At 31.1% G+C, this 45,596-nt stretch carries 47 protein-coding genes, 8 tRNA genes and 1 riboswitch; of the genes, 13 read left to right on the forward strand and 42 right to left on the reverse strand.

Annotated elements, in window-relative coordinates; genetic code table 11:
* Positions 1-77 precede the first annotated feature (77 nt).
* On the reverse strand, positions 78-929 hold the full coding sequence (locus NR218_RS08420) for an N-acetylglucosaminidase (protein WP_237450765.1): 852 nt from the start codon (positions 927-929) through the stop codon (positions 78-80).
* Between the two features lie 207 nt (positions 930-1,136).
* The gene (locus NR218_RS08425) at positions 1,137-1,358 is read right to left on the reverse strand and encodes a hypothetical protein (protein ID WP_011275450.1); all 222 of its coding nucleotides are present in this window, start codon (positions 1,356-1,358) and stop codon (positions 1,137-1,139) included.
* Positions 1,359-1,614: 256 nt separating this feature from the next.
* On the opposite strand from NR218_RS08425, the gene NR218_RS08430 reads away from it, so the two are divergent.
* Positions 1,615-2,091, forward strand: coding sequence for a sigma-70 family RNA polymerase sigma factor (locus NR218_RS08430; RefSeq protein ID WP_011275449.1), 477 nt, complete (start codon positions 1,615-1,617; stop codon positions 2,089-2,091).
* A 1-nt stretch (position 2,092) separates the two neighbouring features.
* Positions 2,093-2,539 (forward strand): competence protein ComK, encoded by a 447-nt coding sequence (locus NR218_RS08435; RefSeq protein WP_011275448.1) that lies wholly within the window; start codon positions 2,093-2,095, stop codon positions 2,537-2,539.
* On the opposite strand, the gene NR218_RS08440 is transcribed toward NR218_RS08435, so the two are convergent.
* The gene (locus tag NR218_RS08440; RefSeq protein WP_011275447.1) at positions 2,523-2,993 is read right to left on the reverse strand and encodes a membrane protein; all 471 of its coding nucleotides are present in this window, start codon (positions 2,991-2,993) and stop codon (positions 2,523-2,525) included. The genes NR218_RS08435 and NR218_RS08440 overlap by 17 nt on opposite strands.
* A 220-nt stretch (positions 2,994-3,213) precedes the next feature.
* Positions 3,214-3,927 carry a transaldolase gene (locus NR218_RS08445; RefSeq protein WP_011275446.1) on the reverse strand — a complete coding sequence of 238 codons (714 nt, stop codon included), beginning with the start codon at positions 3,925-3,927 and terminating at the stop codon, positions 3,214-3,216.
* A gap of 263 nt (positions 3,928-4,190) precedes the next feature.
* Between NR218_RS08445 and NR218_RS08450 the strand changes: the two genes are divergently transcribed.
* The 3 genes from NR218_RS08450 to NR218_RS08460 all read left to right on the forward strand — a co-directional run bounded on the left by NR218_RS08450 (position 4,191) and on the right by NR218_RS08460 (position 5,304).
* Positions 4,191-4,496, forward strand: a complete 306-nt coding sequence (locus NR218_RS08450) for a hypothetical protein (protein WP_011275445.1) — start codon at positions 4,191-4,193, stop codon at positions 4,494-4,496.
* Positions 4,497-4,588: 92 nt separating this feature from the next.
* Positions 4,589-4,954 (forward strand): fluoride efflux transporter CrcB, encoded by a 366-nt coding sequence (gene crcB, locus NR218_RS08455; protein ID WP_011275444.1) that lies wholly within the window; start codon positions 4,589-4,591, stop codon positions 4,952-4,954.
* Positions 4,951-5,304: a fluoride efflux transporter FluC gene (locus tag NR218_RS08460; protein WP_011275443.1), complete on the forward strand. Its 354-nt coding sequence runs from the start codon at positions 4,951-4,953 to the stop codon at positions 5,302-5,304. Before crcB ends, NR218_RS08460 begins: the two co-directional genes overlap by 4 nt.
* A 64-nt stretch (positions 5,305-5,368) precedes the next feature.
* Here NR218_RS08460 and NR218_RS08465 read toward each other — a convergent pair whose 3' ends face one another.
* The 3 genes from NR218_RS08465 to metK form a co-directional block, all read right to left on the reverse strand.
* The gene (locus NR218_RS08465; protein ID WP_011275442.1) at positions 5,369-6,205 is read right to left on the reverse strand and encodes an aldo/keto reductase; all 837 of its coding nucleotides are present in this window, start codon (positions 6,203-6,205) and stop codon (positions 5,369-5,371) included.
* A 278-nt stretch (positions 6,206-6,483) separates the two neighbouring features.
* Positions 6,484-7,392, reverse strand: coding sequence for a hypothetical protein (locus NR218_RS08470; protein WP_011275441.1), 909 nt, complete (start codon positions 7,390-7,392; stop codon positions 6,484-6,486).
* A 93-nt stretch (positions 7,393-7,485) separates the two neighbouring features.
* A complete protein-coding gene (metK, locus tag NR218_RS08475) occupies positions 7,486-8,682 on the reverse strand; it encodes a methionine adenosyltransferase (RefSeq protein ID WP_011275440.1) in 1,197 nt (398 codons plus the stop codon).
* A gap of 115 nt (positions 8,683-8,797) precedes the next feature.
* Positions 8,798-8,908: riboswitch (SAM riboswitch) on the reverse strand.
* 164 nt (positions 8,909-9,072) lie between these two features.
* Between metK and pckA the strand changes: the two genes are divergently transcribed.
* Positions 9,073-10,665, forward strand: coding sequence for a phosphoenolpyruvate carboxykinase (ATP) (gene pckA, locus NR218_RS08480; RefSeq protein WP_011275438.1), 1,593 nt, complete (start codon positions 9,073-9,075; stop codon positions 10,663-10,665).
* 64 nt (positions 10,666-10,729) lie between these two features.
* On the opposite strand, the gene NR218_RS08485 is transcribed toward pckA, so the two are convergent.
* Together NR218_RS08485 and ytkD are read right to left on the reverse strand one after the other, a co-directional pair.
* The gene (locus NR218_RS08485) at positions 10,730-11,500 is read right to left on the reverse strand and encodes an alpha/beta hydrolase family protein (protein WP_011275437.1); all 771 of its coding nucleotides are present in this window, start codon (positions 11,498-11,500) and stop codon (positions 10,730-10,732) included.
* Positions 11,481-11,954: an RNA deprotection pyrophosphohydrolase gene (ytkD, locus tag NR218_RS08490; RefSeq protein ID WP_011275436.1), complete on the reverse strand. Its 474-nt coding sequence runs from the start codon at positions 11,952-11,954 to the stop codon at positions 11,481-11,483. Before ytkD ends, NR218_RS08485 begins: the two co-directional genes overlap by 20 nt.
* Positions 11,955-12,020: 66 nt before the next feature.
* Here ytkD and yidD point away from each other — a divergent pair, with 66 nt between their 5' ends.
* The gene (gene yidD, locus NR218_RS08495; RefSeq protein ID WP_011275435.1) at positions 12,021-12,257 is read left to right on the forward strand and encodes a membrane protein insertion efficiency factor YidD; all 237 of its coding nucleotides are present in this window, start codon (positions 12,021-12,023) and stop codon (positions 12,255-12,257) included.
* Here yidD and menC read toward each other — a convergent pair.
* The 14 genes from menC to hemE all read right to left on the reverse strand — a co-directional run bounded on the left by menC (position 12,254) and on the right by hemE (position 20,352).
* The gene (gene menC / locus NR218_RS08500) at positions 12,254-13,261 is read right to left on the reverse strand and encodes an o-succinylbenzoate synthase (protein WP_011275434.1); all 1,008 of its coding nucleotides are present in this window, start codon (positions 13,259-13,261) and stop codon (positions 12,254-12,256) included. The two genes, yidD and menC, sit on opposite strands and share 4 nt — an antisense overlap.
* A 1-nt stretch (position 13,262) precedes the next feature.
* Entirely contained in the window at positions 13,263-14,657 is a 1,395-nt protein-coding gene (gene menE / locus NR218_RS08505; protein WP_011275433.1) for an o-succinylbenzoate--CoA ligase, read from the reverse strand.
* A gap of 501 nt (positions 14,658-15,158) precedes the next feature.
* A tRNA-Ser gene (locus NR218_RS08510) sits at positions 15,159-15,248 on the reverse strand.
* A 59-nt stretch (positions 15,249-15,307) separates the two neighbouring features.
* Positions 15,308-15,379, reverse strand: a tRNA-Glu gene (locus NR218_RS08515).
* Between the two features lies 1 nt (position 15,380).
* A tRNA-Asn gene (locus tag NR218_RS08520) sits at positions 15,381-15,455 on the reverse strand.
* Positions 15,456-15,464: 9 nt separating this feature from the next.
* Positions 15,465-15,538: transfer RNA gene (locus tag NR218_RS08525), tRNA-Gly, on the reverse strand.
* Between the two features lie 14 nt (positions 15,539-15,552).
* Positions 15,553-15,628: transfer RNA gene (locus NR218_RS08530), tRNA-His, on the reverse strand.
* A gap of 13 nt (positions 15,629-15,641) precedes the next feature.
* Positions 15,642-15,714: transfer RNA gene (locus tag NR218_RS08535), tRNA-Phe, on the reverse strand.
* An 11-nt stretch (positions 15,715-15,725) separates the two neighbouring features.
* Positions 15,726-15,801: transfer RNA gene (locus NR218_RS08540), tRNA-Asp, on the reverse strand.
* A gap of 15 nt (positions 15,802-15,816) precedes the next feature.
* A tRNA-Met gene (locus NR218_RS08545) sits at positions 15,817-15,890 on the reverse strand.
* Between the two features lie 394 nt (positions 15,891-16,284).
* Entirely contained in the window at positions 16,285-16,845 is a 561-nt protein-coding gene (locus NR218_RS08550) for an RBBP9/YdeN family alpha/beta hydrolase (protein WP_011275432.1), read from the reverse strand.
* Between the two features lie 99 nt (positions 16,846-16,944).
* Entirely contained in the window at positions 16,945-18,339 is a 1,395-nt protein-coding gene (hemY, locus tag NR218_RS08555; protein WP_037571286.1) for a protoporphyrinogen oxidase, read from the reverse strand.
* A gap of 18 nt (positions 18,340-18,357) precedes the next feature.
* On the reverse strand, positions 18,358-19,281 hold the full coding sequence (gene hemH / locus NR218_RS08560; RefSeq protein ID WP_011275430.1) for a ferrochelatase: 924 nt from the start codon (positions 19,279-19,281) through the stop codon (positions 18,358-18,360).
* A gap of 36 nt (positions 19,282-19,317) precedes the next feature.
* Positions 19,318-20,352 (reverse strand): uroporphyrinogen decarboxylase, encoded by a 1,035-nt coding sequence (gene hemE, locus NR218_RS08565; RefSeq protein ID WP_053015867.1) that lies wholly within the window; start codon positions 20,350-20,352, stop codon positions 19,318-19,320.
* A gap of 287 nt (positions 20,353-20,639) precedes the next feature.
* On the opposite strand from hemE, the gene NR218_RS08570 reads away from it, so the two are divergent.
* The gene (locus tag NR218_RS08570) at positions 20,640-21,140 is read left to right on the forward strand and encodes a hypothetical protein (RefSeq protein WP_011275428.1); all 501 of its coding nucleotides are present in this window, start codon (positions 20,640-20,642) and stop codon (positions 21,138-21,140) included.
* A 59-nt stretch (positions 21,141-21,199) separates the two neighbouring features.
* Here NR218_RS08570 and ecsB read toward each other — a convergent pair whose 3' ends face one another.
* Entirely contained in the window at positions 21,200-22,423 is a 1,224-nt protein-coding gene (ecsB, locus tag NR218_RS08575) for an ABC transporter permease EcsB (protein ID WP_011275427.1), read from the reverse strand.
* Positions 22,416-23,156 (reverse strand): ABC transporter ATP-binding protein EcsA, encoded by a 741-nt coding sequence (gene ecsA / locus NR218_RS08580; protein WP_011275426.1) that lies wholly within the window; start codon positions 23,154-23,156, stop codon positions 22,416-22,418. Before ecsA ends, ecsB begins: the two co-directional genes overlap by 8 nt.
* Positions 23,157-23,286: 130 nt before the next feature.
* Between ecsA and NR218_RS08585 the strand changes: the two genes are divergently transcribed.
* From NR218_RS08585 to NR218_RS08600, 4 genes are all read left to right on the forward strand, one after another.
* On the forward strand, positions 23,287-23,712 hold the full coding sequence (locus tag NR218_RS08585; RefSeq protein WP_016931389.1) for an HIT family protein: 426 nt from the start codon (positions 23,287-23,289) through the stop codon (positions 23,710-23,712).
* A 142-nt stretch (positions 23,713-23,854) separates the two neighbouring features.
* The gene (locus tag NR218_RS08590; RefSeq protein WP_011275424.1) at positions 23,855-24,229 is read left to right on the forward strand and encodes a YtxH domain-containing protein; all 375 of its coding nucleotides are present in this window, start codon (positions 23,855-23,857) and stop codon (positions 24,227-24,229) included.
* 161 nt (positions 24,230-24,390) lie between these two features.
* On the forward strand, positions 24,391-24,948 hold the full coding sequence (locus NR218_RS08595; RefSeq protein WP_011275423.1) for a DUF3267 domain-containing protein: 558 nt from the start codon (positions 24,391-24,393) through the stop codon (positions 24,946-24,948).
* Positions 24,949-25,120: 172 nt separating this feature from the next.
* Positions 25,121-26,095: a foldase protein PrsA gene (locus NR218_RS08600; protein WP_011275422.1), complete on the forward strand. Its 975-nt coding sequence runs from the start codon at positions 25,121-25,123 to the stop codon at positions 26,093-26,095.
* Positions 26,096-26,258: 163 nt separating this feature from the next.
* Here the strand turns inward: NR218_RS08600 and yhaM are convergent, their stop codons facing one another.
* From yhaM to NR218_RS08640, 8 genes are all read right to left on the reverse strand, one after another.
* Complete coding sequence (yhaM, locus tag NR218_RS08605; RefSeq protein ID WP_048667993.1) at positions 26,259-27,200, reverse strand: 3'-5' exoribonuclease YhaM; 942 nt, start codon at positions 27,198-27,200, stop codon at positions 26,259-26,261.
* The gene (locus NR218_RS08610; protein ID WP_265848490.1) at positions 27,197-30,133 is read right to left on the reverse strand and encodes an ATP-binding protein; all 2,937 of its coding nucleotides are present in this window, start codon (positions 30,131-30,133) and stop codon (positions 27,197-27,199) included. The genes yhaM and NR218_RS08610 overlap by 4 nt, the downstream gene beginning before the upstream one ends.
* The gene (locus NR218_RS08615; RefSeq protein ID WP_033079567.1) at positions 30,123-31,319 is read right to left on the reverse strand and encodes a metallophosphoesterase family protein; all 1,197 of its coding nucleotides are present in this window, start codon (positions 31,317-31,319) and stop codon (positions 30,123-30,125) included. The genes NR218_RS08610 and NR218_RS08615 overlap by 11 nt, the downstream gene beginning before the upstream one ends.
* 146 nt (positions 31,320-31,465) lie before the next feature.
* On the reverse strand, positions 31,466-31,810 hold the full coding sequence (locus tag NR218_RS08620) for a YlbF/YmcA family competence regulator (protein ID WP_011275418.1): 345 nt from the start codon (positions 31,808-31,810) through the stop codon (positions 31,466-31,468).
* Between the two features lie 68 nt (positions 31,811-31,878).
* A complete protein-coding gene (locus tag NR218_RS08625; RefSeq protein WP_048667995.1) occupies positions 31,879-33,009 on the reverse strand; it encodes a DUF445 domain-containing protein in 1,131 nt (376 codons plus the stop codon).
* 370 nt (positions 33,010-33,379) lie between these two features.
* Complete coding sequence (locus NR218_RS08630; RefSeq protein WP_011275416.1) at positions 33,380-33,844, reverse strand: XRE family transcriptional regulator XdrA; 465 nt, start codon at positions 33,842-33,844, stop codon at positions 33,380-33,382.
* Between the two features lie 264 nt (positions 33,845-34,108).
* Entirely contained in the window at positions 34,109-34,732 is a 624-nt protein-coding gene (locus tag NR218_RS08635; RefSeq protein ID WP_011275415.1) for a response regulator, read from the reverse strand.
* Positions 34,733-34,754: 22 nt separating this feature from the next.
* The gene (locus NR218_RS08640; RefSeq protein ID WP_011275414.1) at positions 34,755-35,864 is read right to left on the reverse strand and encodes a GAF domain-containing sensor histidine kinase; all 1,110 of its coding nucleotides are present in this window, start codon (positions 35,862-35,864) and stop codon (positions 34,755-34,757) included.
* Positions 35,865-36,051: 187 nt separating this feature from the next.
* Here NR218_RS08640 and NR218_RS08645 point away from each other — a divergent pair, with 187 nt between their 5' ends.
* Positions 36,052-36,876: an RluA family pseudouridine synthase gene (locus tag NR218_RS08645; protein WP_265848489.1), complete on the forward strand. Its 825-nt coding sequence runs from the start codon at positions 36,052-36,054 to the stop codon at positions 36,874-36,876.
* Between the two features lie 65 nt (positions 36,877-36,941).
* On the opposite strand, the gene fumC is transcribed toward NR218_RS08645, so the two are convergent.
* The 9 genes from fumC to NR218_RS08690 form a co-directional block, all read right to left on the reverse strand.
* Positions 36,942-38,327 carry a class II fumarate hydratase gene (gene fumC / locus NR218_RS08650; RefSeq protein WP_037571293.1) on the reverse strand — a complete coding sequence of 462 codons (1,386 nt, stop codon included), beginning with the start codon at positions 38,325-38,327 and terminating at the stop codon, positions 36,942-36,944.
* 206 nt (positions 38,328-38,533) lie between these two features.
* Entirely contained in the window at positions 38,534-38,929 is a 396-nt protein-coding gene (locus NR218_RS08655; protein ID WP_011275411.1) for a hypothetical protein, read from the reverse strand.
* Positions 38,930-39,139: 210 nt separating this feature from the next.
* Positions 39,140-39,289: an SAS053 family DNA gyrase inhibitor gene (locus tag NR218_RS08660; protein WP_011275410.1), complete on the reverse strand. Its 150-nt coding sequence runs from the start codon at positions 39,287-39,289 to the stop codon at positions 39,140-39,142.
* 22 nt (positions 39,290-39,311) lie between these two features.
* The gene (locus tag NR218_RS08665) at positions 39,312-39,911 is read right to left on the reverse strand and encodes a 6-phosphogluconolactonase (protein WP_011275409.1); all 600 of its coding nucleotides are present in this window, start codon (positions 39,909-39,911) and stop codon (positions 39,312-39,314) included.
* A 171-nt stretch (positions 39,912-40,082) separates the two neighbouring features.
* Entirely contained in the window at positions 40,083-40,553 is a 471-nt protein-coding gene (gene trmL / locus NR218_RS08670; RefSeq protein ID WP_016931343.1) for a tRNA (uridine(34)/cytosine(34)/5-carboxymethylaminomethyluridine(34)-2'-O)-methyltransferase TrmL, read from the reverse strand.
* Positions 40,554-41,681 (reverse strand): tRNA epoxyqueuosine(34) reductase QueG, encoded by a 1,128-nt coding sequence (gene queG / locus NR218_RS08675; RefSeq protein WP_011275407.1) that lies wholly within the window; start codon positions 41,679-41,681, stop codon positions 40,554-40,556.
* Positions 41,682-41,858: 177 nt separating this feature from the next.
* The gene (locus tag NR218_RS08680) at positions 41,859-42,581 is read right to left on the reverse strand and encodes an amino acid ABC transporter ATP-binding protein (RefSeq protein ID WP_016931345.1); all 723 of its coding nucleotides are present in this window, start codon (positions 42,579-42,581) and stop codon (positions 41,859-41,861) included.
* Complete coding sequence (locus tag NR218_RS08685; protein ID WP_033079569.1) at positions 42,574-44,028, reverse strand: ABC transporter substrate-binding protein/permease; 1,455 nt, start codon at positions 44,026-44,028, stop codon at positions 42,574-42,576. The genes NR218_RS08680 and NR218_RS08685 overlap by 8 nt, the downstream gene beginning before the upstream one ends.
* A gap of 231 nt (positions 44,029-44,259) precedes the next feature.
* Positions 44,260-45,318 carry a PTS transporter subunit IIC gene (locus NR218_RS08690; RefSeq protein WP_033079570.1) on the reverse strand — a complete coding sequence of 353 codons (1,059 nt, stop codon included), beginning with the start codon at positions 45,316-45,318 and terminating at the stop codon, positions 44,260-44,262.
* Positions 45,319-45,596: the final 278 nt, after the last annotated feature.

The raw sequence follows: 45,596 nt of genomic DNA on the forward strand, positions 1-45,596 counted from the left end.
ATTATATTAAAGAAAAAGCCAACGTTATCACTTGCTTGAATCAGTGTGATCGTTGGCTTTAGTTTACTTACAATTATTTATTTTTGATGTTTATTATCATCTTTGTATACGTATAATTTAAAATATTTACCTTCTGTTTTCATCTCTTTATAGAAATCTGCGATGATTTGAGCATTACTTTCTGCCCATTTAATATCAGTAGCATATTGATGTTCACCTGGATTTTTAGGATTCCATCTCATACTGTATAGCGTATTTTGATCATCATGTGATAGGAAGTGTTGGTGAATAAAATCAGCCCCACCTTTGATAGCTTTCTCTGGAGTATCCCAACCGTGTTTTTTTGCGTATTCTGAACCAGTTTTAATAGGATCACTATCAAGAGCACCTACACCATAGAAGTTATAATATTTTTTACCATCAATTTCTACACCATTGGCTAATTCACTTTTAACTGAACCAGTTTCTAATAAAGCGTGAGAAATTAAATAAACTTCATTCACATGTTTCTCTTTAGCAGCACTAATAAATGCATCAGTATGCTTTAATAACATAGGTCGATCGAATAACATACGCTTAATACGGTTTTCATCAATACCTTGATATTTAGATAAATCTAAAAATTGATACTTTTGTTTGTCATCATCAATGAACTTACTACTGTCCATTGCAGCTTTTATTTCATTATCTGAAGCATCTCTCCAAGCAGTATTATTCTTGTTAGAGACTTGTTGACTTGTGTAGTTATCAATTTGTTTATCGGCAGCTTTATTTAGTGTAACGTTTAAATTCTCTACTTTTTCTTCTTCATTTACTTTTTTAAAGAATATTTGATCTGAAATCATAGTAAAGAAAATAAAACCTGCTGCGACTAAAACAATCAATAACCCCACTAGGCTAATAATTGAGCCTTTTTTGTGCTTCGTCATATTCACACCTCTTAGGTCAATGTTGTTTTTTCTTTAAAATCTTTATGATAATAAAGTTTAACATTATTAATTCTTATAAACAATTTTATACTTGCAATGTTACATATTCATAAAATAAAAGTAATCAAAATGAAACTTTGCAAAATAAAAAGTAATGAAACCTATAGAATTTCATTACTTGATTCTATAAAGCATAACTAGTAATTGTTAGTTATCTTTGCGATAATCCATCATGATAAAACTAGCTGCTTGAGATCTATTCTTGTAATAATATTGATTTAAATCAACTGTTCCTTCTATTTCACCATCTCGATACATCATTTCATTTGTGAAATTATTAATCATTACAAATTCAGAACGATCCCTAATTATGTCTAAATCATCATTTCTTGCAAAAAAATGCTCTAGATTTAAATGTGCGTAATCCAAATTTATACCTCCCACGTTACAAATTGACTAGAACTTAAATATATTTATGAATGTTAGGTATGTTCATAATTAATTGTCGCATTACTGAGTTACTTATGTCTTAAATCATTATTTTGCATACTTTCATTATTCTATGTTTACTATTTAACACCCTTTTTTCAAATTACGCAAATGATAATTTATATAAGTTAGTTTAAATTTTAGATATCCGGAAATTTTGTTTAAGTACTTAAACTAGGAGCGAATTCCAATCAAAATGAATTTTGACGAGATTTATCATAAATATCATAGATTTATTCATTATTTGTTAAAGCGTTATTACGTCAAGTATAATTATGATGAATTTTATCAGTTATTGCTAATTAAACTGTGGCAATTATCTAAGAATTACAATAAGAATTCAAATATTTGTTTATCCTCTTATCTCTATCAGCGGCTCAATTTTTACTTAATTGACTTATTTAGAAAAGAAAATTTAAAACCAGAATTAGTTGAAGTCGATGATTTGCAAACTCCTCAAATTACTTCTATTAATACAGAGACAACTTTCTTCAACTATAATGACATTTCCAAAATTTTAAATACACAAGAACTGGCATGGTATAACTATTTTATCCAAGGCTATAAACAATTCGAAATTGCCGACTTAATGCATGTCTCTTTATCGAGTATTAAAAAGTATAAATCCTCTTCTATAAAAAAGCTCACCGATTATTATTTTAAAGGTGAATAATATGATTCCACACAATTCTTACCATTTGCTTTATATTCAAACATTGCAACATAGTGAACATAAAACTAAATGCTGCTTTTCGACTTATGACATGGTGCTACCTTTTCCAATTAAAAAGGTACTAATTTATTATTTCGAACAGCATAATCAATCGTATTTGCAAAGGCTAAAGTTGGCAAAACGATTATTAGCAATTAATAAATTAGTACCTTTATATATATCTGACCAGGTTGTCCTCTTCCCTATTAAACATCAACGTGCACCTTTACAAACTTACATCAACGCATTAACAATTATTGGATTAACATCTACTACAAATGGCGTTATCATCACTTTTGAAAATAATATTCAATTACATGTTGATGAACCCTATTCGTTAATTTATAAAAAATGGCAAGAAAGTACATTATTGTATCATTTAGTACAAAAAACTATGCAGATTTATTAAATTTGTATTCTAACAATTTTTTTGTGAAAAATGCAGTAACTGATTTAATGAGTAATAAACTTACGATTGCAAGAAGTACTGCACCTATTAAAATTAAGATCACATTTATAACTGGCATTGAAACTTGTGGATTTATAAAATAATTCACTGCAGTAAGACTTGTAATAAATCCTGTTAAAAATAACCCTAGCAAGAAAGCATAAATGAGTACCATTCCTATTAGTAAAAATAACAATGTGGAACTTGCTACTTCTTTTTGTTTAAATATGTTATTTTTTAAAAATTGATTTGCGTACTGAATTGGTTTGCGATATTTCTTTGACTGAATATCCCCTTCATTACCCTCTACCTCATTATGGTAATGCGTTAAATTATTTTGTAATAGCTTTTTTTCCTTTTTATTTAAAAACCACAATTGCTTTTTAACTTTCTCTTCAAATTCTGTATGTTTCATACTATGTGGTTATCTCCTTCTAATATTATTTCTTTTAAATTTTAGCGAAGTTCTCATTTACTTACAAGTTAAAAATCAAAAGCTTTACTATATAAAAATACTCCGTTTCTATATGAAAGAGATTGATTTAGAGAATCTACACATAGACATGAAAGTGTTAATTGTGTGTAGAAGTTCTAAGCAATATCTTATAGAACGGAGTTATTTTAATTTTTAAATCTTAAAGAATAGATAAACCTGAGCTTTGAATATCCTTAGCGAAACCTTTTACAGTATCAACTGATAATTCATTAATATCTCGACCTAAATTAGTATTTACTTTCTTAACTACATCTGCTGGACATGTAATAATGTCGGCACCAATTTCATCTGCTTGAATAACATTAAATAGTTCACGACAACTTGCCCATAATAATTTAACGCCTTCTTTACTATGCGCCACATCTACTGATTCTTTCATCAAAGGTAATGGGTCAACACCAGTATCAGCTATTCTACCTGCAAATACTGAAATATATGTAGGTACTCCTTCAGTTACCGCTTCAGTAATTTCTTTTACTTGCTCAATAGTGTAAACTGCAGTAACATTTAAACGCACATTGTCCGCTGATAATTTTTTTATTAACGGAATTGTTGATTCGCCTTTAGTATTCACAACTGGAATTTTGACAAAAACATTATCACCATATTGTTTTAATATTTCAGCTTCTTTTTCCATAGTTTCTAAATCATCAGCGAATACTTCAAATGAAATAGATGCATCTGGAATTTCTTTAACCGCTTCTTCAGCGAATGATTTATAGTCTGTTACACCCGCTTTAGCCATTAAGCTAGGATTAGTAGTGAATCCGTCTACCTCTTTATTTTTATATGCTGCTTTCATTTGTTCAATATCTGCGCCATCTGCAAATACTTCGACATTTAATTTTGCCATTTCATTCTTCCTCCTTTAAGTTCGATTACGATGATAGTTAAATTACATCACAATAGATTTCTTATATGTATATGCTTCTTTTCATATGATGATCAGACTATTCCGCATCAATAAAATATTTATAAATTATTTATATCATTCTTAGAAACACTTGGCGAATGTTTTGCTTTTTAACAAAATTAATTGTCAAATTCACTAGTCACTATTAAATGTTAATTAAAATATGGTAATATGATTAGATGATATTAGGTAGGAGGAACATTATGTCTAAGCCAAAAAAATACTTCTATATCTCAATAATTTTACTCATCATAAGTTTTTATTTTAATACATTCAACCCACTATTAAGTCAGCAAATTACTTCTGTTAAATATTTACTTATTGCGTGCAGTATCATTAATGTGATTATATTAATTGCTTCTATTATATTTTCAGATAAAGCGATTAAACATTTAGGTGATAAACAAGGATGGATAAGAATTGCGAGTAAAATTTTGCCAATAATTATCTTGTTTGTTATCTTATTCCATATCTATGCCTCAATTAAGACATTTGGTATATTGTCGTAAACTTTTTTAAATACCAGAACTAACTTTCTAAGTTAAAAAATAATTATCGATTAGTGTTTATCGTAATAAAAATAATGAATAGGTGTGACAAAATGCAATATTTATTTGTGTTTATTGGGGGCTTATTTGGAGCATTACTAAGATATGTCTTATCAACTCTTAATGTCGATTCTGGATTACCACTCGGTACATTAATTGCGAATATTGTGGGTGCATTTTTAATGGGATATTTATCTTCTTTATCCATTCATTTTTTTAAAAATAACCCATTAATTAAAAAAGGTGTCACAACGGGATTACTAGGTGCTTTAACTACCTTTTCAACCTTCCAATTTGAGTTAGTTACAATGTCGCAAAATAATAGTATCGCTTTGCTCTTTATCTATGGCTTAACCAGTTATATAGGAGGCATTCTTTTCTGCTGGTTTGGTGTTAAATTAGGGGGGCAACCTACATGATACATATACTATTTATTATGGTAGGTGGTGGTATTGGTGCTGTTATCAGAGCTTGGTTAACAGATGTCTTTAAAAGTAAAATAACGTCACCTATACCGATTGCAACTTTAATAGTCAATCTCGTTGGTAGTTTCTTAATTGGCTTCGTGTATGGGATAGCTCAAGATTATCAATTATTTTCACTGTTTTTTATAACTGGCGTTCTTGGAGGATTAACAACCTTTTCAACTCTGTCTTATGAAATCGTCCAATTTATTTCGCCAAGTTTTAAACCTGTTCAATTTTTTAGTTATTCTATTTTACAATTTGTAATAGGGTTTATCTCTTGCTTTATTGGTTATTCGATATAAATAAATACACTTCATAGTTTTAAGATTAAATCTTGCAACTATGAAGTGTATTTTTATATTTTTATTAATGTCCCTCAAATGTTGCTGGATCAGGACCAATGCGTTGATCTTTGTTTAGAGAATCAATTTGTTCCATTTGTTCATCTGTTAGTTCGAAATCAAAAACATTAATATTTTCCTCTATTCTTTGAGGTGTAACTGATTTAGGAATAACGATGACACCATGTTGCATGTTCCAACGAATGACGACTTGTGCTGCCGATTTATTAACTTCTTTGCCAATTTGATTAAGTGTTTCATCACCTAAGATTTGGGCATTCATAAATGGTGACCATGACTCCATATGGATATTTTGTACTTCTAAATATTTACGTAGTTTATTTTGAGTAAAATATGGGTGAAATTCTACTTGGTTGATGACTGGCTTAATAGAAACTTGAGCTAATAATGCTTCAAAGTGTTCTGCATTGAAGTTACTTACACCAATATTTTTAACCTTATCATCTTTATATAAATCTTCCATACCTTTCCATGTATCAATCATTATTGCTTCATTAGTACCAGGCCAATGAACAAGATATAAATCTAAATAATCTAGTCCTAATTTATTGATACTTGTTTCATAAGCATTTGCAACATTTTCGCGCCCAAAATCTTCAAAATATAGTTTTGATGTAATGAATAAATCTTTACGTTCTAACCCAGTAGCTTCTAGACCTTCTTTAATTCCTAAACCAACTTGTTCTTCATTACCATATACTTTAGCTGTATCAATACTACGATAACCTGAGACAATTGCATGCTTAACTGCCTCCTTACATTCATCGTTATTTTCTACTCTAAAAGTACCAATTCCAACTTTAGGCATTGTGTGACCATTATAAAATTCAATTGTTTCCATAAAAGAAACCTCTTTTCTTTATATTTTAATAATTACTACTCTATTCCCATAATTGTCATTATTGAAAACTTTAATATTAGTTTAGTTTATTATTTTAATAAGCTTCTCCTCAAAATTAAAAAGGGAGTGGGACAGAATTCTTTTTAAATTCGTCGTCCCACCCCCGCAAGGATGACTAGAACTGAAAAAAGCTTGAGTTAAGCGCATTTTCAGTTCAGTCAGCTACTGCGAATTTGCAAAATAGCATCATCATATTATTTATGTCCCAGGCTCTAATACTAATTAAATGATTCAATTTTATCCATAACATTTTGTAATTCATCTACGTTATATTGAATACGTCCATGGAATACAAATTTATTAAAGAACTCATCTAATTGATCAGGTCCAACTAGAACTTTAACACTTGAACTTTGTGCATAATTTGAAATCGTTACGTCTCCATCGTGTTTAGGATTAAAGTATAAAATCGCAGTTGGCGTATATTTAGCCCCTAATTGTGTTTGCAAGTCTGACGCTAGCTTTTCAATTGAAGTAAGTTGTTCTGAGTAATTAACGAATGACAATGAAGATTTATCTTCATTTTGATCGAGTACTAGTGTTTGAGGTGACTTAACATCTAAATCCAAAGTACTAAATACTTGTTCCATCATAGGCAATTCGTTAAATTGCTTACCACTTATACCTTGATAAACATGCCCTTTTAATAGTTGAGAATCTATAATATATAGGCCTGTACGCGTAAGTACAAGGTGACTAATGCGTTCAATTTCATTGAATTCATTACTTGGTAAAAAGATGTTTGCCATAATATGCATATCTTCAGGTCTAATACGTTTTTCTTTCACTAAACGATCTCTAATTCCAATTAAGCGCATATCCGTAACATATTCACTTTTGTTTTTTGAGAATAGTTTCAATGCATCAATTTCACGATCTTTACCGCTTACAGTTGCATCAAAATCTTCTTTTTGTTTAGTAACTTGCTTTTTATTTTGTATGCGTTCTTTCTCTAGGGCTTCGTCATGTGACGCTTTCATTTGCTTTTCTTTTAAGTCGTATTCTTCTTTTGTTTTCTGTTTAATATTGTTTTTACTTTTAAGTGTAACTAAGAATAATATTAAACAGATAATTGCAACTACAATTGCTACGATTAAACCAATTTCGATTGGTCCAAATGAATTCATTAAATCAACGCTCCTTTAATCTATCAGTAAATCTAATTATAATGGAAACTATCTATAATTTCGACAATTTCTTTATATTATTTAAAGCGTTTATTAAGCTTGAACAGCATCTTTTAATACATTGACTTTATCTAATTTCTCCCATGGTAACAATACATCTGTTCTACCAAAGTGACCATAAGCAGCAGTTTGTTTGTATATAGGATGCTTTAAATCTAACATTTTAATGATACCTGCTGGACGTAAATCAAAGTTAGCTCTAACAGCTTCAACAAGTTGAGCTTCAGAAACTTTGCCCGTTTTAAATGTATCAATTGAAATTGAAACTGGTTCAGCCACGCCAATAGCATAAGCAAGTTGTACTTCACATTGGTCTGCTAGTCCTGCAGCAACAATATTTTTAGCTACATATCTTGCCGCATAAGCTGCTGATCGGTCTACTTTAGTTGGGTCTTTACCACTAAAGCAACCTCCTCCATGACGTGCATAACCACCATAAGTATCAACAATGATTTTACGTCCTGTTAATCCAGCATCACCTTGAGGTCCACCGATAACAAATCTTCCAGTAGGATTGATAAAGAATTTCGTTTCATTATCAATTAATCCTTCAGGAACTGTTGGGTATATGACATGTTCTTTAATGTCACTTTGAATTTGTTCTAATTCAATGTCATCCGCATGTTGAGATGATACTACAATCGTGTCAATACGCTTAGGTTTATCTGATTCGTCGTATTCAACTGTTACTTGAACTTTACCATCCGGTCTTAAATAGTTTAAAATTCCATCTTTACGTACATCAGATAAACGTTTAGCTAATTGATGAGATAAAAAGATAGGTAAAGGCATATATGTTTCTGTTTCATTTGTAGCATATCCGAACATTAAACCTTGGTCACCGGCACCAGTAGCTTCAATCTCTTCTTCTGAAATATCATTTCTGTATTCAAGTGCTTTGTCAACACCTTGTGCAATATCAGGTGACTGCTCATCGATTGCAGTTAAAACTGCCATAGTTTGGTAATCATAGCCATATTTAGCACGAGTATAGCCAATACCTTTAATTGTTTCTCTTACAACTTTAGGGATATCTACATAGGTTGATGTAGATATTTCACCTGAAATTAGAGCCATTCCAGTTGTTACAGTAGTTTCACAAGCAACACGTGCATTGGGGTCATCTTTTAAGATTTCATCTAAAATGGCATCAGATACTTGGTCAGCAATCTTATCTGGATGTCCTTCTGTCACTGATTCTGAAGTAAATAAACGTTTATTGTAAGTCATGATTTGCTCCTTTTATAACTATATTTACGAAAATTCTCTTTTAAATGTGAGCTCAAAAATAAAAGAGCCTTCTTCACTATTCAAGACAGAGAGAAGGCTCTTAAACGTCCATTCGCTCTTATCGTTCAGACGAATATATGTCTGCAAACGGTTTGGCACCTTTCTTTTAAAAAAGAGGTTGCTGGGTTTCATTGGGTCCATGTCCCTCCACCACTCAGGATAAGAGAATCCGTTAAGAACTATACTACCTAATTCATTTATTAATGTCAATTTTGTTTTTAAATGGTTTTTGTTTTTTCCAGGTGGAATAATTACGGCATTATGTTATACTATTTTCATGTAAAGGCTTACAATATTGAATTTCTATAACACACGCTGGAGGGATTGGGTATGTCAGTAGATACATACGGCGAAACACCTAAAATTAAAAAATTATTGGAAAAAGAAAGCTCTCTTTTTCAGCTTTCAACAACTCAACTTTATTACAAAATTATGGATAATAATGAAGGAGAATTAACTGAACTTGGTGCTATCAATGCGAGCACAGGTAAATACACTGGACGTTCACCTAAAGATAAATTCATTGTTACAGAACCTTCTTATAAAGATAATATTCATTGGGGAGATATCAACCAACCTATCGATGAAGAAACTTTCTTAAATCTCTACTCTAAAGTTTTAGACTATCTTGATAAAAAAGACGAACTTTACGTTTTTAATGGTTATGCAGGTAGTGACAAAGACACACAATTGAAACTTACAGTTATCAATGAACTTGCATGGCACAACCTTTTTGCTCAAAACATGTTTATCCGCCCAGATTCTAAAGAAGAAGCTAGTAATATAAAACCTAACTTCACAATTGTTTCAGCACCTCACTTTAAAGCTGATCCTGAAGTTGATGGAACTAAATCTGAAACTTTTGTTATCATTTCATTCAAACATAAAACCATTTTAATTGGTGGTACAGAGTATGCTGGTGAGATGAAAAAAGGTATCTTCTCAGTAATGAACTATTTGCTTCCAATGCAAGATATTATGAGTATGCATTGTTCTGCGAATGTTGGAGATAAAGGAGACGTAGCCTTATTCTTCGGATTATCAGGTACAGGTAAAACAACTTTATCAGCAGCACCTGATAGAAAATTGATTGGTGATGATGAACACGGTTGGAATAAAAACGGTATTTTCAATATTGAAGGTGGTTGTTACGCAAAAGCAATCAACCTTTCTAAAGAAAAAGAACCTCAAATTTATAACGCGATTCAATACGGTACTATATTAGAGAATACTGTGGTTAACGAGCGTGGTGTTGTTGATTTCGATGATAATTCATATACTGAAAATACACGTGCTGCCTATCCAATTCATCACATTGATAATATTGTATTACCATCTAAAGCAGCACATCCTAATACAATAATTTTCTTAACTGCTGACGCATTTGGTGTACTTCCACCTATTGCTAAATTAACTAAATCTCAAGCGATGTACCATTTCTTAAGTGGTTTCACTTCTAAATTAGCTGGAACTGAGCGTGGCGTTACTGAACCAGAACCATCATTCTCAACTTGTTTTGGTGCACCTTTCTTACCACTTAATCCTAATAAATATGCAGATTTATTAGGTGAACTAATAGATAAACATGATGTTGATGTATACTTAGTTAACACTGGATGGACTGGTGGTAAATATGGCGTAGGTAGACGTATTAGTCTACATTACACTCGTTATATGGTAGATCAAGCAATTAAAGGTAAATTGAAAAATGCAGAGTTTACAAAAGATGAGAAATTCGGTTTAAGTATTCCTACTGAAATGGAAGATGTTCCTAAAACAATACTTAATCCAATTAATGCTTGGAGTGATTCTGATAAATATCGCGCTCAAGCCGATGACTTAATCCAACGTTTTGAAGAAAACTTCAAGAAATTCGGTCCAGAAGTTGAAGAAATTGCTAACACTGGTGGCTTTAACAAATAATTAAATATTTATTAAAAAGGCAACGTATAATGCGTACTGTATTGAACCCTTATACGTTGTCTTATTATATTTCTTCACACTTCGTCATCCATTGATGCACATAATCGAGCGCTAATTTCATTGCTTGTGGTCTAGGTACATGCCCTTCATCAAGTTGATAAAATGTGTCGTGAACAACACCTTTTAATTTCAATTGTTCTTCCAAGTAATAGGCATGATGAATACCTACTTGTTTATCCTTGCCACCATGAACGATTAAAATTGGTGAACTATTAGAATCAATAAGTTTTATCGCATCTCTTTGGTCATAAGATTCTTTATTTTTGGAAGGATGTCCTACCATTCGACGCAACATCCCTCTTAAATCAGTACGTTCTTCATACATCAAGTGCATACTTGATACACCACCCCAGATGATGTAACTATCGACTGGGTAATCTTGATATGTAAGTAGTCCTTGTATTCCACCTCTTGAGAAACCAATCATGTGTATATATGCATTAGGAAATCGTTGTTTAAGTATTTTTATGAGATAGGTAACATCTTTTAAATCAGCGTTAGCAAACTCATCTCTACCTTCACTTCCATTACTTCCTCTATAGTAAGGACCTACAACTAAGGTATTTTCATTTGCAAACTGCATTAGTCTTGCTGCACGTACACGTCCGACTTGTCCCTTACCTCCTCGCAAATATACTACGATTCTTTTTACTGTCTTCTTTAAAGGGCACATCTGTAATGCTTTTACTTTTAAACCCTCAACTTTATAGGTAATTTCATCGAATTGATGCGTTCTTGATGCTATAGGCATTTTCTTAGTCGCGATAATATCCAAGTTCTATCATCCTCTCGACACATTTAAGAATTGCATTATCTTGTATTAAATAACTTTGTTTATCTAATGGAATAGAATTAATATTATCAAATAATAATGGCCCTCTCGTTTCTAAATAATCACTTTTCTCTTCAAATGATTTAACCTTCACGATATATACATCTTTTTTGAAAATTGAGTTATCGAATGTATGAACCTGATACTGAGCAATATAATCTATCGTTTCAGGTATGCCTCCTGTTTCTTCAAAAAGTTCTCTCTTGATTGCTTGTATACTTTGTTCTCCTTCTTCAACCTTACCACCTGGAAACTCAATGCCACGCATTTTGTGCTGAGTAAAAAGTAACTGGTTCTTATATAGTGGAATAGCTAAAACATGATTACCATCAGGACAGTCGTTGTTCGTTTTGTAACTCATTGTGACACGTCTATTATCTTTATCTAGAAACTCCATGTTCCATACTACTCCCTTCAATATGTTAAACTAATTTATAATCGTATTACTGGTTGGAGGCCTATAATGTTAAAAAAATTATTTCTTGGAATAATCCATATCTATCAACGCTATATTTCACCTATGACGCCACCTACATGCAGATTTTATCCTACGTGCTCAGAATATACGCGAGAAGCGATTGAAGTTTATGGCCCATTCAAAGGTGGCTATATGGGAATTCGTCGCATTCTTAAATGTCATCCTCTTCATAAAGGTGGATTTGATCCAGTTCCTTTAAAAAAGGATAAACATAGACACTAATATAATTTAAGCAATTTTGATTTATCGATTTGAGGGGGGTGAAATGAAATCATCCCCTCCTTTAATTTACCGACACCTTGCGTGAAATCGTCAGTAAAATAATAACCATCTGGGGTTACATCCCCAGGATAATCACCTTCTCGAGCTAATAATGCAGTAAAGTAACGACTTAGTCCATATTCGTACATTCCACCTATAACCACTTTAATATCAATTGATTTCAATTCACGAATCAATGATTGTACTCTATCAAGACCACCCACTCTAAATGGTTTAACAACCACTACTTTAACCGGGAATTGGTTAACAATTGAGATAATACTATTTATATCAGTAGCTTTTTCATCGAGTGCAATTGCAGGGTATTGCGTATGATCAATGTGTAAAATTGAAGACAACGATTTGAATGGCTCCTCTACATAAAGTATATTTTGGTCATTTATAGATTCTAATTTTTGAAAATCTGAAACATCTAGTGACTCATTAGCATCTAATGCTAATTCAAAATCATAAGGTAATATGTCATCTAAAAGTGAGATGTCATCATTCAGTTGACCTGTCCATTTCAACTTTATACGTTTGGGTTGAGTTTGTTTTAAGTACTCAAGTTGTTGTGCACTTATGCCACTTATCGTTGCACCATACGCTACTTTAAACTTCGGTAAATCATGATACATCTGATAAATCGCCATAACCAAAGTACTTCTCGCTGCGGGATAATTGTCAAGTATATCTAAATATGGTTTCCAATCTTCATATTTATGAAAAGAGTTTTTAACAATACTTTCCGACCATTGTGAAAGTATTTCTTGTACAGTTTCAATCGTTTCTTCGTTGTACCAATTTGTTTCAAATGCATTGCACTCTCCAAAAAAAGATTGATCATCTTCACTTAAAATTTCAACAATAAGCGCTTTTCGGTGTGTCATTTTAACTTTGGGAGTTACAATTGGATTTACAAATTCCTGATTGTAAAGATACAAATTCACTGCTTTAATCAACATATTAGTGTCCTCTATTTATCATTTTATTGCGTTGTAATTTACCCGTTGATGTATAAGGTAAATGTTCAACCTGATGAAACGCTTTAGGTATTTTATATTTAGCTAAATGTGATTTAAAAAAGTTTATCAATTCCGTATTAGAAATGATACGTTCTGAAACGTAATAGAGCACTGGCACTTGTCCCCATGTTGCATCTTCTTTCGCAATACAAACAGCGTCATTAATTTCTTTATGTGTTTTAGCAATTGTTTCTATCTCATAAGGATAAATATTTTCCCCACCACTGATGATTAAATCTTTGCGACGGTCATAAATCATTACAAACCCTTCTTCATCAATTTCTGCTATATCACCCGTTTTAAAGTAACCATCTTCAAAAGTATCGCTCAACCCTGTTGGATATAAATAACCATTCATCACATTGTTTCCTTTTATGAGAAGTTCTCCATGACCTTCACTATTAGGATATTTGATTCGTACCTGTACGTTTTCACTTGGTTTACCAACAGTGTCATATCTTTGTGCAAGCATCTCAGGTGTAGCTGTCAAAAATTGAGAACATGTTTCTGTCATTCCAAATGAATTGTATATTGGCAAATGATAATTTAATGCTTCATCAATCAGCGTGGATGATAATTTGGCGCCTCCAAGTAAAATTTTCTCTATTGAAAACGGTTGGCTTAATCCTGCATCCATAAGCCATTTAAGTGTTTGTGGCACTAAAGATACATGTGTAGGTCTTTCTGCTTTAATAATCGCTAACATCGTTTGCGTATTATATTTTTCCAGTATACGTACCGTAAAGCCCTCGATTATAGAACGTAACAACACACTGAGCCCTGAAATATGATATATCGGTAAAACAGATAACCATTTCGTAGTTTCATCATATCCTAAACTTTTTTTACAACCAATCGCACTTGCATAATGATTTTTAAATGTTTGTGGTACTGCTTTTTGAGGCCCTGTCGTACCTGATGTAAACATGATTGATGCAATACGTTCATCATTAAATGTTTCGTCATTGGTATGACTTGGATATTGTTCTAATTCAGATAAATGTATCACATTGAAATGTGATAAATGAAATGATTGAGTTGTTAATATTGTTGTTATATTAATAGAATTCATTTGATTTATCATTTCAGTTTCTGTTAAACGCGTATTTAGCATTGCTATTTCAACATTAGCTAACCAACACGCGTTAATAAGCGCAATAGACGCAATATCATTCTTAATGTATAATCCTACTCTATTCAAATTCAAAGAAAGTATATGTTCTGAAATTGAAAGTGCTTTATCATATAATTCTTTAAACGTTATAGAATGATTTCCATCTGTAACTGCTATCTTATCTCTATTTTTAATACTTTGTTCTTTTAACCAAAAATCCACTATTCATTCCTCCATATAGATACATTCTAATTATAACGATATTTGAGTTAGTTAGCATTGGTTGTGTTTAAGAAGTAGCATTTTTAAATGACGTTAACTTATAAGTATAAAGATTTAAAGTGCATTTCAACTATTAAATAATAAGCTACTTTTTATTTAAAAAATAAAAAGAGTTTAAAGTGATAATCACCACTTCAAACTCTGATAAACTATGATATTCAATTATTGCCAAGCCTCATAGCAGGCTGGCTACTGTGTTCAATGTATTTCGTTTTATAAGCTCCACGCATTGTCGTTGACCTATGAATATTATAATATATTTATACAATAAAATCAAAATTTTTATAATAACTAATCACATAGATTCTAATTAATTTAAGTAGCATGTATTATCACTTATTAACGATAAAAAAAGCAAGGTCAACGTGCCAGAAATTTTATTTTCTAGACACTTCTTTGACACTTGCTCACTCTAAACCATATTATGATAGACTTTTATAATGGAGAACAAGGGATTCGAACCCTTGAAGCGCTTGTGGCGCTTACACACTTTCCAGGCGTGCTCCTTCGGCCAGACTCGGACAGTTCTCCTCAATATTAATAACTAAATTACATAAAAAAACAGAAGCGATATTTCACTTCTGTTTGTATGACTCCTACGGGACTCGAACCCGTGTTACCGCCGTGAAAGGGCGGTGTCTTAACCGCTTGACCAAGGAGCCATGGCTCCGCAGGTAGGATTCGAACCTACGACCGATCGGTTAACAGCCGATAGCTCTACCACTGAGCTACTGCGGAATAATATGATGGAGCGGGTGATGGGAATCGAACCCACAACATCAGCTTGGAAGGCTGAGGTTTTGCCATTAAACTACACCCGCGTAGTAAACGATTATGGGGCGGTTGAAGGGAATCGAACCCTCGAATGTCGGAACCACAATCCGATGCGTTAACCACTTCGCCACAACCGCCAAAATGATTGAATGGTTCAGGACAGAGTCGAACTGCCGACACATGGAGCTTCAATCCATTGCTCTACCAACTGAGCTACTGAACCGTAATAAGTAATGGCGGTCTCGACGGGAATCGAACCCGCGATCTCCTGCGTGACAGGCAGGCGTGTTAACCGCTACACTACGAGACCTATTAAAACTATGTATTGCGGGAGGCGGATTTGAACCACCGACCTTCGGGTTATGAGCCCGACGAGCTACCGAACTGCTCCATCCCGCGCTAATATTATTTACGTCTCAAAAATCAGTACTTAACAAGTATATCATTTTATATTATCTAATGTCAATAATAATTTTAAATAAATTTTACATTCATTTAATCGAATCTTCATATTGAAATGGGACAATTGACTAATAGTAATCGCCTTTCGAATACTTTATTAGTATATATAGTATCATTAACTTAGTCAATAAGTATTCTAAACTATTTTGTGTAAAAAAACGCTACATTTAAAATATTTTAATTAAAGATACCAATTGGATATCTAATTACACTTGAAAGTATCTCTATATTTAATTATCAACCTTATTAATAATAAAAAGTAGGTAGCTTTAACTCCCTACTTAAATTAGTTTAAATGTAGAACGTATTAATAATAAAATCATATGTTTTATTATTTAGTCATGTAATGTTGCATTTTTTCTTGTAATTCAGTAAAAGATACAAAGCCCTCTTCTTCTAAGAAATGTCCACCTTCATCAACAATTTTAGTCTTACCACCTAATTCGTCAATTAAGTTTTGGGTTTCTATGTAAGAAACATAAGAATCATCTTTTGAAGCTAGTCCATAAAAGTGATTAACTTTAGTTTTAATTAAACCATAATCAACATTAAACTCCCCTACATTTATTGAATCGTCTATTTTCTTCGCATCTTCTTTAAATCCTGCTATACTGAAGAACCCCTCAAATGGTCCGTCAATTGATAGACCTTCAATGTATTTCAAAGTAGCCAATGAACCATACCCATGAGTGACAAAATAAGTATCTTTAGATAAAAGTTCAATTTGTTGATTTAATTCGAAGACCCAATTGTCTATATTATCATTCTTACTTTCATCTAAATGGAATAATTGAACATCGTAACCTTCTAGTTCTAAATTATGTTGCAACCACTTATACCAGTGGTTATGAGAATTCCCTAATTGTGAATGAACTATAATTACATTAGTCATTAATATTTTTACCTCCTCAAACTTAAATAATAATTCTCAATTTATATAACAAAACACTTTTAAAGAGGCAATTTCACCTCAAAAAAAGTGTTTAAATTATTATATTTCATCAAGCAATTCTTCCACAGCATTTTTACCTTGTTGAATACAATCTGGAAGCCCAACCGCTTCAAATGGTGCACCTGTAATTCTGAGTGCAGAATAATTATTTTTAACGTGTTGTTGAATTTTTCTTATTTGACCAATATGACCAATGTGATATTGAGGCATGCTTTTAGTCAAACGATTGACAATTGTAAACTCCGGATCTCCATGGAAAGTCATCATTTTATTTAAATCACGACGTGCGATAGTCGCAATTTCATCATCAGTATGATCTTCAACAACCGTATCACCTGGTTTACCTACATATGCTCTAATTAAAACTTTTCCTTGCGGTGTAGTAAAAGGCCATTTTTTACTAGTCCAAGTACAAGCTGTAATATTTGTATTACTTGTTCTCGCGATGACAAAACCAGTACCGTTATATGTGTTTTCAATATTCTTCTCATCAAATGCAAATACAACCGTTGCAACTGAAGTAGAATCCATCTCGTTAAAGTATTTAAAAGCTTGATCGTGATTGAACCATTTCATAAATGTTTGATGAGGCGTAGTAATTAAAATACCATCAAATTGTTCACTGTATTGATCAGTTACTATTTCATAATTGTCATTGTTAATAATGATATCTTCTACATGTGTTTGATATTTCATCTTTACGCCTTTATCTTGTACATTTTTAGCTAATGCTTCAATAAATGAACTTAATCCGTGACGAAATTGTTTAAACTGACCTTTAGGGGCACCAGGATATAATTGACGTTTTTTAATACGTTCAGCCTTTTCGTGTTGCATACCCTTGATTAAACTACCATACTTTTCCTCTTGTTCTTTAAAATTAGGAAATGTACTCATTAAACTTAATCGATCTATATCGGTACCATAGATACCACCCATGAGGGGTTCTATTAAATTTTCAAGCACTTCATTTCCTAATCGTCTTCTAAAAAACGCTCCAACTGATATATCATCCTCAATTTTTATTGGGGGTATTACCAAATCTAGTCCCGCTCTTAGCTTACCTATTGGTGAAATAAGTCTTGTTTTTAAAAACGGTTTAATATCAGTTGGGATGCCCATAATCGAACCACCTGGTATAGGATACAATTTATTTTTAGCGAAAATGTATGATTGACCTGTTTCATTAGTAATTAAATCATCTTCAAGTCCAATATCTTTTGCTATATCAGTCATGATTGTTTTTCGTCCAAGATAAGATTCAGGGCCAAGTTCTATAGTATATCCATCTTTACGATACGTCTGTATCTTTCCACCTGGTCGATTTGTCGCTTCAAAAATGGTTACATCTATATCTGGTTTATAATGTTTTAAATAATATGCGCTTGAGAGGCCAGTTATTCCTGCACCAATAATTGCAACTTTTTTACTCACATTGAGTCCCTTCCTTTATTAAAAAACTGTTTTTATTTCATCCACGATAGCATTAATAAATAATGGATTCGTGTTAGGCATTGTTGGACGGTAGTAATTTGCTCCTATCTCATCACAAACAACTTTACATTCATAATCATTATCATACAGTACTTCTAAATGCTCACATACAAAACCTACTGGCGTGTAGATAAAGTGTTTATATTGATGTTCGTTATACAACGTTCTTGTTAAATCTTGTACATCGGGTCCTAACCAAGGTGTACCTGTGTGACCCTCAGACTGCCAGCCTTGAGCAACGTGTTTAATATTTGAAGATGTTTGTAAACGATTCATTGTATCTTTTAATTCATCAGGGTATGGATCATTATTTTTTTCAATTAAACCTTTAGGCAAACTATGAGCTGATACAACTAAGATTGTCTCATCATGTTCATCTTGAGGAATTTGCTCTAAAGTTTCATTAATTTTATTAGTCCAATACTCAATAAATTTAGGTTGGTGATAATAATGTTCAACATGATGTAAAGCAATATCGTATTTATCGGCCTCTTCTTTAGCACGTTTATTGTATGATCCAACTGAGAAACTAGAATAGTGTGGCGCTAAAACAACAGTAACCGCTTCTTTAATACCATCTTTATACATTTTTTCTACAGCTTCTTCAATATAAGGAGAAATATGCTTTAGACCTAAATACAATTTAAATTCCACATCTTCATAAACTTGATTTAAAGCATCTTTTAATGCTTCAGCTTGACGATCAGTAGTGCCAGCTAAAGGAGAAAGACCACCAATAAATTCATATCGGTCTTTTAAATCTTGTAATTCCTCATCAGTTGGTCTCTTACCATGTCTAATGTCTGTATAATATGGTTCAATATCACTCTCTTTATATGGTGTTCCATATGCCATAACTAATAAACCTACTGTCTTAGTCATTAAATAAAACCTTCCTTAATCTTTGTATTCTTAATACTATTTACTTGTATAATCATGAACAAATTGAGTAACTCGCTTTAATGTATCAGGTTGTACTTCAGGAAAAACACCGTGTCCTAAATTAAAAATGTGTTTACCTCTTTCCATGCCCTCGTCCAGAATGTCACGTACTCTTTGCTCTATTACGTCCCAAGGCGCGAGTAACAATGACGGATCTAAATTACCCTGTAACGTTTTATTAACACCCATTTTTGTAGCTGATGAGATAGACGTACGCCAATCTAATCCTAGGACATCTATTGCTAGGTCATTCCATTCATTAATTAAATGGCTTGCACCCACTCCAAACATTATGACAGGAACATCATATTTAGCTTTAATTCCGTTAATTAATTTATCCATTGAGGGTTTAATATAATAGCGATAATCTTGAACATTTAAAGCTCCAACCCATGAGTCGAAAATTTGAATCAGCTCTGCGCCCGCTTCCACCTGAGCAACCACATAGTCAATTGATACTTGTACGAGATGATTCATTAAAGCAAACCATGTTGCCTCATCCCCATACATCATTGCTTTAGTATAATTATAATTTTTTGAAGGGCCGCCCTCAATCATATAGGAAGCTAATGTAAATGGCGCACCTGTAAACCCAATTAATGGTACATTCAATTTCTCTTGTGTTAGCAATTGAATTGTTTCAAGTACATACGGTACATCTCGTTTTGGATCAATTTGAGTTAATTTATCTACATCAGATACAGATTTAATTGGATTGCTAATCACTGGTCCAATACCTGATTTAATATCAACATCAACACCAATTGGTTTCAAAGGTGTCATTATATCTTTATATAAAACTGCTGCATCAGTATTGTAATTATCAACTGGTAATTGAGTTACATAAGCACATAATTCAGGTTGGTGTGTGATGTCGAAAAGTGAGTATTTCTCTTTTAATTTTCGATATTCTGGTTGTGAACGGCCAGCTTGGCGCATAAACCATACAGGTGTATGAGATGTTTTTTCACCTTTAATTGTTTGTAAAATTGTATTATTTTTATTATGCACCTTATAGTCCTCCTAAATTAAAATCATTCTTATCTATAATATCATATGCTGATATAATTATCGTTTATCTACACTTAAATGTCATAAAAAAGACAAAGCATAAATGTACATTTCAATTCATTAAATTATAATAATTTATTAAACAAAATTATAGTATATTTATATGCTTAAAAATATCCCGCAATAAGACTAAATGAATTTTTAAAATATTTAAACAATACATACAATTATTATAGCTAGTATCATTAATTAATCGTATAATATAAACAATAAAGGAGGTATGAGTCATGAACATATATACAACTTATGGGACTTATGGTTATTTAAATCAAATCCGAACAAATAATACTGATAGAAATCTATTTTTATTTTCAACAAATGATTCTTCTGTAATTATTGAAGAATCTGATGAAAAATCAATTTTAAAACATCCAACTGTTTATACAACTGTTAATGCTATTAATGACTTAGATCAAACACATTTTTACTCAGCAATATTTATCCCTTCTTCTGATGATCATGTCCATCAATTAGAAAAACGTATTGCAAATTTGGAATTAAATTTCGATAAGTTTGCCGGTTTTAAGAGTTATCGTTTTTTAAAGCCAGTGCAAGGAACAACTTACAAAGTTTATTTTGGTTTTGCTAATCGCCAAACTTACGAAGATTTTAAAGAAACAGATACATTTAAGGATTATTTTTCAAAAGATGCATTAAGACATTATTTTGGTTCTAGTAGTCAACATTCTAGCTACTTTGAGAGATATTTATATCCAATCAAGGAATAATAAAAAGGTTGCCTGTTAACTAGATTTAGTTTAACTTGTTCTAGTCATAGGCAACCTTTTTAATCTTTAAGTAGTGATTCTTGATATTGTAATTTCTTAATTGTGCTTCTAATCGTTAACCACCCTACTATAAAGAAGATTAGAGCGAAAAAGAAATATTGTGGGTAAATACTGATAAATGCAATTGAAAAAATTATTCCTATAATTAACATCAAGCGATAAAGAAATTTTTCATAGCCTTTAATCACTTCGACATCTGATACTGGCCAAACTTGAGGCCATAATCCATAGGCTTGTTGCGTATAAAATTGAGACATTTGCAATAATGTAATGTACATAAACAGACATCCAATAATTGCTGAAACAATCGGAAACGATAGCCAAATCATTAGCACTAAAGCAATGACAATCAGTCTAAATATAATACTAAAAGCATCTCTACCTCTTACAAAGCTACGTGTAAACAGATATAAATACATATTTTTAGAATTAAATTTCCGGCCTTTAGGTGTAGGTAATAAGAAATCTAAATATCTACGTCTAACTGCAGACTCTTTTAAATGTTTAACATCCGTAAACATATTTACGAATTTATAATAATTTGTATGGTGTCTTTCTTCAATATTTATCATTCGTTCCCATGGATATAAATTAACTCGATTTAATTTAGGTAACGCTAACATTCCGCCAAGTAATATAAACGTAAAGATAACTCCCCAGTACATTTGGTAACCCAATACTAAGTCATATGTTACTAAATTAATCAAAAATAAAATTAAACTTATACTCCAACTTGATTGCTTTAGTTGATACCATTGCCATCTCACTTTCAATCCAATCCATGGATGTATCAATGTTAAAATACTCAAAATGATAAATGGTGTTATGAAATCACCATCTAATTTAGAAAATAACGGAAACAAGATAATGAGTATTACTAATTGTATCGCTATTCTATTAAAATAGCTGTAGCGAATGCTTAGGTTCATATAATTTTTCATATGTTTTTCAAAAGGCAATAAAAATATTCTATCCGCATCTTTTAAAAATGTTCGTATTGGAAAGATAGATGTTACAGCTAATATTATACTTGCACATAACGTATAATCTATATGTTTAGGTATATGTTGCAACCATTGACCATAACCTAATATAAATGCTCCCAATAAAATTAATAAAAATACTGAAAAATGGCCATTAAAAATAAATTTATTATAATAACGCTTTTCTTTTTGAATGGTGTTTAATCTAGATTTAAATAATGAAGTAGCTGAATTATCCATTTTCTTGACCACCTTGTGTGACATGTATATAGATGTCATCAAGTGTGTGACCACTTAAACCAGTTTGTTTACGTAGCTCCTCTAAATCACCGAAAGCAACCACTTTACCTTTATCTAAAATAATAAAACGATCACAATAACGTTCTGCAGTTGCCAAAATATGCGTACTCATTAAAACAGTACGTCCTTCATTTTTCTTTTCTACCATTAAATCCAACATGGATTGAATCCCTAGTGGATCAAGTCCTAAAAATGGTTCGTCAATAATATATAATTCTGGATTGACAATAAATGCACATATTATCATCACCTTTTGTTTCATACCTTTAGAGAAATGACTAGGAAAGACCTTTAATTCATTCTCTAATCTAAATGTTTTAAGTAAAGGTCTTGCACGTTTCATTGCTTCTTCTTTACTCAATTGATATGCCATTGCAGTCATCGCAATATGCTCTTCTAATGTTAATTCTTCATAAATAATTGGTGATTCAGGTATATAAGATAACTTTTTTCGATAAACTTCGATGTCATCTGTAATTTCTGTATTTGAGATAGAGAGATTACCCTCAGTTGGCGTTAATAAACCTAGCATATGTTTAATAGTTGTGCTTTTGCCTGCACCATTTAATCCAATTAAACCAACAATTTCCCCTGCTTTTAATTCAAAATTTATATCTTCAATAACAGGACGTTTTCCATAACCACCTGTTAAATGTTCAACTTTTACTGTCATAAGGCACCTCCATGAATAACATTGTACCAAAATTAGCTTTTAACTACTAAAATTACATTTACTTCACTAACGAAATTTTATTTTACTAATGCTATAATAAGCTATAAATACGTAAAAGGAGTGCATTCAAATGGCTGAAACTGTATTTAGTAAAATTTTATCTGGAGAGATTCCAAGCTTTAAAGTTTATGAAGATGACTTTGTTTATGCATTTTTAGATATTTCACAAGTGACTAAAGGTCATACGCTATTAATTCCTAAAAAAGCGTCACCAAATATTTTTGAAACTGATGAAGAGACAATGGCTCATATTGGTGCAGCTTTACCTAAAGTCGCTAATGCAATTAAGAAAGCTTTTAATCCTGATGGTCTAAATATCATACAAAATAATGGTGAGTTCGCAGATCAATCAGTATTCCATATTCATTTCCATTTCTTGCCACGATACGAAAATGATATCGACGGTTTCGGATACCATTGGGAAACACATGAGAACGAAATTAATGATGAACAAAAACAAGCTATCGCTAATCAAATCAAAGCGCAATTTGATTAATTCTGCATATTGAATGTCATTATAGGGTAATATACAATTATAATTAACTTGTCGAAATATGATTGTTGTAGAATCTGAAATTTATTTCATTTCTTATTCTATTATTATCCTGTAACGACATAATAAGTGAGGAGAATAGAACATGAAAATATCACGCGTATTATTTGGTATTACTGCGGGAGTAGCATCTGGAATTGCTGTTTCTTGGTTAAACCGTGATGATCAAAGTGTAAAAAATAACACGATTGATGCTAAAGAACCTACTGGGTCTCGCTCTGAATTAGAACGTGAAATTGAGTCACTTAAACGTAATTTCTTTAATATTATTGATTATGGCAAGCAAGTTAAAAATGATGGTGTCTCATATGGTAGCGAAATTGGTGATGAATTTAAAACACTAATTGGTGATTTTAAATCGGATATTAATCCTAATATCGAAAAATTACAATCACACATTGAAAATCTACAAAATCGTGGCGAAGAAATAAGTAATACTTTTTCAAAAGATAATAAATAAAGTTTTAATCATTAGATTAAACTGTGATACGGGAGTGGCGTTGAATTCATTATGAATATTTCGCTACTCTCTTTATTAATGCCAAAATTGACTTGACTGTTTTTACTGATAGTTAGATAATACGTAGCGTATATAAATAAGACCTATTAAGAGGTGTCAGTATGTTTCTATGTAAACGTCAAATTGATATTCATGCACGATTTGGTGTACCAAGAATTGCATTTTTAAGTTTTACTATTACAGTCATTGCATTTTTAATTAGTTATGAAATAATGTATTATTTTGTAAATACACCTTTGTCAGATCGACATTTTATTATCTTATTAATAATTGTTGCACTTATGTACCCTATCCATAAAGCATTACACCTTCTCTTTTTCTTACCTTATGTTAATTCATTTAGAATTCATAAATTAAACAAAAAGCGCTGGTTACCCTATTTTAATACGTATGTAAGTACGCCTGTACATAAGATATACTTTTGTATTAATTTAATTTTACCTTTTATTTTAATAACTATATTTTTGATTTTTCTAACGATGCATTTTCCGCAATATGGACATTATTTTATGTTTTTACTTGCGTTAAATTTTGGCATATCTGTAATGGATTTTTTATATCTTAAAATTATTATTTTTTCAAATGAAGGTCATTTTATCGAGGAACATCAAACAGGTATAAATATATTAAATAAAGTGCCTTATCAATCTTTTCACTAAGTATCATAGTATCGAGCTTGAAACATATATAATGCCTCAAGTTCGATACTTTTTTAATGCTTAAGCCCTACTTAATCTCATACTTTGGCAGTATCTAGCCTATTTCTAATTGGTGATGTTTTCATAATATGTTATAGTAACGTTGTTATTAATGTAAAAGGAGCTATCAACTATGAAAATTATGAATAAATTAATTGTTCCAGTAACTGCGAGTGCTTTACTTTTAGGTGCATGCGGTTCAAATGCAACAGATTCAGAAAGTAATACATTAATCTCTTCTAAAGCTGGAGATGTAAAAGTAAAAGATGTAATGAATAAAATTGGTGACGAACAAATTGCTAGTACGTCATTTAGCATTGCGTTGAATAAAATTCTAGCTGATAAATATAAAGATAAAGTCGATACAAAAGATATCGATGATGAAATTAAAAAAGAACAAAAACAATATGGTGGCAAAGATCAATTTGAAAGTATGCTTAAACAGCAAGGTATGTCTTTAGATGATTATAAAGAACAGAAAAAACTTGCCGCATATCAAAAACAATTATTAGCTGATAAAGTTAAAGTGTCAGACAAAGAACTTAAAGAAAACACTAAAAAAGCTTCTCATATTTTAATAAAAGTTAAATCAAGCAGTAGTGATAAAGAAGGTTTATCAGACAAAAAAGCTAAAGAGAAAGCTGAAAAAATTCAAAAAGAAGTTGAAAAGAACCCAGATAAATTTGGAGAAATTGCTAAGAAAGAATCTATGGATTCTTCAAGTGCCAAAAAAGATGGTTCTCTAGGTTATGTAGTTAAAGGACAAATGGTAAGTAAATTTGAAAAAGCACTATTTAAACTAAAAGAAGGTCAAGTTTCAGATGTGGTTAAAACGGACTATGGTTACCATGTCATTAAAGCCGATAAAGAGAGTGATTTTGATAAACAAAAATCTAAACTTAAAGCTAAACTAATCGAACAAAAGGTACAAAAAGATCCTAAGATTTTAACAAATGCGTATAAAGATTTATTGAAAGAATATGATGTAGATTATAAAGACAGTGATATCAAGAAAGCTGTAGAAAACACTATTTTAAATCCTGAGAAACTTAAACAACAACAGTCATCTTCAGATAGTTCTTCAGCTGCATCAGGTTTATCTTCATAATTTTCATAGTATTAACATTAAATCGTAAGGGAGCAAGTCTTAATTCTTAACGAATTGATTGACTTGCTCCCTTTCTCGTGTTCAAAATTGTATAAAACAAGCGTTTTTACCCACTACATTGTCTATTCATTAATTGATATTGTAAGGTAAAAACGCTTTTAAATTAGTCTAATTTTTCCGGATTGTAGAATTGTCGATTTTCCATACCAAAAATTCTTTCAGTAAATTGACCTTTATCTGTTTTCTTAAATGCTTTTTCAAACATATTCATTTTTGCATCAATATTGTCGATAAAGAATAATATTTCCGCTTCTTTTAAATGTGGCAATTTAGGTGATCCAAATTCCATTTTTCCGTGATGTGCTAAAATCATATGACGAAGTAACATCACTTCTTCACCATCAATTCCTAACTCTTTCGCCGCTTCCGCAACTTCATCACTTGCAATTGATATATGTCCTAACAAATTACCTTCAACTGTATATGTTGTAGCCACTGGACCACTTAATTCCCTTACTTTACCTAAATCATGCAAAATAATTGAACTATACAACAAACTACGGTTTAACAATGGATAAATGTTGCATAATGACTTAGCTATTTCTAGCATTGTAAGCACGTGATAACTTAGTCCACTTGCAAAATTATGATGGTGTGAACTTGCTGCAGGATACGTAAAAAATTTATCTTGATATTTTTTCAATAGATGACGTGTTATACGTTGTAAATTAGCATTTTCAATATCTAAAATATAGTGTGAAATGTTTTCTTGGATTTCATCCGGAGATAAAGGTGCACCATCAACGAAATCTTGAGTCTTAAATCCGTCTTCTGGATTAGCTAATCTAAACTTATTGACTTTCATCTGTTTACGACCTCGATAATTAATCACGTCGCCTTTAACCCAAACAATTGTCTCAGGTTTAAGAATCTGCATATCTTCTTTACTAACAGTCCATAGTTTGGCTTCAATATCACCACTTTTGTCTTGTAAGAATAAAGTCATATAGTCTTTTCCTTGAGCAGTAACACCTTGTGTAGCTCTATGAATTAAGAAGAAATTTTCAACCGAATCTCCTGGATTTAGCTTTTCTACATTTCTCATCGTTTTCCGCCTTCCTCTAGTTTATTTAAAATTAGCATCTCTTTAGAAGGAATTGCAGCATCTTTCATGCAAGTGAAGTATAACACTTGATAATCTTTCGCTAATTCTCTTAAATAGTTTAACATCATTGATTTTCTTTGTTTATCAAAATGAACAAAAGCATCATCAATAATTATTGGGAAAGGATAATAAGGTCTTAAAATCTTAATCAAACTAATTCTAAGTGCAATATATAATAATTCTTTCGTTGATTGACTTAGTTCAAGTGGATGATACATTTGGCCATTATTATGTTTAACCATTATTGTATCATTTTCATAAGTTATCATATTATAATTCCCTTGTGTCAGAGCCGTAAATATATTTACAGCTTCATTTATAACTTGAGGTAATCGTTTATCTTTAATTTGCTTAATATGTTCATTTATTAATCCTTCTAAGTAACTTAAACTAGCCCAATCTTTAGCTAAATCATTCATTCTATTCTTCAAGTTATAATACTCATGTCTTAACTTAGATAATGTTTTATCTGTCTCCATGTAATTAATTTGAGCGGTTAAGTCACTAACTTCAGTTTGTTTATCTAAATACTGATCGTTATATGCATCAACTTGTTTAGCAAGAAGCGCATCTTCTTCTTCCAATTGAGCAGTTGTTTTTTCGCTCAAATTCGAACTATCTTCATAAGAGAAATTTTGATTTTCGAGATATGCAGTTAAATCATTAAATCTTGCAAGTTGTTGGTGATACAATTGATATTGCTCGTAAGATTGATAATACGCTTCTTCACTTGAAACATTGATATAAGTAAATAATGTATTTATAGTTTTTTCATTTTCTTCTAATTGTTCTTTTAATTGTTTCAATTCATTACTTAATAACTCTATTTGACTTTTAAGTTGTTCTTTCTTCTCTTTATTACTCTCGTATTTAGAAATCCAGCTCTTCATATCATTAAATAGTGAAGCTTTATTAAATGGTGTGATTTCATTTTCAGTATTTTTAAGCGCTTTATCATAAAAATGTGTCAATTTCTGATTTACTTGTTGATGTTGATCTAATAATTTACTGCGGTAACTGTCATTTGATTTAAGTTGATTCATAGTTTTAAAGCTATCTAGTAATAAATCATCTGTCATTTCATTAGGTACTTTCACATTTTCTTTAACTGCATTTAATTTTTGAGTTAAGTCATTGATTTGTTGTTCTGTTTTTTGCAGTAAATTCTCTTGATGATTTAATTTATTAGCTAATACACTTTTATTGTTACTTGCATTACTCCAACGTTCACGTAGTTGAAATTGTTGATCTAAGTCGAAGTTTAAATCGTAATTAGATTCCAAATCATTAATTTGTTGTTCCAAATCATTAATTTCTTCACTAATTGATTCACTGTAATCAATTTCTTTGGTCTTAACCAAGAAAGTACCAACAATAAATATGACAGTTAAGATTGCAAATATAACTCCGAAAATTAAATTTTGTGTCACAAATGAGAATAGTGTTAAACCCAGACCAACTATAGACAACACTATAAAACTTAATCTAAGCCACCAATTTCTCTTTTGCTTTCTTTCTTTATCAGAATTAAATGTATCTTTAAGTTTGTTATACAGATTTTCTTTCTCATGTAGTTCTAACTTTTGTTGATTATATTGTTTCTTTTTATCCAGTGAATCTTCAGAAACTAAATTCTTTTCCAAGTTTTCTATTTCCTGAGATAACGTATTTTGTTCAATTTGATTTTCATCAATAGCTCTTTCAATTTGTTGTTTTAACACTTTTTGCTCATTTCGCGTCTTGATAGTTTCACTAACATAATTCTTCATAGATTCAGAGGTATCTGTATTGTGATAAACTTCTTGCCAACCAATACTTGTTTTCAAATCAGCTTCTTGACGCTCGTAATCATCAATTTCTTGCTTAAGTGAAGAAGATTTCAATTCAGCTTGTTGAATTTCATTTTCATCACGAGTTAAATGATAAATATGATTAGCTGTATCTTCGTTCAAAGCAGGAATTGTATTAAATTCATTCTCTAATTGTTTTAATTTCTCTTCACGCAAACTTATATCTCTAGCTAGAGATTGTTTGTAATTTGAAGCTGTTTCATAACGCTCGATCCCTTTTTCCGGAAAACTTAATGGCTCAATATTAAGTTTTTGCTCTAAATCTTTCCATTCTTGAGCTTGTTCATGAATAGCAAGTTGCTTTTGTTTACTTTCATGCATTTTTGATAATTGGTTTAGATTGGCTTTTAAATGTTCCAAATGACGTTGTGATTTATCTCTATCATCAACTAAACGATGATATTCATCTAACTTAGATTCTTCTTCTCTTATTTGGGCTTCAAGGCTTTTCAATTCATCAAGCTGTTGATTGAGTATTGGGTTTTTTCCAGCCTTTTTATAAAGCGTGGTTTTCTTTTGACTGACTATTTTATTCATCATTGTGAACTCAGAAGAACCTAATGCACCTGCTTCAAGTAAATAACTTTGTAATTGGTCCTCATCTAAGTTACGGTGAATATCTTGTAATCCAAGCACATTAAACGAGAATATACCTTGATAAGTTTTCTTAGAAATGTAATTTAATTTTTTCTTGAGCCAAGTTTCGTCTCGAATCAAACCATTTTCTAGGTAAACTTTTACATCACCTGAAATGTTACCTTTAACTCTCTCTACTACGATCTCTGATTGGTCATCTAGTATAAGCGTAAGTTTTCCCCCATACTGATTACCCATACGGGGTTCAAGTCGAGGTTCTTTTTCTTTTTTCGTTGGAAAGCCAAAAAGTATAGAATGTATGAAAGCTTGAATCGTTGATTTACCAGCTTCATTCTCACCAAAAATTTCAGTAAATTCACGGTTGAACTCTATTTTGCGATGCACAAATTGGCCATAGCCGTAAATCTCTAAAGATTTAATGATCATCACTTTCACCTCTCATGTCTGCCTTTAAAATTTTCTCAGCGCGATTAACAAGTTCAACAGTATCAAACTCAGTATAATCTTCTAAATATTTGGATGCTCTAGGGTTTAAATATAATTCAGTCATCGCCTCTTCAAACACTTTATTATCTTTGATTAAATCAGCTGAAAATTCTCTTACAAGAGGTACTTCATCCATTTGCATATATTTAAATGTGAGCGTTTCTATGATTACGAAGTGATGTTCATTTTCTTCATAGTCATCAATCATTTCTTTAATTTGACTAATGTCTTGTGAAGATATGGGTCTATCACTGTCAACATTTACAGTTAATCTATAAAAAGCCTTTCCATCAGAACGTACGCTTTCTTTGAAGGATTGAATTGCTTCATAGATACCTTGTTTTGTAAGTTTGTCTGTATTGATAGCAGCTTCTTCAAATCTAATTTGTTGCGTTGGAATAAAATTAGCGTTTAATCGTAAATGGTCACCTTCTACCAATAAACATCCCTTAGGTCCTTGCTCACCAAAATGACGTCCTTGAATGTTTCCAGGATAGTAAATTGGTGGCATATCACTTAATTCTTGTCTTTCATGAATATGGCCAAGTGCCCAATAATGATATAGTTTTTGATTCAAATCTTCTAAAATAAATTCAGTATAGCGATTTTTAGTTGAAGATTTACTATAAGTACCGTGTAACATTCCAATATGAATACCTTTTTTACCTTGGCTAGATGGATACTCATCAATTTTATTTTCATAACTTGTATCATGTTGATAGCTAAAACCATGAACAAAAATTGTCTCTCCATCTTTTGTGATAGCTTGATATGTTTCTACTCTATTTGAGAAGACCGAAACATTATCTGGCCAATCATTAGTAATTTTTTCAGTAAGTGGATCATGATTACCATGACTTATGTAAACGAAAATTTGTTCTTTTTCTAATCGCTTAAATTGTTCTTTCAAGAATACTTCAGCACGCAACGTACGATTCTCACTATCAAATAAATCTCCAACGATGAGAACAAAATCAACTTCTTCTTTTAATGCTGTATCGACAATCTTCTTAAAGCTTTCATAAGCACTGTTTTGAACATCTTCAAAAATTGATGGCGCCAAATGACTTTTAGATTTAAAGGGGCTGTCGAGATGTAAATCTGCACAGTGAATAAATTTTATCATTGAAATTAGCTCCTTAATTGCATCTTCGTTTATCTTTATGTATTCCTATATTTTACCATAACTTATTTAATTGGGGCGATGAACTTATATATTAAAAAAGCTACAAAACTTTCAATTGAAAGCTTTGTAGCTTATTGTGCTAACAATTAGTCAGCGTAAATTTCATCTAAAGGTTTAACAATGATTTGGTTAATTTCTTGGAATACTTGGCTCATTTTTTGCTCAGCTTGCATTAATTCAGAAATATTTTCATCTTTTTCAATTGCTTGAGCTTGTTCTTGAGCTTTTGCTAAATCTTCTTCAGGAATTTCTTCACCTTGCATTTGTTTTTGTTGGAAACTTAATTGAGTTTCACGGAACTCATCGAATAATTTTTTTGATTCTTCATTATCTTTAACTTTAGAGAAAGCATCTTTAATAGCTTTATATTCATCACTATCTCTTAATGCTTGTTCTAGTTGATTTGCATAATCATATAAATTTACTGCCATGTTTGTTTGCACTCCTTAGTGAAAAGTAATTTTGACAACTCTTTATTACCATAACATATTATTTATAGTTAGACAAAGATTGCGACTATACCTTGGAAAAATCCTATAATACCACCCAAAATGAAACCTAATGACATGATAAGTTTTAACTCTTTATTAGCGATTTCAATAATTAATCTTTCAATATAATCTAAGTCAAAGGTATTAATTTGATTTTCAACCATCTGACGTAAATTTATTTTTGTCATTATCGTTGATAAATGATTAGATGCTTGTTTAATTATTAAATCAGTAATTGCATTAGCAACTCCTACTTGAATTTGATCAACTAATTTTGGTGTTAACTTACTGATTGGAGTATCCATTTTTTCATTTAATTGTAAATTTGTCATGATTAAATGCACCAAGGATTCACTTATATTTGTAAATTGTTCTTCTTTAACAACATTACTTAAAGGTTGAGATTTTAATGTTTCATATTCACCTCGAATCACTTTGTCAATAATAACTTTTGCTTTAGGATGTCTTGTTAAACGTATTAATTCATGTTGAACACGTTCAGCAATACTTTCTTTAGTCATAAACATTTGTAATAATCCAACAATTTTACCTTTTTCAGCAAAAAATGTATCTAGCATATCGTAAATATCTCTAGCACCTTTATCTGAAGAAAGATAATTACGTGCACGTTCTCGAATTAAATCTCCTGCTTGGTCTAATTTTTCATCAACCATTGTTATTACTTCTGCAGGAAGAATTTCATTAATTGATGTTGCCTGTTTATCATAGTAATAATTATTCAATTTATTTATTATGGTTTTATCTAGCTTATTGTTAATGAGGTCATCAAGATCAAAATCAAATTGATTTGCAAATTTTCGTATTGTAGCATCGTCACTTTTTAGTTTAGACAATTGCTTTATTACTAAATCATTGATTGCTTCACGAGTATTTGGTTCATTTAACTTTTGATGTATAACTGACTCTGTTATCAAATGTTCTTCAATCACTTGACCTATCTTAGTAGCAATTTCTTCTCTTCTTTTAGGAATTAGACCAGGTGTAAATGGTATACGCATCTTGAATATATAATATGGTTTAAATGGATGGAATAACATTCTTATTGCAATTACATTTGTTACACCTCCAATTACAGCCCCTACTACTACCATAAATAGGATAACTAAAAAAGCTTGCATCTCGATTTCTCCTTAAAAATTATTTTCACAATATGATGATTATATCATTTTAGAATATATGGTTCCTTAATTTTACTTTTCATTAAAATTGAAAATGCTGAATTGTTTTGAAAATAAAAAAATCGAGCCGCGATATCAAATATCTTAGGCTCGTCTTTTAATTAATATCAAGTTAAACTTAAGCTGAGAATTTCTTGATATAAGATTAATCTCAGTTCAGTCAGTTTTACAACTAAGCTATGTAGTCTCAGAACATTATGTTCGCCATAAGTAATAACCACACACCTTGAATGTATATAAATTAAAAGTGATTAAATCTGGTGTGATTCTTCTATCACTTTCATATTAAATCATAATATTTTAACTACTATTAAACGTGCATTAATTCTTCTTTAGCATTTCTGTTAAAGTATGTTTCAGCTTCTCTTAATTTTGAAGTGCCAAAGATAGGTTGCTTTTCAGAATTTAAAACTCTATATATGTTGCTTACTTTATTACTTTGTAACATAAAACCATTACGTGTTTCGATAGTATTCCAATAAATATCACTTGTTGTTGAATGATTTGGATATGCACAATGATTACGTGAAATAGTTTGAACAATTTCTAAAGGATCGCAACCAAACGTATTATTTAAAACATCTGAATCTCTGAATAATGCACAAATTGAAACACATGTTGTCCAGTTTGGTAACACACGTTCTTTCTCAATTTGAACTAATGTTTTTTTTGAAAGGCCAATTGTTTGAGCCATAGTATCTTGCGTATAGCCCGCTTCAATTCTTACCATTTTAAATTTTGTTTGAATTAAATCTGTGAAACTCTGTCTATCCATATTTTATTCTCTACCTTTCTAATAGGGGTTAATTTATCCGGACACAAGAAATTGCAATAATACACATTTCTTGAAACACAAATTACATCTTAATATATTTTCAATAAAATGAAAAGAGGAATTTTTGTTTTTGTATACAATTTCATTAATGGCGAAATTATCAAAATAATTAAATTAATTTATTTGCTAACTCACTTCTAATAAGCCTTTACATTTTAATTGTATTTTCATTCCTACCTCTTTCACGATTTATTATATTACACTCTATACAAGTTTATTTTCAATAGCATAAATTGCTGCTTGTGTACGGTCTGTTACACTTAACTTATTAAATATATGACTAACATGTGTTTTTATTGTTTTTTCAGAAACGAATAACGTATTTGCAATTTCTTTGTTCGTTTTACCTTTTACCATTTCAGCTAATACTTCTATTTCTCGTTTAGATAGCTTATTAGTGTTATGAGGTTTTGAAGACACGGTCTCTATTACACTTTGTGCTTCTGGATGAATAATCCGTTTATTATTTAAAACGTCATGTATGGTTTGAATTAATTTTTGAGGCTCAACATCCTTCATTTCATATCCATCAGCCCCTTTATTAATAGCTGAAATAACATGTTCATCATCAACATAACTTGTTAATACCAATACTTTAATATCAGGGAAATGAGATTTCACGTATTCTGTCACTTCAATACCATTCATTTCAGGCATTACCAAATCAAGAAGGATGATATCTGGTATATCATTTTCATTTAAATAATTAATTAAAGATTGACCATCCGATAAGCTTGCCAAAACTTCCAAATCAGCCACCGTCGATAAAAGGAATTCCAATCCTTGTCTTACAATATGATGGTCATCAATCAATATGACCTTAGCCACAATTTTTTCTCCTTTCACCAATTTACAAAGGAAGCTTTAAAGAAAGCGTTGTTCCTTTGTTAGGCATTGTATCTATTTTAACTTGTCCATTTAATGCATAAATTCGTTGACTTATATTTTTTAACCCTTGTGATGAAGTATTAGTTTCTTTGTTCATATCGAAACCAATTCCTTCGTCTTTTGCAATAATGATCAACTTTTCTTTATCTTGTTTTAAAATAATATGCACTGAATTAGTTTTAGCATGTTTTTTAGTATTATTTATACATTCCTGTAATATCCTATAAACGTTCTCTTCTACGATATTCGATAAACTAATAATTCCCTCAACATTTATTGTTAGTTTTATATTTAGAATTTGCGCATATTGATTTAATGCCTGCACCAAACCATGCTCAAGACCTACTGGTTTAAGTTGCCAAATTAGTGTACGCATTTCATTAACCGCATTTTGACTTGTTTCTTCAATTGTCTTAAAAGCTTTTTTCGCAATTTCATCTGTCGTTATGTCATGTGCTGCATGAGCGGTCAATTTTAATGAAAATAATAATTGGTTTACTGAATCATGTAAGTCTCTTGCTAAACGATTACGTTCATTTAATCTAGCTGCCTCTTTTTCTTGATCAGTTAAATATATGCGTTTAATTGCAGAGCCTATCTGTAAAGCGACCGATTCTAATAGGGCTAAATCCTGTTCGCTATAACGCGTAGTATATGGTGATGCAACATTGAGTAAACCATATTGTTCTGTGCCAGAGCGTAGTGGCACTGTAGCATGGTGTGTTACACCTTCCGTTTCTGCTTTATATGCTTGATTTGCTAAATTTATTCTAGAACAATTGATTATGTTAGAAGCCTTCGTTAAACGCTCATTATGATACGCAGTGACACACCAACAAGATCCCTCTTTCATATAACAGCAATTATCCTTCTTTAATGCACCTGGAAGATCAACATCAGCTACCATCTCATGATGGCCATTATTATCTATAAAGAAGATCCAACCAGTTGTAAAGTTACTACCATTTATTAAATAATTTAAAGCACCGTGCATCATATTATATAATTCTGTTTCCTCATTGAGATATTCTGCTATTTCTTTTAATAATGCTAAGCGTGTTGGTTTTTCCATGAAATCGCCTCAGTTACTCATATTTGCATTAGTCTTATTATACAGTGAGATTTACATTTTTAAAAATGTAAAAATGTTTAAGTTACATATTATTATTTATTATGAAATTCGTAAGATTGTGATTAATATACGTTATTAGCAATCTGAGATATGGTATGATTAATGCGAATGCTATTAGGAGGAAATTATGAAGTTTAAAATACATGAGAATTATAATCAAAATACTTTGAGAGAAATTTTTCAATCATTGAAATTGCCTAAGAAAGACTTACATCAGTTAAATATGTCAAAAGATATAACTATTAACAATCACCCTGCGAAATTAACAGATAAAGTGGTTATCGGGGATGATATCTACATTCCAACACCAGTAGAAAAAAGTAATTACTTACCTAGTTATCGTTACGCACAAATTAGTTATGAAGATGATGATTTAGCTATTGTCATGAAACCTAAAGGCGTTAAGACGCATCCAAATGATTTAAAAGAGAGTAACACTTTAATGAATCATGTTATTTATACATTAGAAAGTGATTATGTCGAACCTATTCATCGCTTAGACCAAGAAACAGTTGGTTTACTCATTGTAGCTAAGAATCCTCTAATGAAAAAAATTCTAGATCGTATGTTGGAAGAAAATGAAATTACTAGAATATATAAGGCTAATGTTAAGTCATTATTACCAATTAAATCTCAAACTATTGATAGTCCTATAGGTAAGGATAAATTCCATCCTAATAAACGACGAATTTCTAATACAGGTCAACGAGCGATTACGCATATTCTTTCCTCTAAAATGATTAAAGAAGGCGTATGTCAATTGGATATTAAACTAGATACGGGTCGTACCCATCAAATTAGGGTTCATTTAGCTGAAATTGGTCATCCTGTTATAGGCGATCCTTTGTATGGTGATTCTACATTACGCCAACTAGAACTTAATAGTCATAAAATTGAGTTTAAACATCCACTCACTCAAGAATTAATATCAGTTAGTTTGGATGATGAATAATTAATAAGGAGTAACTATCGATTCATAGACAGTTACTCCTTTTATTAGTTATATGTGGTTGCTTTTTAGTGTGGGTCAACCATATCCTCAGGCTTAATCCATTCTTCAAATTGCTCTTCTGTAACATGACCAGATTGAATAGCAGATTCTTTTAAAGTTAACCCTTCTTTATGTGCTTTCTTAGCTATTTGAGCAGCTTTTTCATAACCAATGTGTGGATTTAGTGCAGTAACTAACATTAATGATTGATTTAAATAATTATTAATGTTTTCTTCAATTGGTTCAATGCCGACTGCACAATTATCATTAAACGTTTGCATACCATCTGCAAGTAAGTAAATTGATTGTAATGTATTATGAAGAATTACTGGTTTAAATACATTTAATTCAAAATTACCTTGAGAACTTGCAATACCAACTGTAGTGTCATTACCCATAACTTGTACTGCAACCATAGTTAACATTTCACATTGTGTTGGATTTACTTTACCAGGCATGATAGATGATCCTGGTTCATTTTCAGGAATTGAAATCTCTGCAAGTCCCGCTCTAGGACCAGAAGCTAACCATCTAATATCATTGGCGATTTTCATTAAGTCTGCTGCTACGGCTTTTAACGTACCATGTAATTGCACGACTTCATCATGTGAAGTCAACGCATGGAATTTATTTTCAGATGATACAAAGTTATATCCAGTATTCTCTGAGATAAATTTAGCAACTTTATTACCAAATTCTGGATGTGCATTAATACCTGTACCTACGGCAGTTCCACCGATAGCCAAACTTAAGATATGTTTTTTTGATTCAGCTAATAATTCTTCACATTTATCTAACATATAACGCCAGCCACTAATTTCTTGACCTAATTTAATTGGTGTCGCATCTTGTAAGTGTGTACGTCCAATTTTAATAATTGATTGGTATTTATCTTCTTTTTCTTTAAAAGTATCACGTAAATGTTTTAATGCAGGTTCAAGTTTTGTTTCAACTTCATGATATAATGCAACATGCATTGCTGTTGGAAATGTATCATTTGAACTTTGAGATTTATTCACATCATCATTAGGATGAATCGATTCATCGATACCTTGTTCTTTTAAATATTTATTTGCTACGAAGCTGACTACTTCGTTAACGTTCATGTTACTTTGCGTACCGCTTCCTGTTTGCCAAACAACTAGTGGGAAATGTTCATCTAATTCCCCTTTTAAAATTAAATCACAAGCGTAAACGATTGCATCTTTTTTAGCATCGCTTAGTTTTCCTAGTTCATGATTTGCTAATGCTGCACCTCGTTTTAATTGAGCAAATCCATATACTACTTCAATTGGCATACGTTCTTTACCTACAGGAAAGTTTCGTTTACTTCTCTCCGTTTGTGCACCCCAATATTTATCACCAGGTACTTCAATTTCTCCGAATGTATCGTGTTCAATTCTTACTGACATGCGATAATCTCCCCTTATACAATTATTTATTCATAGTATAGCATTATTTAAATTAAAGGGGCAATGCATTACTAAAGCGGTTTCAATAATACAAATTTATATCATAGATATAAAAAAATAACGATTGAAACAATGATTTAATGTCCCAATCGCTACTATCTTTGAAAAAATTTTGTCTTATCGTAATTGACCGTTGCTCGCTTAAGTTAGACTTGATATTTAACTTTTACTGCTTTAATAACAGCTAAAGCACTCAAAATATAAAATATAATACTTAAAGTTATTGTAATAGGACTTATTTGAACTAGAAATCCTATAAAACCAGTGAATTGCGTATAAATATCATTTAAAGAATAAATTAAAATACCAGTTATTAAAATACAACACAACACACTTATGAACACTCCTGTTTGATTACTCTTAATAAAAGGCTGAGCACTAATATTATCAATTAAGCCTTTAGATAAATTTAATTGTAATTTTATGATTTTAAACAAAATAGGTAAGTAAAGTGCACCGAATGCTATTGGAAATCCTTTGATAGAAAGTAAACTAATTATAATTGTGGCAATCGTAAGTGGAAGCCAATATTTATGTAACATTTTAAGCTCTCCTTATACATTTTCATTGAATTTTATTTTACCATAATTTTTATAGCATTAAATTGAATTAAATGATTGATTGATCAAATTACGCACTCAAATGACAATATATATTGCTTCATTAAAAAAATAACCTAAGACATCTTTAACATCTTAGGTTACTTAGTTCATAACTAATATTTATTTTGTTAATTATCATCAAGTTTTAATTTACTCATGCGATTGATTCAACTTGTCCTCGTCGTTTTCTTCAGAAATTTGTTCCATTTCTTTACCCAAGGTTTTCAAGTCATCTAAATCTTGAACCATCGCATTTTCTTCCTCATGATAATTTAATTCTGAATCTTTATTTTTAGTCATAACTCAGACCTCACTTTTAAATTTAAGCAAATCTAGCAGTGAAATATTCTTTAACATCCTCAGGTAAACCTTCTGCAGCTGCTCTATCTAAAACAACTGTTACCATTCTATGAGCTTTTAAATCAGATGGTTCAAAGCTAGATTTACCATTTTCTTCATAAAGTTTTTTAACAACTTCACGTTTATTAGCACCAGTCACAACTAATACTACTTCACGCGCTTTTAATAATCCTTGTCTTACATTTACATTTAAACTACCTGATTCATCAATAGAAGTAACTTGTAAAATTAATTTACCTTTATTTTCTTTAGTTTTAATTTTGTCATCAATTAAAGATTCTGCATCATCGTCAAGATTAATTGGATAAATTTGACTAGCAGGTACACCTAATGCTTCATAGTAAGAGCGATTATCGTCATAATCTAAGATATTTACTTGACTAAAATCAACCGCATTATGATCTACATCTTTCTTTAACTCATCTAAAACAGGTGCAGCATCCTTTGTTAAATGAATTCCCGCAATAGTTGTAGGGTTATTATTAAATTGCTTTCTAATGATATCTGCTGTGTACTCAGCTACATGTTCTACATCATTAAATACTTTAAAGTTCATTGCCATTGTCATTACACTCCTCTTAGTTCATCAATGTCATATAAATAACGTATTATTCGTTAAATTACCCTATTAGACACTAAATCAAACTATTTTAAAAATGTTATTATAAATCACTAATAAATATAACATTTTTTATTAAATAGATGCATTGAATTTTAACTAACAAACTACTTATTAGGATAAGCCTGGGAAATTTTGTTGTCGCAATGCTTCATAAATTAATAAAGCGGCTGTGTTAGATAAATTTAACGATCTGATATTTTCACTCATAGGAATTCTTAATGCCGTGTCAGCGTATTTGTCTTTTACCCAATCCGGTAATCCAGTCGTTTCTCTTCCAAATATAAAATAATAATCTGTATCTTCTTTAGAAAAATCAAAATCACTATACGTTTGTTTTCCAAATTTAGTTAGTAAGTAGTACTCACCTTGAGTAGCATCGAAAAAGTCTTCAATACTCTCATGATAAGTAATATTTACATGCTCCCAATAATCAAGGCCAGCACGTTTTAACATTTTATCATCAGTACTGAAGCCCAAAGGCTTAATTAAATGTAAATGTGTGTTCGTTCCTGCACAGGTACGTGCAATATTACCAGTATTTGCAGGAATTTCTGGTTGAAATAAAACAATATGGTTTGTCATTTAAAGTTTCCTCATTTCTAGTCCTTTTATCATTTCATTTTGAACTTCCTCAATTTCATTTTCATAGTTTGCAACTATAAATTCACGTGCATCTTCACCTTGAATTTGGCCAATCGCCCAGTATGCCGTCCCTCTTATCATAGGTCTTGGATCATTTAATGCAACTTCCTTAAGTTCTGGTATTGCTGTCTCTTCATTAAAATGTGCTAAAGCTATGATTGCATTACGTTGAATTGGTTTTTTACCTCGCCAAGCACCAGCTAAATGCCCATATGTTTGTTTGAATTCTTTATTGCTCATTTGTAATAACGGTACCAATCTTGGTTTTAGAATCTCAGGTTCTAGTATAATGTCATCATGTGTTGTATTGATTCCCCTATTTCTAGGACAAACTTGTTGGCACGTGTCACATCCATATAAGCGATTGCCTATCTTATATCTATATTCATCTTGCAAATATCCTTTAGTTTGAGTTAAAAAACTAATACATTTTTGAGAATTCAATTGACCATTTCCAACAAGCGCCCCTGTAGGACATCTATCTACACAAATTGTACAATCTCCACAGCTATCAAGTAATGGATCATCAGGTTCAAATGGGATACTCACTAACAATTCACCTAAATAACTCCATGTTCCTAAATCTGGATTAATAATAAAACCATTACGTCCAGCAAATCCTAAACCTGCTCGTTCAGCAACGGCCCTATCTGATAATACACCAGTATCAACCATACTTTTTAATTCTACATCAGGAACTTTAGATTGAATAAAATCAGCAAGTTTATCTAAACGTTTACGCATAATAGAGTGATAGTCTTGCCCCCAAGAGGCACGAGCAAACATACCTCGGCGATCACCTCTGACACTTTTAGGCGCACCTTTAAGCTTATTCGGATATCCAACAGCAATTGCTATAATTGAGCGTGCGGTAGGCAAACTTAATTTTGGCTCAGTTCTTAATGAAATATCTGACTCTTCAAAACCCGAAGCATAGCCATTTGCATGATAATCTTCTAATTTCTTTTTAAGTTCATCAAATGGATCGGCAGTAGTAAAACCTATACTATCAATACCTATTGAATATGCATAATCGATGATTTCTTGTTTAAGCCAATTATAATCCAATTTATTTGCCTCCTTAAAAATGATACATATGACATTTTAACATAATCCACATTATGAAATCGTTATTTATTTATATAATAATTGAACACTTTCCTAGTAAATATTCCAGTTCAATTTAAAAATAGCGAGTTTGAAACATGAAATAATGTCTCAGACTCGCTGTTATTTGTTTACTTATTATAAAACTCTTGATAAAAAGTTTTGCGTTCTTTGATGTGTTGGTGATTGAAATATTTGCTGAGGTGAACCTTCTTCAATAACATACCCATCTGCCATAAATATAACTTTATCACTCACATCTTTTGCAAATCCCATTTCGTGTGTAACAACAACCATTGTCATTCCTTCTTTAGCTAAATCTTTCATTACCTTTAGCACATCATACACTACCTCTGGATCCAATGCAGACGTAGGTTCATCAAACAATATAATATCTGGATGCATAGCCAGTGCCCTTGCAATCGCAACTCTTTGTTTTTGTCCTCCAGATAATTGAGAAGGATATACATTTGCCTTATCTTCAAGTCCAACTTTTTCTAATAAAGTTAATGCCTCTTGTTTCAATTGATTTAAATCGCTTTTATTTAATAACTTAGGTGCCAATATGATGTTATTTAATACAGTTTTATGTGGAAATAGATTAAAATTTTGAAAGACCATGCCCATTTTTTGACGTAATTTATTTAAGTTATTTTTGTGATTAGAGAGTTCATTACCTTCGAATATAACCCTTCCATTTGTCGGTGTTTCTAACAAATTCATACATCTTAATAAAGTGCTTTTTCCACTTCCTGATGGTCCTATAATCGCTAATACTTCACCTTTTTTAATCTCTAAATTAATATCCTTAAGCACTTCATTTTTTCCAAATTTTTTATTTAAATTTTCAATTTTAATCACTTGCTTTCAGTCTCCCTTCGATTAAACTCATTAATCTTGATAATGAAAAAGTTAATACAAAGTACATACATGCTGCTATGATTAATGGCGTAAATGGATCAAATGAAATACCTTGAACAACCTGTGCATTAAACATAATTTCACCAACCCCAATTGTAGATATGATTGATGATTCTTTTATTAAAGTTACAAATTCGTTTCCTAGCGCTGGCAATATATTTTTAAAAGCTTGAGGCAATATGATATGAATCATTGTTTTTGAGTAGTTTAACCCCAAGCATTGTGCAGCTTCAGTTTGGCCTTTATCAACTGCATTAATTCCAGCTCTAATTATCTCAGCAATATAGGCTGAAGAATTAATAACTAAGGCAATCGTCCCACAAATTAAAGCAGAAATGTCTAATCCTAAAAGCGCGGTAGTGCCAAAAAATACGATAAACACTTGCACTAACATCGGTGTTCCTCTTAAAAATTCTATATATATTGTTGCGGGTAAAGAAATAATTTTAAACTTACTTAATTTTGCAAGTGCAATAAATGACCCGATTATTGCTCCACATACAACACCAATTAAAGAGATTATTATAGTGTTTTGTAATCCTTTTAAGAAAAAAGTTCCATACTTTTGAATAAAGCTTCCATCATTAACCATTTGTTCTGAAGCAATATCCATATATTTATTAATTAAATGTTTATCTTTAACATCTTTAATAGAGTGATTTAAGTGTTCTAATAAAATTGGTGAGTCTTTCGGTAGTGCTATAACTGTGGGTTTCTTTTCTTCATTGAAAGAAACATGGGCAATATTTAAATCCTTATTTTGCTTAGCATAAGCATCTGCTACTGGTTTTTCGATTACTAAACCATCAATTTTTTTACTTTTAAGTGCCAAAATTGCATCTGGTAAACGATTTAATGAACTTATTTGTGCATTTTCTATTTCTTGCTGTGCAATTTTTTCTTGTTCACTTCCCTTTTGAGCTCCTATTTTTTTATTATTAAAATCACTCAACTTATGGTAGGTATCATTATTATTTTTTCTAATTAACATAACATTTCCTGTTTCCATATATGGCTCGGAAAAATCAACTTCTTTTTTTCTTTCAGGTGTTGTTGTCATTCCTGATATAATTACGTCTATTTTTCCAGTTTTCAAAGCTCCAAGTAGGCTATCAAATTGCATATTCACTATTTTTAACTTTAAATGATTATCTTTAGCAACTTTTTTTGCTAATTCAATATCTACACCAGCATACTCTGTTTTACCATTTTTAGTTTTTTCAAATTCTAATGGTGCATAATCAGCTGATAATCCTACTCTTAATTCACCCCTATCTTTAATTTTATTCCAAGTTGCATCTTCATCAGCTAATGCCATTGGTTGTATGTATATCAATGTCAAACTAATTAAGATTGCTATCGCAAGTACTTTAGTTAATTTTTTCATAAGCAACCTCCTTTAATTAATTCATTATTATACATATAAACGCATTAATATACAATAAAATTTTAAAAAAAGAGTGAAACAAAATTCGATTTAAATTTTTGTCTCACCCTGACAGGTTAACTAGAGTTGAGAAAAGGTCAATATAAACACTTTCTCAATTCAGTCAAAAGCTATGAATTAAATTTATTTCATTATATAAATTAAATTTTTGTACAAACATCTTAATTGCTATTATTGTTTAGGAATTTCGAATTTGTATATGCCATCGTGATAGCTTGGTATTAATTTTTTGCATATTTCATGTATAATGAATGCACTCACAAATGGAATAACAAAATAGCCGAAAACGAGCAAAATAATATTTATAGTAGCGTCTCCAGACATTCTATTATATGCATTAATCGGTCCTACCAAGCCTGTATAACCAAATCCGGCAGATAAAGGTGTACCTTTAATACCTATAGCATATGCCAATACACCAGAGACGATACCATTTAAAGTTAAAGGAACTGCAATAATTAAATGTTTTAAATAGACTGGAATCATCATCTTCGCTGCACCTATAAGTAAAACAATATTAACCCCCATAGAGTTAACTCTTATTGAACCGAATATAAAAGTCACACAAGCTGCGACAATGCCCATGTTAGCAGCACCACTTCCCAAACCAGTTAAACTTATAGCTGTTGCTATGGCAACTAATGAAATAGGTGTAACCATTAACAATGAGAAAGTCACACTAATAAGTATAGACATAATTAAAGGATTAAGATCAGTGAATGAATTCACCATATGGCCAAGTCCTTTAGTAATTGTTTGTACATAAGGTAAAGTTATTAAACCAATTAATCCACTTAATACAGGTATTAAAACTGGTAATATAATCATTTCAAGTGAGCCTAATTTCCCATGTAAAATCATAAACATTGCACAAGCTATAATTACAACTAATATGATATTGATTATATCTCCAATCCCTTTTAAAACAATGCCCTTAGCTGTAAATTGAACCGCTCCAGATCCAAGCATTGCGGCTACGCCTACCATACAAGAACCTGCCCCATTAAACTTAAATTGATGTGCAGCTAAAACACCGATAATAAATGCCATGAATGATTGAATTATCATTACTAATTGAAACACATTTTCGAGCATTGGATGTGCATCCATAAATAACTTCAAAAATTCTCCTAATAACGCATTTGGTAATAAAGCTAATACTACTCCAGCACCTACCGCATTTAGAATATTACTAAAAAAATACTTTAAACTTACACGTTGTTTACTCATAGTAGCCTCCGTTTTTAAACATTAGCTTTATCTTAGTACAAACTAAAGTGTTTAACAATATGAACATTTCTTTTTTAATCAAAAATTAATGCTAATTTTAAAAAATACCATTGCTAAAACTTAACATAAGAAGTTAAACAATTATAAATATAATAGTTCAATAACTGATACTTAACCACTGACTAGAAAATTGAAAAATTGAAATCAATTAAAAAACAAAAAAAGTGGGCTCTACGTCAAATCGGACTGATGAGTCCAAATATTGAGATTAAGCAACC

Source organism: Staphylococcus sp. SUC_1.2, assembly GCF_026222585.1.

Coding starts and splice junctions, on each gene's coding strand:
- NR218_RS08420 (WP_237450765.1), bottom strand. CDS start 929: ATGACGAAGCACAAAAAAGGCTCAATTATTAGCCTAGTGGGGTTATTG.
- NR218_RS08430 (WP_011275449.1), top strand. CDS start 1,615: ATGAATTTTGACGAGATTTATCATAAATATCATAGATTTATTCATTAT.
- NR218_RS08435 (WP_011275448.1), top strand. CDS start 2,093: ATGATTCCACACAATTCTTACCATTTGCTTTATATTCAAACATTGCAA.
- NR218_RS08440 (WP_011275447.1), bottom strand. CDS start 2,993: ATGAAACATACAGAATTTGAAGAGAAAGTTAAAAAGCAATTGTGGTTT.
- NR218_RS08445 (WP_011275446.1), bottom strand. CDS start 3,927: ATGGCAAAATTAAATGTCGAAGTATTTGCAGATGGCGCAGATATTGAA.
- NR218_RS08450 (WP_011275445.1), top strand. CDS start 4,191: ATGTCTAAGCCAAAAAAATACTTCTATATCTCAATAATTTTACTCATC.
- crcB (WP_011275444.1), top strand. CDS start 4,589: ATGCAATATTTATTTGTGTTTATTGGGGGCTTATTTGGAGCATTACTA.
- NR218_RS08460 (WP_011275443.1), top strand. CDS start 4,951: ATGATACATATACTATTTATTATGGTAGGTGGTGGTATTGGTGCTGTT.
- NR218_RS08465 (WP_011275442.1), bottom strand. CDS start 6,205: ATGGAAACAATTGAATTTTATAATGGTCACACAATGCCTAAAGTTGGA.
- NR218_RS08470 (WP_011275441.1), bottom strand. CDS start 7,392: ATGAATTCATTTGGACCAATCGAAATTGGTTTAATCGTAGCAATTGTA.
- metK (WP_011275440.1), bottom strand. CDS start 8,682: ATGACTTACAATAAACGTTTATTTACTTCAGAATCAGTGACAGAAGGA.
- pckA (WP_011275438.1), top strand. CDS start 9,073: ATGTCAGTAGATACATACGGCGAAACACCTAAAATTAAAAAATTATTG.
- ytkD (WP_011275436.1), bottom strand. CDS start 11,954: ATGGAGTTTCTAGATAAAGATAATAGACGTGTCACAATGAGTTACAAA.
- yidD (WP_011275435.1), top strand. CDS start 12,021: ATGTTAAAAAAATTATTTCTTGGAATAATCCATATCTATCAACGCTAT.
- menC (WP_011275434.1), bottom strand. CDS start 13,261: ATGTTGATTAAAGCAGTGAATTTGTATCTTTACAATCAGGAATTTGTA.
- NR218_RS08550 (WP_011275432.1), bottom strand. CDS start 16,845: ATGACTAATGTAATTATAGTTCATTCACAATTAGGGAATTCTCATAAC.
- hemH (WP_011275430.1), bottom strand. CDS start 19,281: ATGACTAAGACAGTAGGTTTATTAGTTATGGCATATGGAACACCATAT.
- NR218_RS08570 (WP_011275428.1), top strand. CDS start 20,640: ATGAACATATATACAACTTATGGGACTTATGGTTATTTAAATCAAATC.
- ecsB (WP_011275427.1), bottom strand. CDS start 22,423: ATGGATAATTCAGCTACTTCATTATTTAAATCTAGATTAAACACCATT.
- ecsA (WP_011275426.1), bottom strand. CDS start 23,156: ATGACAGTAAAAGTTGAACATTTAACAGGTGGTTATGGAAAACGTCCT.
- NR218_RS08585 (WP_016931389.1), top strand. CDS start 23,287: ATGGCTGAAACTGTATTTAGTAAAATTTTATCTGGAGAGATTCCAAGC.
- NR218_RS08590 (WP_011275424.1), top strand. CDS start 23,855: ATGAAAATATCACGCGTATTATTTGGTATTACTGCGGGAGTAGCATCT.
- NR218_RS08595 (WP_011275423.1), top strand. CDS start 24,391: ATGTTTCTATGTAAACGTCAAATTGATATTCATGCACGATTTGGTGTA.
- NR218_RS08600 (WP_011275422.1), top strand. CDS start 25,121: ATGAAAATTATGAATAAATTAATTGTTCCAGTAACTGCGAGTGCTTTA.
- yhaM (WP_048667993.1), bottom strand. CDS start 27,200: ATGAGAAATGTAGAAAAGCTAAATCCAGGAGATTCGGTTGAAAATTTC.
- NR218_RS08610 (WP_265848490.1), bottom strand. CDS start 30,133: ATGATCATTAAATCTTTAGAGATTTACGGCTATGGCCAATTTGTGCAT.
- NR218_RS08615 (WP_033079567.1), bottom strand. CDS start 31,319: ATGATAAAATTTATTCACTGTGCAGATTTACATCTCGACAGCCCCTTT.
- NR218_RS08620 (WP_011275418.1), bottom strand. CDS start 31,810: ATGGCAGTAAATTTATATGATTATGCAAATCAACTAGAACAAGCATTA.
- NR218_RS08625 (WP_048667995.1), bottom strand. CDS start 33,009: ATGCAAGCTTTTTTAGTTATCCTATTTATGGTAGTAGTAGGGGCTGTA.
- NR218_RS08630 (WP_011275416.1), bottom strand. CDS start 33,844: ATGGATAGACAGAGTTTCACAGATTTAATTCAAACAAAATTTAAAATG.
- NR218_RS08640 (WP_011275414.1), bottom strand. CDS start 35,864: ATGGAAAAACCAACACGCTTAGCATTATTAAAAGAAATAGCAGAATAT.
- NR218_RS08645 (WP_265848489.1), top strand. CDS start 36,052: ATGAAGTTTAAAATACATGAGAATTATAATCAAAATACTTTGAGAGAA.
- fumC (WP_037571293.1), bottom strand. CDS start 38,327: ATGTCAGTAAGAATTGAACACGATACATTCGGAGAAATTGAAGTACCT.
- NR218_RS08655 (WP_011275411.1), bottom strand. CDS start 38,929: ATGTTACATAAATATTGGCTTCCACTTACGATTGCCACAATTATAATT.
- NR218_RS08660 (WP_011275410.1), bottom strand. CDS start 39,289: ATGACTAAAAATAAAGATTCAGAATTAAATTATCATGAGGAAGAAAAT.
- NR218_RS08665 (WP_011275409.1), bottom strand. CDS start 39,911: ATGGCAATGAACTTTAAAGTATTTAATGATGTAGAACATGTAGCTGAG.
- trmL (WP_016931343.1), bottom strand. CDS start 40,553: ATGACAAACCATATTGTTTTATTTCAACCAGAAATTCCTGCAAATACT.
- NR218_RS08685 (WP_033079569.1), bottom strand. CDS start 44,028: ATGAAAAAATTAACTAAAGTACTTGCGATAGCAATCTTAATTAGTTTG.
- NR218_RS08690 (WP_033079570.1), bottom strand. CDS start 45,318: ATGAGTAAACAACGTGTAAGTTTAAAGTATTTTTTTAGTAATATTCTA.